This window comes from Rhodobacter capsulatus (genome assembly GCF_003254295.1).
GTDB lineage: Bacteria > Pseudomonadota > Alphaproteobacteria > Rhodobacterales > Rhodobacteraceae > Rhodobacter > Rhodobacter capsulatus.
Genome location: NZ_QKZO01000012.1, coordinates 57384 through 105157 on the forward strand (window position 1 = coordinate 57384; position 47774 = coordinate 105157).

The 47774-nt window shown below is 67.9% G+C and carries 42 protein-coding genes, 1 pseudogene and 3 riboswitches; of the genes and pseudogenes, 25 read left to right on the forward strand and 18 right to left on the reverse strand.

Annotated elements, in window-relative coordinates; translation table 11 throughout:
* Nucleotides 1-295: 295 nt before the first annotated feature.
* Complete coding sequence (locus tag LY44_RS15530) at nucleotides 296-613, forward strand: antibiotic biosynthesis monooxygenase family protein (RefSeq protein WP_055213160.1); 318 nt, start codon at nucleotides 296-298, stop codon at nucleotides 611-613.
* 54 nt (nucleotides 614-667) lie between these two features.
* Nucleotides 668-1132, forward strand: a complete 465-nt coding sequence (locus LY44_RS15535; protein ID WP_139182468.1) for an REP-associated tyrosine transposase — start codon at nucleotides 668-670, stop codon at nucleotides 1130-1132.
* A gap of 243 nt (nucleotides 1133-1375) precedes the next feature.
* Here LY44_RS15535 and LY44_RS15540 read toward each other — a convergent pair whose 3' ends face one another.
* Nucleotides 1376-3034, reverse strand: coding sequence for an NAD+ synthase (locus LY44_RS15540; protein ID WP_055213088.1), 1659 nt, complete (start codon nucleotides 3032-3034; stop codon nucleotides 1376-1378).
* 148 nt (nucleotides 3035-3182) lie between these two features.
* Here LY44_RS15540 and LY44_RS15545 point away from each other — a divergent pair, with 148 nt between their 5' ends.
* The 3 genes from LY44_RS15545 to LY44_RS15555 all read left to right on the forward strand — a co-directional run bounded on the left by LY44_RS15545 (nucleotide 3183) and on the right by LY44_RS15555 (nucleotide 8116).
* Nucleotides 3183-4637, forward strand: a complete 1455-nt coding sequence (locus LY44_RS15545) for an MORN repeat-containing protein (protein WP_055213086.1) — start codon at nucleotides 3183-3185, stop codon at nucleotides 4635-4637.
* 189 nt (nucleotides 4638-4826) lie between these two features.
* Nucleotides 4827-6266, forward strand: a complete 1440-nt coding sequence (locus LY44_RS15550) for a sensor histidine kinase (protein ID WP_146707266.1) — start codon at nucleotides 4827-4829, stop codon at nucleotides 6264-6266.
* A 290-nt stretch (nucleotides 6267-6556) separates the two neighbouring features.
* A complete protein-coding gene (locus LY44_RS15555; RefSeq protein WP_055213082.1) occupies nucleotides 6557-8116 on the forward strand; it encodes a 2-isopropylmalate synthase in 1560 nt (519 codons plus the stop codon).
* Nucleotides 8117-8173: 57 nt separating this feature from the next.
* Here the strand turns inward: LY44_RS15555 and LY44_RS15560 are convergent, their stop codons facing one another.
* The gene (locus tag LY44_RS15560; protein ID WP_055213080.1) at nucleotides 8174-10051 is read right to left on the reverse strand and encodes a calcium-binding protein; all 1878 of its coding nucleotides are present in this window, start codon (nucleotides 10049-10051) and stop codon (nucleotides 8174-8176) included.
* Between the two features lie 129 nt (nucleotides 10052-10180).
* Here LY44_RS15560 and LY44_RS15565 point away from each other — a divergent pair, with 129 nt between their 5' ends.
* From LY44_RS15565 to LY44_RS15575, 3 genes are read left to right on the forward strand one after another with little or no spacing between them, the layout of a single operon-like run.
* Nucleotides 10181-10882, forward strand: a complete 702-nt coding sequence (locus LY44_RS15565) for a Crp/Fnr family transcriptional regulator (RefSeq protein WP_055213079.1) — start codon at nucleotides 10181-10183, stop codon at nucleotides 10880-10882.
* On the forward strand, nucleotides 10882-12072 hold the full coding sequence (locus LY44_RS15570) for a CHASE2 domain-containing protein (RefSeq protein ID WP_055213077.1): 1191 nt from the start codon (nucleotides 10882-10884) through the stop codon (nucleotides 12070-12072). Before LY44_RS15565 ends, LY44_RS15570 begins: the two co-directional genes overlap by 1 nt.
* Nucleotides 12073-12081: 9 nt before the next feature.
* Nucleotides 12082-12633 (forward strand): adenylate/guanylate cyclase domain-containing protein, encoded by a 552-nt coding sequence (locus tag LY44_RS15575; RefSeq protein WP_055213076.1) that lies wholly within the window; start codon nucleotides 12082-12084, stop codon nucleotides 12631-12633.
* Here the strand turns inward: LY44_RS15575 and LY44_RS15580 are convergent.
* The 9 genes from LY44_RS15580 to LY44_RS15620 all read right to left on the reverse strand — a co-directional run bounded on the left by LY44_RS15580 (nucleotide 12623) and on the right by LY44_RS15620 (nucleotide 21348).
* A complete protein-coding gene (locus LY44_RS15580) occupies nucleotides 12623-13228 on the reverse strand; it encodes a FecR domain-containing protein (RefSeq protein ID WP_055213074.1) in 606 nt (201 codons plus the stop codon). The two genes, LY44_RS15575 and LY44_RS15580, sit on opposite strands and share 11 nt — an antisense overlap.
* 144 nt (nucleotides 13229-13372) lie before the next feature.
* Entirely contained in the window at nucleotides 13373-14479 is a 1107-nt protein-coding gene (locus LY44_RS15585) for a protein-glutamate methylesterase/protein-glutamine glutaminase (RefSeq protein WP_055213073.1), read from the reverse strand.
* A complete protein-coding gene (locus LY44_RS15590) occupies nucleotides 14476-15372 on the reverse strand; it encodes a CheR family methyltransferase (protein ID WP_161805955.1) in 897 nt (298 codons plus the stop codon). The genes LY44_RS15585 and LY44_RS15590 overlap by 4 nt, the downstream gene beginning before the upstream one ends.
* A gap of 11 nt (nucleotides 15373-15383) precedes the next feature.
* The gene (locus LY44_RS15595; RefSeq protein ID WP_055213070.1) at nucleotides 15384-15920 is read right to left on the reverse strand and encodes a chemotaxis protein CheW; all 537 of its coding nucleotides are present in this window, start codon (nucleotides 15918-15920) and stop codon (nucleotides 15384-15386) included.
* Between the two features lie 107 nt (nucleotides 15921-16027).
* Nucleotides 16028-18220, reverse strand: a complete 2193-nt coding sequence (locus LY44_RS15600) for a HAMP domain-containing methyl-accepting chemotaxis protein (protein ID WP_055213069.1) — start codon at nucleotides 18218-18220, stop codon at nucleotides 16028-16030.
* A gap of 21 nt (nucleotides 18221-18241) precedes the next feature.
* Nucleotides 18242-18724 carry a chemotaxis protein CheW gene (locus LY44_RS15605; RefSeq protein WP_055213068.1) on the reverse strand — a complete coding sequence of 161 codons (483 nt, stop codon included), beginning with the start codon at nucleotides 18722-18724 and terminating at the stop codon, nucleotides 18242-18244.
* An 11-nt stretch (nucleotides 18725-18735) separates the two neighbouring features.
* Nucleotides 18736-20697: a chemotaxis protein CheA gene (locus tag LY44_RS15610; protein ID WP_055213066.1), complete on the reverse strand. Its 1962-nt coding sequence runs from the start codon at nucleotides 20695-20697 to the stop codon at nucleotides 18736-18738.
* 19 nt (nucleotides 20698-20716) lie between these two features.
* Nucleotides 20717-21082 (reverse strand): response regulator, encoded by a 366-nt coding sequence (locus LY44_RS15615; RefSeq protein WP_055213065.1) that lies wholly within the window; start codon nucleotides 21080-21082, stop codon nucleotides 20717-20719.
* 2 nt (nucleotides 21083-21084) lie between these two features.
* Nucleotides 21085-21348, reverse strand: coding sequence for an STAS domain-containing protein (locus LY44_RS15620; RefSeq protein ID WP_146707267.1), 264 nt, complete (start codon nucleotides 21346-21348; stop codon nucleotides 21085-21087).
* A 222-nt stretch (nucleotides 21349-21570) separates the two neighbouring features.
* Between LY44_RS15620 and LY44_RS15625 the strand changes: the two genes are divergently transcribed.
* Nucleotides 21571-23199: a coiled-coil domain-containing protein gene (locus tag LY44_RS15625; RefSeq protein WP_055213062.1), complete on the forward strand. Its 1629-nt coding sequence runs from the start codon at nucleotides 21571-21573 to the stop codon at nucleotides 23197-23199.
* A gap of 155 nt (nucleotides 23200-23354) precedes the next feature.
* Here the strand turns inward: LY44_RS15625 and LY44_RS15630 are convergent, their stop codons facing one another.
* The gene (locus tag LY44_RS15630; RefSeq protein ID WP_055213061.1) at nucleotides 23355-24407 is read right to left on the reverse strand and encodes an ornithine cyclodeaminase; all 1053 of its coding nucleotides are present in this window, start codon (nucleotides 24405-24407) and stop codon (nucleotides 23355-23357) included.
* Nucleotides 24404-25333, reverse strand: a complete 930-nt coding sequence (gene rocF, locus LY44_RS15635) for an arginase (protein WP_055213059.1) — start codon at nucleotides 25331-25333, stop codon at nucleotides 24404-24406. The genes LY44_RS15630 and rocF overlap by 4 nt, the downstream gene beginning before the upstream one ends.
* Nucleotides 25334-25450: 117 nt before the next feature.
* On the opposite strand from rocF, the gene LY44_RS15640 reads away from it, so the two are divergent.
* Both LY44_RS15640 and LY44_RS15645 read left to right on the forward strand, forming a co-directional pair.
* Complete coding sequence (locus LY44_RS15640; RefSeq protein WP_055213058.1) at nucleotides 25451-25879, forward strand: Lrp/AsnC family transcriptional regulator; 429 nt, start codon at nucleotides 25451-25453, stop codon at nucleotides 25877-25879.
* A 102-nt stretch (nucleotides 25880-25981) separates the two neighbouring features.
* Nucleotides 25982-26196: riboswitch (cobalamin riboswitch) on the forward strand.
* A gap of 215 nt (nucleotides 26197-26411) precedes the next feature.
* Nucleotides 26412-27185 (forward strand): ABC transporter ATP-binding protein, encoded by a 774-nt coding sequence (locus LY44_RS15645; protein WP_055213057.1) that lies wholly within the window; start codon nucleotides 26412-26414, stop codon nucleotides 27183-27185.
* A gap of 116 nt (nucleotides 27186-27301) precedes the next feature.
* Here the strand turns inward: LY44_RS15645 and LY44_RS15650 are convergent, their stop codons facing one another.
* Nucleotides 27302-28738, reverse strand: a complete 1437-nt coding sequence (locus tag LY44_RS15650) for a helix-turn-helix transcriptional regulator (RefSeq protein ID WP_055213055.1) — start codon at nucleotides 28736-28738, stop codon at nucleotides 27302-27304.
* 154 nt (nucleotides 28739-28892) lie between these two features.
* On the opposite strand from LY44_RS15650, the gene aceB reads away from it, so the two are divergent.
* Complete coding sequence (aceB, locus tag LY44_RS15655) at nucleotides 28893-30515, forward strand: malate synthase A (RefSeq protein ID WP_055213054.1); 1623 nt, start codon at nucleotides 28893-28895, stop codon at nucleotides 30513-30515.
* A 123-nt stretch (nucleotides 30516-30638) separates the two neighbouring features.
* Nucleotides 30639-32249 (forward strand): isocitrate lyase, encoded by a 1611-nt coding sequence (locus LY44_RS15660; protein ID WP_055213053.1) that lies wholly within the window; start codon nucleotides 30639-30641, stop codon nucleotides 32247-32249.
* A gap of 77 nt (nucleotides 32250-32326) precedes the next feature.
* On the opposite strand, the gene LY44_RS15665 is transcribed toward LY44_RS15660, so the two are convergent.
* Entirely contained in the window at nucleotides 32327-33448 is a 1122-nt protein-coding gene (locus tag LY44_RS15665; RefSeq protein WP_146707268.1) for a BLUF domain-containing protein, read from the reverse strand.
* A gap of 108 nt (nucleotides 33449-33556) precedes the next feature.
* Nucleotides 33557-33761, reverse strand: a riboswitch (cobalamin riboswitch).
* A 187-nt stretch (nucleotides 33762-33948) separates the two neighbouring features.
* Nucleotides 33949-34135, forward strand: a riboswitch (cobalamin riboswitch).
* Nucleotides 34136-34231: 96 nt separating this feature from the next.
* On the opposite strand from LY44_RS15665, the gene LY44_RS15670 reads away from it, so the two are divergent.
* From LY44_RS15670 to LY44_RS15680, 3 genes are read left to right on the forward strand one after another with little or no spacing between them, the layout of a single operon-like run.
* Nucleotides 34232-36262: a ribonucleoside triphosphate reductase gene (locus LY44_RS15670; protein ID WP_055213050.1), complete on the forward strand. Its 2031-nt coding sequence runs from the start codon at nucleotides 34232-34234 to the stop codon at nucleotides 36260-36262.
* 17 nt (nucleotides 36263-36279) lie between these two features.
* Nucleotides 36280-36468, forward strand: coding sequence for an anaerobic ribonucleoside-triphosphate reductase (gene nrdD / locus LY44_RS18475; RefSeq protein ID WP_055213049.1), 189 nt, complete (start codon nucleotides 36280-36282; stop codon nucleotides 36466-36468).
* A complete protein-coding gene (locus LY44_RS15680) occupies nucleotides 36461-37078 on the forward strand; it encodes an anaerobic ribonucleoside-triphosphate reductase activating protein (RefSeq protein WP_055213047.1) in 618 nt (205 codons plus the stop codon). Before nrdD ends, LY44_RS15680 begins: the two co-directional genes overlap by 8 nt.
* Before the next feature lie 12 nt (nucleotides 37079-37090).
* Here LY44_RS15680 and LY44_RS15685 read toward each other — a convergent pair whose 3' ends face one another.
* The gene (locus tag LY44_RS15685) at nucleotides 37091-38473 is read right to left on the reverse strand and encodes a short-chain fatty acyl-CoA regulator family protein (RefSeq protein WP_055213046.1); all 1383 of its coding nucleotides are present in this window, start codon (nucleotides 38471-38473) and stop codon (nucleotides 37091-37093) included.
* A gap of 116 nt (nucleotides 38474-38589) precedes the next feature.
* Between LY44_RS15685 and LY44_RS15690 the strand changes: the two genes are divergently transcribed.
* Genes LY44_RS15690 through prpB form a run of 4 tightly spaced genes read left to right on the forward strand, consistent with a single transcriptional unit; the run spans nucleotide 38590 to nucleotide 42614 of the window.
* Entirely contained in the window at nucleotides 38590-38973 is a 384-nt protein-coding gene (locus LY44_RS15690) for an acyl-CoA thioesterase (protein WP_055213045.1), read from the forward strand.
* A 28-nt stretch (nucleotides 38974-39001) separates the two neighbouring features.
* Complete coding sequence (locus LY44_RS15695; RefSeq protein ID WP_055213159.1) at nucleotides 39002-40513, forward strand: MmgE/PrpD family protein; 1512 nt, start codon at nucleotides 39002-39004, stop codon at nucleotides 40511-40513.
* A 10-nt stretch (nucleotides 40514-40523) separates the two neighbouring features.
* Entirely contained in the window at nucleotides 40524-41699 is a 1176-nt protein-coding gene (gene prpC, locus LY44_RS15700) for a bifunctional 2-methylcitrate synthase/citrate synthase (protein WP_055213044.1), read from the forward strand.
* 3 nt (nucleotides 41700-41702) lie between these two features.
* The gene (gene prpB / locus LY44_RS15705; protein ID WP_055213043.1) at nucleotides 41703-42614 is read left to right on the forward strand and encodes a methylisocitrate lyase; all 912 of its coding nucleotides are present in this window, start codon (nucleotides 41703-41705) and stop codon (nucleotides 42612-42614) included.
* Nucleotides 42615-42628: 14 nt separating this feature from the next.
* On the opposite strand, the pseudogene LY44_RS15710 reads toward prpB, so the two are convergent.
* Nucleotides 42629-43333: pseudogene (locus LY44_RS15710) on the reverse strand (flavin reductase family protein).
* Between LY44_RS15710 and LY44_RS18050 the strand changes: the two are divergent.
* Nucleotides 43272-43433 (forward strand): hypothetical protein, encoded by a 162-nt coding sequence (locus LY44_RS18050; protein ID WP_160320021.1) that lies wholly within the window; start codon nucleotides 43272-43274, stop codon nucleotides 43431-43433. The pseudogene LY44_RS15710 and the gene LY44_RS18050 sit on opposite strands and share 62 nt — an antisense overlap.
* On the opposite strand, the gene LY44_RS18535 is transcribed toward LY44_RS18050, so the two are convergent.
* A complete protein-coding gene (locus LY44_RS18535) occupies nucleotides 43409-43942 on the reverse strand; it encodes a transposase domain-containing protein (protein ID WP_317617969.1) in 534 nt (177 codons plus the stop codon). The genes LY44_RS18050 and LY44_RS18535 overlap by 25 nt on opposite strands.
* 86 nt (nucleotides 43943-44028) lie before the next feature.
* On the opposite strand from LY44_RS18535, the gene LY44_RS15720 reads away from it, so the two are divergent.
* The 4 genes from LY44_RS15720 to LY44_RS15735 all read left to right on the forward strand — a co-directional run bounded on the left by LY44_RS15720 (nucleotide 44029) and on the right by LY44_RS15735 (nucleotide 46714).
* A complete protein-coding gene (locus tag LY44_RS15720; RefSeq protein ID WP_146707269.1) occupies nucleotides 44029-44277 on the forward strand; it encodes a hypothetical protein in 249 nt (82 codons plus the stop codon).
* A gap of 88 nt (nucleotides 44278-44365) precedes the next feature.
* Nucleotides 44366-45922, forward strand: a complete 1557-nt coding sequence (locus LY44_RS18350) for an N-acetylmuramoyl-L-alanine amidase (protein WP_055213037.1) — start codon at nucleotides 44366-44368, stop codon at nucleotides 45920-45922.
* A 7-nt stretch (nucleotides 45923-45929) separates the two neighbouring features.
* A complete protein-coding gene (locus LY44_RS15730; RefSeq protein ID WP_023912466.1) occupies nucleotides 45930-46262 on the forward strand; it encodes a hypothetical protein in 333 nt (110 codons plus the stop codon).
* Entirely contained in the window at nucleotides 46259-46714 is a 456-nt protein-coding gene (locus tag LY44_RS15735) for a phage virion morphogenesis protein (protein WP_055213035.1), read from the forward strand. The genes LY44_RS15730 and LY44_RS15735 overlap by 4 nt, the downstream gene beginning before the upstream one ends.
* Nucleotides 46715-47774 lie beyond the last annotated feature (1060 nt).

Sequence of the window (47774 nt, forward strand, 5' to 3'; positions counted from 1 at the left end):
CATCTGTCTCTCTCCCCGTTATCGGAAGGTTGGGCCCACAATGGGCACCAGCCAGCACCTAGGCGCGTTCTGTGACAGTCTGTTGACAGCCAGGCCCCCGGCGGTCGGTCGTGGCCGACAGCGAAAGACTTGCCCGAAAACCAGCCGCTTGCAACATTTCTGTTATCGATCCGTCACATTCAGCCGGAACGCGAGCTTGCCGCTGCGGCAGGTCGCGCAAGCCCTGCTGCGGGGGGTGGATTTTTCGGGCAACTGCGTCATTCTTGAACGTGAGCAAACCGAATGGGAGGATGGAATGGCCGAGATCAGCAAGGATTTCACCGGGCAGACGGTGATCTGCACCTTCGAAATGACCCCCGCGACGGCGATCGAACTGATGGAGGCGCTGCAATCGGCCTATGCCGAGTGCATCAGCAAATCGGCGGGGTTCATCGGCGCGGGGCTGCACATGAACGATGCCCACACCCGCATCGCCACCTATTCGAAATGGGAAAAGCGCGGCGATTATCAGGCGATGCTGCGCAGCCCCGAGATGATCACCCGCAATCGCCACATCGCCACTTTGTGCCGCAGCTTCGAGCCGGTGATGTATGAGGTTGCCGCCGATTTCTAGGTCCGAACCGGACGGATTCAGGGTTCGTTAACCCTGTGGGCGCAGGATCGGTGCATGAGCCTCATGGACCGATTCCCGCTTCCGGGGCAGACCCGGTTCTTCACGCTCCGCCTTTTGCGGACCGGAAGCTGTCTGCTTGTCGATCACATCGCAGACCTGCGGGCCGCCTGGGCCGCGATGGTCGCCGAACATCCCACCATCTGCGGCGCGATGGTGGTTCTGCCCGATCACCTGCATGCGGTGCTGACGCTGCCGCCGGGGCCGCGGGCGGTGTCGGTGCGCTGGTCGCAATTGCGCCGCGATTTCGCGGGCCGTGTCGCCCCCGAGGCGCCCGAGACGATCTGGCAGCCCGAGATCCTGATCGAGCCGCTGCCGGATGCGGCCGCGGTGAACCGCGCCCTGGCCTTTTGCTGGGAGGCGCCGGTGCGGCTGGGTCTGGCGAAACATCCCGAGGACTGGCCCTATTCCTCGCTGCACCGCGATCTGCGCATTGCCGCAAGGCGGCGGATGGGGGCCTAGGCCCCTGCCCTTTTTTTGACCGAGGCCATCGCCGAGGTCATGCGCCACATTTGCCTCAGGATCGCCGAGGGCCCAAAGGCCCTCGGCCAGCGCCCGCCCCGCCCTCGGCGGGCGCTTCTCGCCCGCCGGGTCAGGCGCTGGCCTCTGGTGCGCTTGGGGAAACGGTCGTGCCGGGCGGTTGCGCGACGGGCGGGGAAACGCGTTGCGTTTCCTGTTCCGCCCGATCCCGCGGTCGGGGCAACTTCAGCCCTGATCCCGCCAGCGGTTCACCATCGGATAGCGCCGATCCAGCCAGAACGCCCGTGTCGTCAGCCGCGGCCCGGGCGCGGACTGGAACCGCTTCCATTCGGAAATGTAAAGCAGATGCTCGATCCGTTTCACCGTCGCGCGGTCAAACCCCGCCGCGACGATCTGATCGACTGATTGATCGCCCTCGACCAGCCGCTCCAGAATCGCATCCAGCACCTCATAGGGCGGCAGGCTGTCCTGATCCGTCTGGTTCTCGCGCAGCTCGGCGCTTGGCGGCTTGTCGATGATCGCAACCGGGATCACTTCGCCCGCGGGCGCCCGCATCCAGGGCCGATGCGTGGCGTTGCGCCACCGGCAGGTCTCGAAGACGCGGGTTTTATAAAGGTCTTTCAGCGGGTTGTAACCTCCCGCCATGTCGCCGTAGATGGTGCAGTAGCCCACCGCCACCTCGGATTTGTTGCCGGTGGTCAGCAGCATCGCGCCGAACTTGTTCGAGATCGCCATCAGGATCACACCCCGCAGCCGCGACTGGATGTTCTCCTCGGTCACGTCGGGCGCGGTGCCCGCCAGCACATGGGCCAGCGCGCCCTCGACCGCCGCCCGGGGCTCCTCGATGGCGACCGTATCGAGCCGCGCCCCCAGCCGCCGCGCCAGATCGGCGGCATCATCAAGCGAGCCCTGCGAGGTGTAGCGCGAGGGCAGCATCACGCAATGCACGTTCCCGGCCCCGAGCGCATCGGCGGCGATGACCGCCACCAGCGCGGAATCGATCCCGCCCGAGAGCCCCAGAACCACCCTGGAAAACCCGGATTTGCGCAGATAATCCTGCAGCCCCAGCACCATGGCGCGGTAATCCTGCTCGATGTCGCCGGGCGGCGGCACGATCTCGCCCGGCACCGCCCGCCAGCCCGCCGCGCTGCGCTGCAGATCGACATGCACCACCGCTTCCTCGAAGGCGGGCAGCTGCACCGCCACCTCTCCATCGGGGTTCAGCACGAAACTGGCGCCATCGAAGAGCTGATCATCCTGCCCGCCGACCATGTTCAGATACAAAAGCGGCAGCCCGGTTTCCGCCACCCGCGCCACCGTCACCGCGCGGCGCAGATCCAGCTTGCCGCGCCGATAGGGCGAGCCATTGGGCACCATCAGCACCTCGGCCCCCGCCGCCGCCAAGGCCCCCGCCACATCCGGGTGCCAGGCATCCTCGCAGACCGGGATGCCCAGCGCCACCGGGCCAAGCCGCAAGGGGTCGCTGACCGGCCCTTGATCGAAGAGCCGCATCTCGTCAAAGACATCGTCATGCGGCAGATGATGCTTGAGCGCGCGGGCGATCACCCGGCCGTCCTTCAGCACCCACCAGGCGTTGTAACTTCCTGTTTCATCGACATAAGGCCCGCCAATGCCCAGCGCGGGCCCGTCCATCACCTGCGCCGCCAGCGCCCGCATCGCCGCCATCGCATCGCGCAGGAAGGCCGGTTTCAGCACCAGATCCTGGGTCTGATAGCCGGTCAGGAACATCTCGGGCAGCGCCACCAGATCGGCCCCCGCGGCGCGGCCCGCCTGCCAGGCCGCCAGCGCCTTTTCGGTATTGGCGGCCAGCGCCCCCACCGTCGGGTTCAGTTGCGCAAGGGTGATGCGGAAACGATCTGTCATGCTGGATCCTGTCTGTTGCCCCTGATGTAACGCCAAGGGCGGGCGGGGAAAAGCACCCGGGCGCGAAATCCGCGGCCGCCGGGCGCTTGTCACGCTTTTGGCACGCCATTAGGTTTGCGCCGATCGGGCCATCAGGCGGGGGAAAAGCATGGGGCAAGCGGGCAAGCGGGGGCTGATGCTGGCGGCGGCGCTGGTTTTCGCCGGGGCGGCGCAGGCCGAAGAGGTGCAGACCAAGCAATATCAGGACGGCGGCATTTACGAGGGCACGTTCAAGGACGGCAAGCAGGACGGCCATGGCAAATACCGCCTGCCCTCGGGTTACGAATACGAAGGCGACTGGCGCGCGGGCGAAATCGTCGGTCAGGGCCGCGCCCGCTTTCCCGACGGCTCGATCTACGAGGGCAGCTTTGCCCGCGGCAAGCCCGAGGGCCGCGGCAAGATCACCTATCCCGATGGCGGCACCTACGAGGGCGACTGGGTCGCGGGCGAGATCACCGGCACCGGCGTCGCGCTTTATGCCAACGGCACCCGCTACGAGGGCCGCTTCGCCAAGGCGCTGCATGACGGCGCGGGCGTGCTGACCGGCGCCGACGGCTACCGCTACGAGGGCGACTGGGTGCAGGGCGTGAAACAGGGTCGCGGCAAGATCACCTACCCGGACGGCGCCCGTTACGAAGGCGAGATGGCGGGCGGCTTGCGCGCAGGCCGCGGCACGCTGATCCTGAAGACCGGGGTCACCTATGAGGGCGACTGGAAGGCCGGTCAGATGGAGGGTCAGGGCGTGCTGATCCAGCCCAATGGCGACCGCTACGAGGGCGCGATGGTGGCGGGCAAGCGGCAGGGCAAGGGCCGGGTGACCTACGCCAACGGCGATCTTTACGAGGGCGAGTTTCTGGCCGACAAGCCGCAGGGTCAAGGCCATTTCCGCGGCGCGGACGGCTATGACTACACCGGCGGCTGGGTCGAGGGCCGAATCGAGGGCCGGGGCCGGGCGCGTTTCCCCGACGGCTCGGTCTACGAGGGCGATTTCCGCAATGACATGCCCGAGGGCACGGGCAAGATCACCTATCCCGACGGCGCCAGCTACGAGGGCGGCTGGGTCGCGGGCAACATCGCCGGCCGGGGCCTGGCGCGTTATGCGAACGGCCTTGTTTATGAAGGCGAATTTCTGGACGCCCGGCAGCATGGCAAGGGCAGGATGACCTATCCCGACGGCTATGTCTATGACGGCGACTGGGCCGACGGCACAAGGCAGGGCCGCGGCCGCGCCACCCATCCCGACGGCACGATCTACGAGGGCGGCTTCGAGGCCGGGCAGCGCTCGGGCCGGGGCAAGCTGATCACGCCCGACGGCTTCACCTATGACGGCATGTGGCGCGACGGCGAGATCGACGGGCCGGGCAAGGCCAGCTATGCCAATGGCGATGTCTACGAGGGCAATTTCGTGCAGGGCCGCCGTCAGGGCAAGGGGGTGATGCGCTACGCCTCGGGCAAGGTCGCGGGCGGCACCTGGGCCGAGGACCGTCTGGCCGAACCGGCCGAAGCGCTGCCCCCTCCCCCGCCGCCGCAACCGCAAGCCCAACCGCCCGGAAGCGCCGAGTGAGGCCCCGCCCGATGCAATCCTGCCGCGATTTTTCGCATCCCTCCTGCCGTTATTGGCAACTATCCCGCGAATGCGGTAGAATGGTAAGAAATCGGTAGGGGAAACCGGGGTATTGCTGAGACAGGCGGGATTCGGCCTGTGTGGGCGGTCCGCGCGGAACAGCCCGCAGCGATCGGGCAGGTGGGTGTGTTGGCAAGTCAGCAGTCCGACATTGATGGCATCGACGGCCGCAAGGAAATCGACCGCCTGTTCGATCTGGAATACGGTCGGCGGCTGGATGCGGCCTTCCGTTTCGGCCTGATCCTTTCCGTGGGCGTGGTGCTGCATTTCTACCTCGACGGCCTGATGGCGGTCTGGTGGATCGCGGCGCAGGCCGTCGGGCACGTCGTCCATTTCCTGTTCCTGCGCAGCCGCGGCGAGACCTGCTCGCGCCGCGAGGTGCTGATTGCAGGGGCGGTGTTCTGGTATCTGGTCGCCGCCTTCATCTGGCTGCCCGCCGAGATGATCACCACCGCGGATCCGGCCTTGCGGATCGGCGGCGCGGCGGGGATGGGGGCGATGCTCGTCTTCCTGATCTATCGCTCGGACCGGGTGCTGGCGATCATGCTGGGCGAGATCGCGGTGATCGGCGCGGCCATCGCCTGGGTGGTGTTCCGCACCATCCAGCAGCTGGACCATCCCGGCGCGATCCTTGGCACGATCCTGGCCGCGGCGGGGCTGCATGTCTATTTCTCGCTGACGCTGCTGGCGCATCGGCGCATCCGGATCGAGGCCGAACGGGCCGCGCTGCGCTCGGTCCAGGCGCAGAAGATGGAGGCGATCGGCCAGCTTGCGGGCGGGGTTGCCCATGATTTCAACAACATCCTGACCGCGGTGATCGGCAATCTCGATCTTTACGACGCCATGGACACCGAGGCCGAACGGCTCAATGCGGTGACCGAGGCGAAGACGGCGGCCTTGCGCGCGGCGGAACTGGTCAAGCAGCTGCTCGCCTATGCGCGGCGCACGCAGATGCGGATCACCCGGCGCGATGTCGGGGCGCTGCTCGAACAGCTGCAACTGCTGACGCGGCGGCTTCTGCCCGCCTCGATCACCCAGGATTTCGAGGCGCCGCAGACGCCGCTCTGGGTCGCGCTGGATGAAAACCAGTTCATCACCGCGCTGGTCAATCTGGTCGTCAACGCCCGCGATGCCATGCCCGCGGGCGGCACGCTGACGGTCTCGGCGCGGCCGGTGCATCTGTTCACCGACGACGTGCAGCCCGATGGCACGGTCCTGCCCGCGGGCGATTACGCGGAGGTGACGGTGGCCGATACCGGCACCGGCATCCCGCCCGAGATCATCCGCCGCGTCACCGAACCCTTCTTCACCACCAAGGCCGTGGGCCAGGGCTCGGGGCTGGGGCTGAGCATGGTCGATGGCTTCGCCCGGCAATCGGGCGGCCTGCTGACCATCGACAGCTCGTCCGAGGGCACGGCGATGCATCTTCTGCTGCCGATCGCCCCGGCCGAGGAAACCCGGCCCGACACCGCCGAAGACACGCCGCCGCCCGAGGCGCCGCAGCCGCAAGGCCGGGCGCAGCCGGGCGGGCGCGGCCCCGCGCCCGGGCTGCGGATCTCGCAGGCCTGACCCCGCGCCGCCATTTTCCGGGCCGCGCATTTTCGGGCTTTTCATTTTCCCGCCGCCCCGCCATAGTCCCGTCATGGCACGGAACACGATCAGTTTCATCGGCAAGCGCGGGGCTTTCGCCCCCCTTCTTTCCGTGCGCGGCCTCCTTCTTCTGAGCCTGCTCTGAGCGTGCCCCCGGGCGCGACCGCTCAGATGTATCAGCGCCCACCCCCCGAACCCCAGGCGAGACGCTGGCATTCGGGAGACCGCAAGGCTAAGACACCGACATTGAACATTCTCAGGCCCAGACCATGACCGACAAATCCCGCGTTCTGATTTTTGACACCACGCTGCGCGATGGCGAACAATCGCCCGGCGCCACCATGACGCATGACGAAAAGCTCGAAATCGCCATGCTGCTCGACGAAATGGGCGTCGACATCATCGAAGCCGGCTTCCCCATCGCCTCGGAAGGCGATTTCGAAGCCGTCTCGGCGATCGCCAAAGCCTCGAAAAACTCGGTCATCGCCGGGCTCTCGCGCGCCAATTACAAGGACATCGACCGCTGCTGGGAGGCGGTGAAACATGCCGCCCGGCCGCGCATCCACACCTTCATCGGCACCTCGCCGCTGCACCGGGGCATCACCAACCTCGGCACCGAGGAGATGCTGGAACGCATCCACGACACCGTGACCCATGCGCGCAACCTCTGCGCCGATGTGCAATGGTCGGCGATGGACGCGATCCGCACCGAGCGCGACTATCTGTGCCGCGTCGTCGAATGCGCGATCAAGGCGGGCGCCACCACGATCAACATCCCCGACACCGTGGGCTACACCCTGCCCTCGGAGAGCTCGGACATCATCGCGATGCTGCTCGAAAAGGTGCCGGGCGCCGACGAGGTGATCTTTGCCACGCATTGCCACAACGACCTTGGCATGGCGACGGCGAATGCCCTGGCCGCGGTTTCGGCGGGGGCGCGGCAGATCGAATGCACGATCAACGGTCTGGGCGAGCGCGCGGGCAACACCGCGCTTGAGGAAGTGGTGATGGCGATCAAGGTCCGCCGCGATCTGATGCCCTTCACCACCGGCATCGACACGACGAAGATCATGAATCTGAGCCGCCGCGTCGCGCAGGTCTCGGGCTTCCCGGTGCAGTTCAACAAGGCCGTCGTCGGCAAGAACGCCTTCCTGCATGAATCCGGCATCCATCAGGACGGCGTGCTGAAAAACGTCGAAACCTTTGAAATCATGCGCCCTGCCGACATCGGCCTGACCGAAACCAACATCGCGATGGGCAAGCATTCGGGCCGCGCCGCCTTGCGCACCAAGATGCGCGATCTGGGCTTCGAGCTGGCCGACAACCAGTTGAACGACGTCTTCGTGCGCTTCAAGGCCTTGGCCGACCGCAAGAAGGAAGTCTATGACGACGACCTGATCGCGCTGTTGACCGACAGCACCGCGAACACCGACCACGACTTCCTGCAGGTGAAATGGCTGCGCGTGATCTGCGGCAGCGACGGGCAGGAAGCGGAACTGAAGATGCTGGTCGATGGCGTTGAAAAGACGGCGAAATGCGCGGGCGACGGCCCGGTGGACGCCTGTTTCAAGGCGGTGCAGGCGATCTATCCGACCACGGCCGAGCTGAAGATCTATCAGGTCCATGCCGTGACCGAAGGAACGGACGCGCAGGCCACCGTCTCGGTGCGTCTGGCCGAGGATGGCCGGATCGTCACCGGCTCGGCCGCCGATACCGACACCATCCTCGCCTCGGTCAAGGCCTATGTCGGCGCGCTGAACCGTCTGCGCGTGCGCAGCCAGAAGACCGCGCCCGATGCCGATGTGAAATCGATCAGCTACAGGCTGTAATCCGTCCAACCACGAAAGCCCCCGGACCTTGCGGCCCGGGGGCATTTTCTTGCGGGTTCAGAACAGGAAGTCGGCCTCGGTCAGCCCGCCGGTGCCGACAAGCGCGTCGATCTGAAACACCAGATCGGGGGCAGCATCGGCATCGGTGAAGACGCTGACCACGGTCGCGCCATTGACCAGATTGGTCACCACCGCCCCGGCGCCATCGGCCACCAGCGCCAGATGGAATTCGGCCCCGGGCGCCAGCGCCGACAGGTCGATCCTGTCCACGCCCAGCTCGAAACGGGTGATATGGTCGCTGCCGCCGACCGAGTTGAGCGAGTCGGCCGTGGTCAGGAAGACGAAGGTGTCCGCCCCCGCGCCGCCCTCCATCGTGTCGGCCCCGGTGCCGCCGATCAGCACATCGGCGCCGTCCTCGCCGCGCAGCAGGTCATTCTCGCTGCCGCCGTCCAGCCGGTCGTTGTCGCTGCCGCCCGAAAGCTGATCCGCGCCCGCGTCACCGAACAGCGCATCCGCCCCGCTGTTGCCGAACACCCGGTCATCGCCCGCATCGCCATGCGCCAGATCGTCCCCCGCCCCGCCCGAGACCAGATCATTCCCGGTCCCGCCCGAGAGCGTGTCGGCGTCGACCCCGCCCGAAAGCGTATCATTGCCCGCATCGCCACTGACCCGGTCGGCCCCGGCCTCGCCCTCCAGCCGGTCCGCGTCATCGCCGCCCGACAGCTGATCGCCCTCGGTGCCGCCAAACAGCGTATCCGCCCCGGCGCTGCCCGCAAGCGTATCGGCGCCGCTGTCGCCGACCAGCACATCGGCGCCCTCGCGGCCGTCGATCCGGTCCGCGCCCGCGCCCCCCTCCAGCCGGTTGCCCAGCGCATCGCCCGAAATCGCATCCGCCCCCGACGAGCCGATGACATTTTCAAAGCCGTGATAGGTGGTGGCAAAGCTGCGCCCGCTGACCAGGTCGATGCCGTTGAAGACACCGGGCGGCAGCAAGACCGCGGGCAGCGAGGCGAAGCTGAGCGTGTCGATCCCGGCGCCGCCTTCCAGACGGTCGGCCTCCGCGCGGCTTTCGAGCTGCACGACATCGTTGCCGCTGCCGCCGTCCACCGTGTCATTGCCCGCCCCGCCCGCAAGCGTGTCGGCATCGGCCCCGCCGGTCAGCACGTCATGGCCCGTGCCGCCCGACAGGGCGTCATTGCCCGCATCGCCGGACAGCCGGTCGTCATGTTCGCCGCCGGCCAGCTGATCGTTGCCGGTGCCGCCCGACAGCTGGTCGTTGCCGGTGCCGCCCGACAGCATGTCGGTCCCGTCGCCGCCCGAAAGCGTGTCGGCGCCGCTCTCGCCAAACAGCCGGTCATTGCCGCTGCCCCCGGCCAGACCGTCATTCTCGGTGCCGCCCAGGATCGTGTCATTGCCGCTGCCGCCATCGATCAGGTCGTTGCCGCCAAGGCCGAAGATCCGGTCGTTGCCGCCAAGGCCCAAAAGCCGGTTGGCCACGCTCGACCCGGTCAGGCTGTCGCTGAAGCTGCTGCCGGTCACGTTCTCGATGCTGATCAGCCGGTCGCCCGCGGCCAGCCCGCCCGATTGCGCCGCGCTGGACCCCAGGTTGACGGTGATCGCCGCGCCCGAGCGGCTGTAATCGACAGTGTCGCTGTCGGCGCCGCCGTTGATCGTGTCGCGGCCTTCGCCCGCCACGATCGTGTCATTGCCCGCCTCGCCGAAGATCTGATCATCGCCCGAGAGGAAGCCCGCCAGTGCCGAATCGACGATGCGGTCATGGCCGGTGCCGCCGAAGACGGTGTCGTTGCCGTCGGTGATGGTGATCGTGTCATTGCCGCCCAGCGCCGCGACGCGGTCGTTGCGGAAGCCGGGGATGCCGAAGGAGAAGGCGTCGTCGAGGCTGTTGGAGCCGTTTGTGCCGATGATGTCCGACATGGAAGTGACCTTTCGGTTGGGGTTGCGTGGGCTCACCTTGCCCGGTTGCGGGCGGTCGCGCTGTTCCGCAGGGAACAGGCTTGCCAGACGGCCCCGGCCCGGCCAGCATGGGGCAGGAAAGGGGCCAACATGCGGGATCTGGCGGCCAAACCGGCGTTCTGGCGCTCTTTCGCGCTGTTTGAGGGGCTCGATGCGGCGGCGCTGGCGGCGCTTGCGGGGTTGGCGCGGCAACGGCAATGGCAGCCGGGCGAGGTGCTGTTTCAGCGCGGCGATCCGGGCGACTGGATGGTGGCGCTGGCGGCGGGGCGGGTGAAGCTGACGCTTCTGGCGCCGGGCGGGCGCGAGCTGATCCTGCGCCATGCCGAGGCGGGCGACACGCTCGGCGAATTCGCGCTCGTCGATGGCGGGCCGCGTTCGGCCGAGGCGACGGCGGTGCAGGCGACGACCGGCTTCGTGCTCGACCGGGCGCGGTTCAGCGCGCTGGCCGAGGCGCATCCGGCGCTGGGCCTCTCGGTCGCGCGCTATTTCTGCCGCCGCCTGCGCGAAACGACCGAGCAGCTGGAGGGCATCGCGCTTTATCGGCTGGAAGCCCGGCTGGCGCGGTTTCTGCTGTTCACCCTGCGCCAGCTGAATGGCGCCGATCTGCCGCCGACGGCGGTCTTGCGGCTGGAAATCTCGCAAGGCGATCTGGCGGCGGTGCTGGGCGCGAGCCGTCCCAAGGTCAACCGGGCGCTGCAGGCGCTGGAAGCCGCGGGGGCGATCAGGCGTCAGGACGGGGCCTGGACGCTTGACATGGCGGCGCTTTCCGCCGCCGCCGAGCCGGAGGCGTGATGGCCTGGCGCGGCGCGGTCCTTGCGATAGCGGCGGCGCTTGGCCTGCTGCTGGCGCGGCCGCCCGCGCCGCTTGCCGCGCTGCAGGAGCGGGTCTTCGACCCCCTGCCCCGCCCGCCGGACACCGGCGGGATCGTCGTCATCGACATCGGCGCAGGGGACGAGACCGGCGCCCTCTGGACCCGGGCGGCGACGGCGCGGCTGGTGGCGCGGCTGGCCGAAGCCAAGCCCCGGGTGATCGGCCTCGACATGCTGATCGCGGGGGATTGCGACGGCGCCCCCGCCCGTGATCTGGCGGCGGCATTGCAGGGCCAGCCCGCGGTGCTGGGGCTGTTGCTCTCCGACACCCCCGGCCCGCCGCTGCCGCCCGCCCGGCTGGGCCAGACCGGGCCGCTGCCGCTTTGGCAGGCCGCGGGGGCCGAGACGCCCTGCCCGCAGTTTTCCGCGCAGGATTGGGCGGTGATGGCGCTGATGGGCGATGCGGATGCCACGGTGCGCCATGTGCCGGTCGCGGCGACGGCGGGGCGCCAGGCCCTGCCCGGTCTCGCCGTCGCCATCGCCGCAAGGGCCGAGGGCATTCTGCCGCTGATCGGCCCCGCGGGGCTGCGGCTTGGCCCGACGACCTTCCCGCTGGAAGCAGGCAGCCTGCGCTTTGCCGCCTCGAGCCCCGAAAGCTGGGCCCGCCGCACCCTCTCCGCCGCCGCGGTGCTGGCCGGAGAGGCGACGCCGCCCGCAGACGCGGTGCTCCTGATCGGCTCCAGCCTGCCCGAACGCGGCGGGCTGCGCCCGAGCGCGACCAGCCCGGTGATGCCCTCGGTGCAGATCCTCGCCGATGCGGTGGCGGGGCTGCGCGCGGGGCATCTGCCGCATCGCCCGGGCTGGGGCCCGGCGCTTGAAGGCGGCTTCGTCGCGCTGGCGGGGCTTTTGACGCTGCTGGTGCTGGTGCGCCTGCGCCCCGCCCGCGCGGCGGCGGCGGTCGGAACGCTTGCGGCGCTCTGGGCCGGGGCGGCGGTGCTTTTCAGCCGCGGCGGACTGCTGCTCGACCCCGTCCTGCCCGTCGGCGCGCTGGCGCTGATCCTGCTGGCCGCGCTTTTGGGCCGCGCCGCCGCGCTGGCCCGGGCCGAACGGGTGCTGCGCGACCGGATGGGGCAAGTGCTGCCCCCGGCCCTTGTCAGCCGCCTCGCCGCGTAGCCGCGGCTGATGCGGCTTGAGGGCGAAACCCGCGAAATCACGGCGCTTTTCACCGATATCGAGGGCTTTTCTGCCGCCACCTCGACGATGGGCGCGGTGGAGATGGTGGCGCGGCTTGATGCCTATTTCGCGCTCACCTGCGCCATCGTGCTGCGCCACGGCGGGATGATCGACAAGCTCGTCGGCGACAGCGTGCATGCGCTGTTCAACGCGCCGCTCGACCAGCCCGGCCATGAGGCGGCGGCGCTGGCCTGTGCCGCCGAGATCCTGGCCGCGACCGAGGTTTTCGCGCGCGAAAACAACGGCTTCGGCAAGACGCGGATCGGCGTCGAATGCGGCCCCGCGGTCTTGGGCGATGTCGGTTTCGGCACCCGGATCGACTACACGGCGCATGGGCCCGCGGTGAACCTCGCCGCGCGGCTGCAAGAGGCGAACAAGGCGCTGGGCACAAGGATCTGCATCGGCCCGACGCTGGGGGCGCGGGTGCCGGGCCTTGTGGCGCTGGGCGAGATCGAGCTGCGCAGCTTCGGGCGACTGCCGCTTTACACGCTCAGGGCGTGAGCCCGACCGAGGCGAAGGCGGCGGCGATGCGCGGGGCTTTCCACTGCGCGACGGCGCCGGGCGCGGCGCCCGGGCGGGTGATGTCGATCCCGTCGCCCGGTCCCAGACGTCGGGTCTCGCCGCCTGCCACCACCTCGACCCCGCCGCGCGCGACGAAGATGCCGTAAACGCCTTTCGACGGGCCGCAGAAGAACCGCGTGCCGCGCACGCCGATGCGGGCAAAAGCGCCTTGCACGGTCAGATCAAGTTTCGGCAGATCCTCGGGCCGGTCGAAGACCAGCGCGCCGCCGATGCTGACCACCCCGCCCAGATCGGCGGTGAAGCGATCGAGGGTGAAGCGCGTTTCGGGGCCAAGGGCGATCCGCGTCGCGCTGAAAAGCTCCAGCGACGCGGTCGAGGCCGTCATGGTCGCGATCTCGTCGCCCTCCATCAGCGGATCGCGGGCATGCAGATCGGTGCGCAGGCCGGCGCGGGTCAGGCTGGCCCGCCCGGTCAGCGCGCGCGTGGTGCCGATCGCGGCCTGCGCCAAGGCGCCATGGGGCGCCAGGGCAAGCGCCGCGGGCAAGGACAGCAGAAGACGTCGGCTTATGGTCATGTGACCCCCGTTCGGAATTTCCCGCGGGCCCCCGGCCGGTGCCGCGCTTGCCCCGCGGTGCCGCCCCGTTTTCCGGATGTTCCGAAGTCCCCCGCCCGAGTATGACGCGAAACCGCCCCGGATCAAGTCCGGCGCGGCCCCGGATCAGCGCGCCGCACGCAGGATCGCCGCGGGCAATTGGCCGAGCGACATTTCCTGGCCCACGGCGCCGCGGGCCATCGCCTCCTTCGGCATGCCGTAGACGACGCAGCTTTCCTCGTCCTGGCCAAGCGTGGTGGCGCCGGTGTCGCGCATCTCGCGCAAGCCCCGCGCGCCGTCGTCGCCCATGCCGGTCATGATCACGCCCACCGCATTGCGCCCGGCAAAGCGCGCGACCGAGCGGAACAGCACGTCGACCGAGGGGCGGTGACGCGACACCAGCGGCCCCTCGCGGATCTCGACATGATATTGTGCGCCGCTGCGGGCCAGAAGCGTGTGCTTGTTGCCCGGCGCGATCAGCGCATGGCCGCGCAACAGCCGGTCGCCCGGTTTCGCCTCGCTCACCGTGATCGCGCAAAGCCCGTCAAGGCGCTTGGCGAAAGCCCCGGTGAACAGCTCCGGCATGTGCTGCACGATCACGATCGGCGGGCAGTCGGACGGCATCGCCTGCAACAATTCGCGCAAAGCCTCGGTGCCGCCGGTCGAGGCGCCGATCGCCACGATCTTTTCGGTGGTGCGCAGCATCGCCCCGCTTTCACGCGGCGGCGCCAGCATCGCATCAGCGCTGAGCTTGGGCTGCACCGGCCGTTCGCGCATCGGTTGCACCTTGGCCGAGGCGGCCTGGACGAGCACGTCGCGAATGCGCTGCGCGCTTTCGGAAATATATTGCTTCACCCCGATCTCGGGCTTGGCGATCACATCGACCGCCCCCGCCGACATCGCGGCCAGATAGGTCTCGGACCGGTCGGAGACGAGCGAGGAGCAGATCACCACCGGCAGCGGGTGCTGCGCCATCAGCTTGCGCAGGAAGGTCAGCCCGTCCATCCGCGGCATCTCGACATCCAGGATGATGACATCGGGCACCATGGATTTCAGCCGCTCGGCCGCGGCAAAGGGATCGGCAGCCGTCGCCATCACCTCGAGCCGCGGGTCGGAGCCGATGATGTCGGCAAGCGCCTGGCGCACCAGCGCGCTGTCATCGACGATGAAGACCCGGACCGGGCGGCCATCGGGCGGCAGGCGGGTGGCAGTCGGATCGGGCCTCGCGGTCATCGCTCGTCCTTTCGGAAAACCGCCGTGCCCGTGGGGGTCAACCCGGCGGGCAGGCTGCGCAGATTGTCGGAATGGCCCAGAAGCAGATAGCCCCCCGGCCGCAAGCATTGCATGACATTGCGGATCGCCCGGGTCCGGTCCTCGGCGGTGAAGTAGATCAGCACGTTGCGCAGGAAGATCACATCGGCGAGCGGCACATGGCCCTCGAGCTTGCCAAGCAGGTTGGCGGCGCTGAAATGCGCGCGGTTGCGCAGCGCCGGGGCGATCCGGTAAACGCGCTGCTTCGGCGATATCCGCGCCCCGGGTTTCGAGCGCAGCAGATAATCCGAGCGCAGGTCGAACGACAGCCCCGCCAGCTCCGACGAGGAATAGATGCCCAGTCGCGCCTTGCGCAGGATTGCGGCGGAAATGTCGGTGCCGACAAGCCCCCAGCGCAGCCCGCCCTGCACCTTGTGGCTGTAGCGATCCAGCACGATGCCCGCCGACCAGAGTTCAAGCCCCGAGGAGCAGGCGGCGCTCCAGACGACAAGCGGATGCGTGCGCCCGGCGCCGGTCTCGATCAGCTTCGGCAGGCCGACCGTGTCGAGCCAGTCGTAATGCGCCTTTTCCCGGAAGAAACTGGTGGTGTGGGTCGCCAGGCTTTCGACCAGACGCTGGATTTCGGCGGGCCCCTCGGGGCTTTGCAGATGCGTCAGATATTGATCGTAATCGTCAAGCCCGAGCGCCGTCACCCGCCGGTCCAGCCGATAGGAGATGAACTGCGTATTGGACGGGTCGATCCGGATCCCGGCTTCCGCCTTCAGGATCGTCACGAGTTCCCGCGCCGCCGCGGTGCTCATCGGCACCGCGGGTTGCGTCAGCATGTCGGCATAGGCCTGAGAGGGTCCGCGCAAGGCCATCTCCCTCAATCGAAGTCGAACGGCCCGGGCAAGGCAGCCGAGCCCGACCGCCCCAGCGCGGCGCGCAGGTCGATCATGTAGACGAGCTCCCCCTCGACCCGGGTCAGCCCGAACATCGCCCCGGCCTGCCAGCCGCCCGGCACCGAGGGCACCGGATCGACCTCGGCTTCGTCGACCTCGACCACGGTCCGCACCCGGTCGACGACGATCGCGATCGCCGCCTCGCGGTCGGTCTGCAGGTCCAGAACGATGATCCGGCCGCTGCGGTCATCGACCTGCCGCGACAGGCCAAGCGACTGCGCGATGTCCATCACCGCGATCCCTTCGCCGCGCAGGTCGATCATGCCCAGAAGCGCCGCCGTGGCATTGGGCAGCGGGGCAATCACCTGATGGTCGAGGATCTCGCGGACATCCGCCACATCGGCCGCCAGGATCTGGTTGCCGATGTCGAAGGTCACATAAGCCCGCCGCGGTTCGACCACTTCGGCTTCGACCGGGTGGCCAAACTGCGACTGTTCCTTGAGAAGCGGGGCGGCAGTCATCCGGAAGTCCCTTTCGTTTCTGGAAAATTCCCCGGCGGTCCGGCCGCTCGGAGGAAGCCTGCCCGGACCACGGGGGGCCGGGCAGCGCGTCGGGCAAAGCCCCGGTGTCAGATCTTCTCGAAGTCGGAATCGTCCACGTCATCTTCCGACAGATCCAGCGCGAAGCCGCCATTGCGGGTGCCCGCCGCCACGCGCGTCTTGCGACGGCTGGCCGGGGCCGCGGCGGGGGCCTCGTGCCGGGCGGTGCGGGTCCAGGCCGCATCCTTGGCACGTTCGGCCCGGTCGCCACGGCCGGGTTCGCCCTGCACCTTGAAGAAGCCGATCACGTCATGCAGCTGCTCGGACTGGCTCGCCAGCTCCTCGGAGACCGAGGCGGCTTCGGTCGAGGCCGAGGCGTTGCGCTGGATCACCGTGTCGAGCTGACGGATCGCCAGGTTGATCTGGTCGGCGCCGGTGTTCTGCTCGCGCATCGCGGCCGAGATCTCCTGCACCAGATCGGCGGTGCGCTGGATCGCCGGGACCAGTTCGCCCAGCATGTCGCCGGCATTGCGGCTGACTTCGACCGAGCGGATCGACAGTTCGTTGATCTCGCGCGCCGCCTGCTGGCTGCGTTCGGCCAGCTTGCGCACCTCCGAGGCCACCACCGCGAAGCCGCGGCCATGCTGGCCCGCCCGCGCCGCTTCCACCGCCGCGTTCAGCGCCAGAAGGTCGGTCTGCCGGGCGATTTCCTGGATGATGGTGATCTTGTCGGCGATCGTCTTCATCGCGCCCACCGCCTCGTCCACCGCCTTGCCGGTGTCAAGCGCCCGGCTCGAGGCCTGGGTCGCGATCTTCTCGGTCTGCGCGGCATTGTCGGCCGATTGACGGATGTTCGCCGTCATCTCTTCCATCGCCGAGCTGGCCTGTTCCGCCGCCGCCGCCTGTTCGGTGGCGCCCGAGGACAGATCCTCGGCGGTCGCGCTCATCGCATGGGCCCCGGCCGAGACGCTTTGCGACGACACATGCATATCGATCACGATTTCCTGCAGCTTGCCGATCATGGTTTCGAGCGCGATGCCAAGCGAGTCGGCCTCCGAGCGGCGCTTGATGTTCACCGTCAGATCGCCGCGCGAAATCGCCTCGGCCACATTGGCCATGCCGTCAAGCGCCCCCGTCATCTCGCCCAGCGCCTGCATCAGCTCGCCGATCTCGTCCTTCGAGGTGACGCGGGTATCGACCTTCAGATCGCCTTCGGCGACCTTGCGGGCCACGGTGACGGCGCGGTTCATGCCCCGGGTGATGCCGATCAGGATCAGCGTCGAGGCGATCAGCGCGCCAAGGATCGCAACGCCCGAAATCGTCAGGATCAGGGTCTTGCTGTTGGCATAGCTCGCATTCAGATTGCTCTGCGAGGCGGCCATGGCAGCGCCCGCCTTTTCGTCGATCAGGTCGAGTTGGGCACCAAGCGCAGCGACGCTGGCCTTGAACGGACCGTTCATGAGCGCCGCGGCGCGCGGTTCGGAATTCGCCAGCGTCTTCGTTTCAAGATCATCGTTGAGCTTGAAGTAATCCGTCAGGATCGCCTGCATGCCCGCCACTTCCTCGGGGAACTGCGGCCCCAGCAGGGTGACGAGCTTTTCCATATGCCCCGTGACTTCGCCGCGCAGATCCTTGATTTCGTCAAGGAATTCGGCGGTGGCGGCATCGTTTTCCTCCATGATGGCGCGGGCGTTCATCGAGCTCACTTCCATCAGCGCGCGTTCCAGCTCGAGGATCTGCACCCGGGCGGCATCGACCGGATAGGGCAGCATCGTCGTCCTTTCCAGCGCCGCCTCAAGCTTGGCGATCTGCGCATCCATCTTCTCGAGTTCGGCATAGGACGGATAGATGAAGAGCTGCCGCGCCTTGGCCATGCTGCCCTCGCGCGAGAGTTTCAGGGCCTCATTCCGCAGATCCTTCGCCTTGGCGAGGATCTCGTCATAGCGCGCGAAATCTTCGCGCAGCGTGCCGTCGTCGAGGTTCCTGATCTCGGCCATCAGCGCGTCGCGCTTGGCGCGATCGGCGGCGATCCCGTCCTCGGCCGCCTGCATGTCCGCTTCGCTGCTGGCGGCGATATGCTGGAACGTCCGGATGTCGGACTGCGCAAGGCTTTCCTTCAGACCGTTCACGAGGGTCTGCATCCGCGCGCTCACATTGGCCATCTTGTTCGCATCGGCATTGGCCGATTGCAACGAGGACAGGCCGATCCAGGAAATGGCGGCCAAAAGCGCCAGCACCACCCCGAAGGTGGCCATCAGCTTGGCCTTGATCGTCAGCTTCATGGTTGTCTCACTTTGTTCGGTTCAAGCCGCCTGTTCGGGACGGAAGAGGTTTTCGGGATCGAGAAGGAGGATGAGATCGTCGCCGCGCCGGAGCGCGCCGGTGACATAGTTCGAAGGCCAGGGAGAGCCGTTTTCCGGCAGCACCTCGATCGCGCCCGGGTCGATGTCGACGACCTCCTGGACCTCGTCGGCCAGCATCGCGAGGCGGAAGGATTCGGCGCCAAGGGTGATGTCGAGCACCACCACCCGGCCCTCGTTCGCGGCATGAACCGGCATCCGCAGCCGTTGCCGGACATCGACCAGTGGCACGACGGCGCCGCGCACGTTGATCAGCCAGGGCGCGAAGCTCGAGGCCCGGGGCACCCGGGTGCGCGGGATCGGGTCGATGACCTCATGCACATGGGTGACCGGGATCGCCAGCGCCTCGCCGCAGACGCGGATGATCAGGGCGATGGAATTGCTGTCCTCCTCGGCAAGGACGGTGGCAGCGGAAGAATGTGTCATCGGGCGCCTCCTCAGGCCGCAAGGCTGATGCCGGTGCCGCCCAGACGGCGCAGCAGCATCGCCACATCGAGGATCAGCGCCACCGTGCCATCGGCCAGGATCGTCGCGCCGGCGAAATCGTCGAGATCGGCGTGATAGGCGCTCATCGGTTTGATCACCGTCTGGTGCTGGCCAAGGATGTCATCGACCACGAGCCCCATCCGTTCGCCCTCGGCGCGCACGATCACCACGCGGCGGCGGCCGTCGTTCTCGACCGTGCCCTCCAGCGCATCGGCCAGATCGACGAAGGGCACCAGATGTTCGCGGATCCGCAGCATCCGCCGCCCGCTGTTGCGCGTCAGTTCGGTGACGTCGAATTCGACGCATTCCTCGACCGCGATCAGCGGCAGCACGAAGACATCGGGGCCAAGCCGCACCAGCAGACCGTCGATGATCGCCAGGCTGAGCGGCAGGCGCAGCGTCAGCCGCGTGCCCTCGCCCTTGCGCGAGGTCACCTCGACGGTGCCGCGCAGCCCGGTGATGGCGGAGAGCACCGCATCCATGCCGACCCCGCGGCCGGAGACCGACGAGACCTTGTCGGCGGTGGAAAAGCCGGGCGCGAAGATCATCTGCGCCAGCGCCGCCTCGGTCGGGCGGGCATCGGCGGCCAGAAGGCCACGGTCGATCGCCTTGCGCCGGATCTTGTCATGGTCCAGTCCGCGGCCGTCATCCTCGATCACGATGACGATCTCGCCCGCGTCCTGCGAGGCGGCCAGCCGCACCCGGCCCTGCGCCGGTTTGCCCGCCGCCACCCGGTCGGCCGCCGATTCGATGCCGTGATCGGCCGAGTTGCGGATCATGTGCACGAGCGGTTCGCTGAGCCGGTCGAGCACGTTCTTGTCGATCTCGGTCTCGCCGCCGTCGGTGACCAGCACGACGTCCTTGCCCAGTTCGGTCGACAGATCGCGGACAACGCGGCGGAATTTGCCGAAAACCGTCTCGATCGGCAGCATCCGCACCGAGAGCGTGGTGTCGCGCAGGCCGGTGACCAGCCGATGCACCTCTTCGACCAGACCTTCGAGCGTCGAATCGCCCAGCCGCGCCGCGGTCTGGTTCAGCCGGGCCTGGGCGATCACCAGCTCGCCGAGCTGATCGAGGATCGAATCGAGCTTGGCCGAGGGCACGCGCACCGTGTCCTGCCCCGCCATCGTCTGGGCGCGCGGCGCGGAACGGGCCGGGGCCGCAGGCGCCGAGGCCGCGGTGGCGGGCGTCTCGGCCGAAGGCATCTCCACCGGCGCGGCCGCGGCGGGGGGCTCGTCCTGATCCAGCGCCACGATGCGCGGATCGGCGTCATCGGCAAAGACGAAGACCGACTCGATCGCCGCGCGCGGCTGCGCCGTGGTCAGCTCGACCACCCAGCCCAGATGCGATTGCGCCGGGTCCAGGTTTTCCAGCACCGGCAGGTCCGAGACATCGCAGCGGACCCGGCAGTCGCCAAGCTCGCGCAGCTCCGCCAGCAGCAGATCCGGGCGCATGCCGCAGCGCAGCGCGCCTTTCGACGGGCGGAACGACACTTCCCAGCGGGCAAGGCGCACCACCGCGGGCGGCGCCCCGGCCACGGCGCCTTCAAGCGCGGCCAGAATCCGGCGCGCCTGATCCGAGCCGACCAGCTCCGCCGTGGCGGCCTCGTCGCCCCCGGCATCGAGCAGCGCGATCACGTGGTCGCGGCCTTCCAGCGCCGCATCGAGCAGCGGTTTCGAAATGCCGATCTTGCCCTCGCGCACGCGGTCGAAGGCGTCTTCGAAATGGTGCACGAAGGCCGACAGGGCCGGAAAGCCGAACATCGACCCCCCGCCCTTGAGCGTGTGCAGGGCGCGAAAGACCGAATCGATCGCCTCGGGCGAGGCCTCGGTCTCGAGATCGAGCAGCATCTGCTCGAGCTGCGTCAGCAGATCCCGGGCTTCATGAATGTAACTCTGGGCGGCGGGGTTCATCGGATGTCCCTTCTGTCCGTCAACCGGCCAGCTTGCGCGCGACGGCGACCAGCATGGCGGCATCGAAAGGCTTGTTCAGCCAGCCTGTGGCGCCAAGCGCCTTGCCCTCGGCCTTGGCCTCGGGCTTCGTCTCGGTCGTCAGCATCAGGATCGGCACGCCCGAGCCTTTCGGCTCCTGCCGCGCCTTGCGGATGAACTCGAAGCCGTTCATCACCGGCATGTTGAGGTCGACGACGACCAGCGAGACCGGCTCGCTTTTCAGCTTGGCCAGCCCCTCGAGCCCGTTTTCCGCCTCCACCACGCGGTAGCCCACCCCGGTCAGGGTGAAGTTCACCATGTCGCGGATTGCCTTGCTGTCGTCGATCGTCAGTACTGTTTTCGCCATCCTCAGCCCTCCCATCCAAGTTGTTCGAGCGCATCGCGGCTGGCGGCATCGAAACTGGCAGCGCGCCCGGCGGCGGCGGCGGCCGCGGCGGCGGCCAGCGCAAGCTGCATCGCCACCACGCCCAGACGTTCTTCCCCTTCGAACTGCACCCGCACCGCCCCCTCGCCCCCGGCAAGAAGGCCCAGAAGGCGCTGGCGGCAGTCTTCGGCATCGGCCAAGGCCAGATCGGCCGGGATCGCCAAAGTCAGCATTATGTCGTCGGTCACATCAGCCTCTCTTTGCGTCGACATGTCTCAGCCGAAAGCGATACCCGCGATGTCTTGCGGTCCCGTTAATCGCCGCGGGCAGACAGGACGGCGCCGGGAAAGGTGCCGACAATTCTTCGCATCTCGTGACGGACCTAGAGATTTTCTTAATCCCCCTCGCCGAGAGTTCCCTGCAGTCGCGGCACATTGCCGCCGGTCAGGGTCAGGCAGGATCAGGCAGGAATGGACAGGCAATCTTCCGTGCACGCCGTGCGTCGCGACATGATCGCGTCGCTTGATGCGTTGTCCTCGCTTCTGGGCGACGTGCGCGGGCATCTTCTGACGGTGAACGATCGCACCGGGGCGCTGATCACCGCGCAGCAGGAGCCGGTCCCCGGCGTCACCCATATTCCCGAGCTGGCGGGCGATCTGGCAAAGGCGATGCGGCACTGGTCGGCCAGCATGGCGAATGGCACCAGCCGCATGCTGCTGCGTGAAACCCGCACGCTGCTGAACGGGCTGACGCGGATTCGCATCTTCTTTCAATTCCTTGCCACGATCACCTCGATCCAGATCTCGCGCAGCCGCTCGGGTCAGCTCAGCGCCTTCGTCGGCGCCTTGCGGGGGGTCTCGGCGCAGATCGAAACCGAACTCGCGCAGGCGCAAAGCGGGCTTGACGCCTTTGAACAGTCCTTCGAGGCGATCCTTGCCGTCGCGCGCGAGGGCGCCGATCATCTCGATCCGGCCGCCCGCCGGCTGACCGAGATCCTGGCGCCGATCGTCGCCGGACAGGCGCAGATGACGGGCCGGCGGCACCGCGTCACGGCGCAGGCGCAAGAGCTCTCGGGCCGGATCGAACAGGTGATCGCCCGTCTGGTCGGCACGTTCCAGTTTTCGGATTCGGCGGCGCAGCGGCTGGAACATGTCGAGACGATCCTGGCGCGCGCCGGGGCCCGCCCGCCCGGGCCGGAACGCGCGGCCTTCGAGCGGCTGGCCGCGGCGCAGCTGCAGGGGCTGGAGCGCGACACCGGCGACGTGCTGGTGCTGCTCGAAGACAGTTTCCAGACCATCGAAGGGCTTGGCGGCGGTTTCGTGGCCGAGCTTGCCGCGCAACGGGCCGAGGTGGAGCCGCTTCTGGCGGCGCAGGACCGCGCCTTTGGCCAGCTGAACGAGGCGCTCGGCACGGTGATGCCGATGCTGCAGGGGATCATCGCCCGCTCGGCCGGGTTCGAGGGGCAGATCGACCTGCTGCACCAGCGGCTCGACAATCTGGCGGGCATCGGCCAGACGATCGGGCTCGCCGGGGTGAACTCGCATCTGGAAGCGGCCCGGGCCGAGGTCGGGCAGAAGGAACTGACCTATATCGCGATGTCGGTGAAGGAGACGGCGCAACAGGCGCTCAAGACCTTTGCCGATACCGGGCGCACGCTGGATCGGCTGCGCAAGAGCTTCGACACCGGGGAATTTTCCGCGCTGCAGGACGGGATGAACCGGCTCGAGGGCGATCTGGGGCAGATCGCGACCGGGCTGGAGCAGGCCCGGGCGCGCCAGGGGCTGCTGTCGCGGCTGGAGGACGAGACGCGGACGGAAACCGCGGCGCTGGCGCGGCTGGCGATCTCGGGACGGCAGATGACCTCGGCGCTGGTGCAGACGATCCTGCGCATCGAGGCCCTGGGCGCGCTGCTGCGCGAGGGGCTTGGGGCGACGCCGGATCTGTCCTGTCTGGACGAGATTTCGCCGATCTACACGATGGACCGCGAACGCGAAATCCATGCCGAGGTGATGGGTCTGCCGTTCGACGCCGCCGGTTTCGGCGCGGCGGACCTTGCCTCCGCCGCGGCGCAGGACACATTGGATTCGATCCTGTTCTGACGGCGGCCCTCCCGCAGCGCGAAAGCCCGGCCTTGCCCCGGCGCCGCATCCGCCGGGAAGGGGAAGCCGTCTTCACCGGGTCTTCACCGGCGGAGGGGCTTCGCCGCAAGGCAAGCCGGATGCCGACGAAATACGGGCGCGAGGCCGTGTCCGGCTTATTTCGCCCGATCAAGCATGCCGAACAGATCGCGCGGATCATCGGGGTCGGCCAGCATGTCGAGGGGTTCGAAGAAATCCGTGCCGGTGATGCGTTCGTGCACGAAGCGCAGCGCCGAGAAATCCTCGATCGCGAAGCCGACCGAATCGAACAGCGTGATCTGCCGCGCATCGCGCCGCCCCGGCACCTCGGCGCGCATCACCCGCCACAGCTCGATCACCGGATGGTCGGGGGCAAGCTGCTGGATCTCGCCCTCGATGCGGGTCTGCGGCGGATATTCGACGAAGATCTCGGCGCGTTTCAGGATGTCGGGATGCAGTTCGGTCTTGCCCGGGCAGTCGCCGCCGATCGCGTTGAGATGCACCCCCGCCCCCACCATGTTGTCGGTCAGGATCGTCGCGAATTGCTTGTCGGCGGTGCAGGTGGTGAGGATCTGCGCGCCTTCGACGGCGGCCTGTGCCGAGGCGCAGGCGGTCACCTCGAACCCCTGCGCGCGCAGGTTGCGCAGGGCCTTTTCGGTTGCCCGCGGGTCGATGTCGTAAAGCCGCAGCCGGTTGATGCCGCACAGCGCGCGGAACGCCAGCGCCTGAAACTCGCATTGCGCGCCATTGCCGATCAGCGCCATCACCTGCGCCCCCTCGGGTGCAAGATACCGCCCCACCAGCGCCGAGGTGGCCGCGGTGCGCAGCGCCGTCAGCAGCGTCATTTCCGTCAGAAGCAGCGGATAGCCGGTGCTGACCGAGGCGAGCACGCCAAAGGCGGTGACGGTCTGATAGCCCGCCCGCATGTTGCCCGGATGGCCGTTCACATATTTGAAGCCGTAGCTTTCCGCATCGGCGGTCGGCATCAGCTCGATCACGCCCTCGCGCGAATGGCTGGCCAGGCGGGGCGTCTTGTCGAATTCGGGCCAGCGGCGGAAATCGGCCTCGATGTAACCGGTCAGATCGGCGATGAACCGCTCAATGCCGGTCGCATGCACCAGACGCATCATGTTCTCGACCGAGACGAAGGGCACGAAGGCCCGCGACGAGGGTTGCGGGCGCAGCCTCATGCGAAGCTCCGGGTCTGACGGTCCAGCACGCGGCGGCCGAACAGGCTGGCGGTCAGGTCGCAGATCAACGAGGCGGTGCGGCCGCGCTCGTCGAGGAACGGGTTCAGCTCGACCAGATCGAGCGAGGTGACGACCCCGGCATCGCACAGATATTCCATGATCAGATGCGCCTCGCGGAAGGTGGCGCCGCCCGGCACGGTGGTGCCCACCGCGGGGGCGATGCCGGGATCGAGGAAATCGACATCGAAGCTGACATGCAGCAGCCCGTTCGCCGCCTTCACCCGGTCGATGAAGGCGCGCAGCGGCGCGACGACGCCGGTCTCGTCGATGGCGCGCATGTCATGCACTTCGATCCCGTGCTCGAGGATGCGGCGATGCTCGGCCGGATCGACCGAGCGGATGCCCATCATGCACAGCCGCGACGGGTCGATCGCATGGGCCAGCGGCGGATAGGCGGCAAAATCGCCAAGGCCGCAGGCATAGGCGACGGGCGTGCCATGCAGATTGCCGCTTTCGGTGGTGTCGAGCGAATGCAGATCGGGATGGGCGTCGAGCCAGAGCACGAACAGCGGACGGCCCAGCCGCGCGGCATGGGCCGCAACCCCCGCCATCGTGCCCGCCGACATGGAATGATCGCCGCCCAGAAACACCGGCAGGTCGCTTTGCGCCGCGGCCGCTTCGGCGCGCGCGGCCAGAAGCGCGATCCAGGCGCGGGTCTCGGCCAGATGATGCACCGCGGGATTGGCATGGGCCAGCGCCGCTTGCGGGCCGATCGACAGATCGCCCTGATCCTCGATCCGCCATCCCAGCGCCGTCAGGCTGGCGATCAGCCCCGCCGTGCGCAGGCTGGCCGGTCCCATCACGCAACCCGGCTGGTGGGTGCCGCTCTGGATCGGCGCCCCGAGAATGATACTGCTTCGCGTCATGTTTTGCTCCTGTAGGGGGCAAGGTTCGCAAAGGCCGCTGCCGGTTTCGCTGGAAAATCTGATCATTCTGGTATTTTATCTGGTCACCTTGAACAGCCGACTGGACAATCCGACCAGATGACCGATCTCAGCGCCACCGACCGGCGGATCATCGCCGCGCTGCGCCAGAACGCGCGGATGAGCATCACCGAGCTGGCCCATGCCGCGCAGGTCTCGCGCACCACGGCCAAGCTGCGGCTCGATACCCTGCTGGCCGAGGGCCGGATCCGGCGCTTCACCATCGAGACCGATGTGGATGTCGAGGGCGAGGTGCGCGCGATCACGCTGGTGGAATTGCAGGGCAAGCTGTCGCGGCAGGTGATCCGCAGCCTGACCGCGCTGCCCGGGGTCAGCACCGTGCATGCCACCAATGGCGCCTGGGATCTGGTGGTGGAGATCCGCACCGGCTCGCTGGTCGATTTCGACCGGGTGCTGCGCGCGATCCGCGAAATTCCGGGGGTGATCAACAGCCAAAGCTGCCTGCTGCTGGCCCATGTGGCGGCCTGAACCGCGGCACCGGCAGGGTGCGCGAGGCGGCCGCCGCGGGGGAAGACGGCCCGGATCCCGGCAGGCCGGTCGCAATGCGGCTTGACGGCGCAGAGCTTCGCGGGCACCTTCGGGCCTGATGGTTCCCGGCCAAGCCACGCGCGGTCGGGTGAAAAGGGAATACGGTGAGGTGTAGGCATCAGCCGCCAAACCCGTAACTGCCCCCGCAACTGTAAGCGGCGAGCGCCCCCCGGCAACCACTGGCCCCGATCGGGCCGGGAAGGTGGGGGAAGCAAGGACCCGCAAGTCAGGAGACCTGCCATCAGCGTCATCAACCACCGGGCGGGGTGTCCCGGAAGGAGCATGCGATGGATCTGCGCAAGCGGCGGCCCTTGGCCGGGCCGCAGCCGTTTCGGGCGCCTGAGAGGGGGGCCGTGCCGCCCCGCCTCGGGGCCGGGCCGGGTTTTGCCCGCGCGATCGCCCCCCTGTCGCCGCCCCGCCCGGTCGCCCCCGCCCGCTGCACCATTGCCATTGCCTGCGAAAGGACGACGCCGTGACCCTGGTCGAGCTTTCCGGGGTGTTCTGGGGGCCAAAGGGGCAGCCGGACATCCTGTCGGATATTTCCTTTGCCGTGCCCGAGGGGCAGATCCTGGCGATCTGCGGCGCGAACGGGGCGGGCAAATCCTCGCTGTTGCGGTTGATCTGCCGCCATCATGCGCCCAATCGCGGCACGGTGCGGCTGCTGGGCCGCGATCTGTGGCTGATGAGCGCGCCCGAGGCCGCCCGCGCGCTGGCCGCGGTGCCGCAGGAACAGCCGGGCGAATTCGGCCTGACGGTCCGGCAGATCGTCGCGCTGGGGCGGTTGCCGCATCGCCGCGGCTGGGGCGCGGGGCTTTCCACGCCCGACGGCACCGATGCCGCCCTTGTCGATGCGGCGCTGCACCGGCTGGACCTCGCGCCGCTCGCCCACCGCGCCTTCGGCACGCTTTCGGGCGGCGCGCGGCAGCGGGTGATGATCGCCCGCGCGCTGGCGCAGGAGCCGCGGGTGATCGTGCTCGACGAGCCGACGAACCATCTCGACATCCGCCATCGGCTTGACCTTCTGGCCTTGCTGCGGGGCCTTGGGCTGACGGTCATCACCACGCTGCACGACCTGACCCTGGCCGCCGATTTCGCCGACCGGGTGCTGGTGCTGCACGAGGGTCGGCTGCTGGCCGATGGCCCGCCCGAGACCGCCCTGACCGAGACGGTGCTGGCCCGGGCCTTCCGGGTGCAGGCGCGGATCGACCGCTCCGGCGCCATGCCGCGTTTTTCCTTCCATCTCTGAGCCTTGCGAAAGCCCCCCCCCCCGATGATCGCCCGTTCCCTGCCCCGTTCCCTGCGCAATGGCGGCTGACCGGGGGCTCTTCTTCCTGAGGATGAGGAGCCGCCGGGCCTGAGCCCTCAGCCTGCGTCAAAGCGAAACAGCGCCAGCGAGCGTTCGCGTTCGTTCACCTGCAAGGGCCGGTTCACCGGCGCATGGGCCCGGGCGGTGCAATCGGCGCGCTCGCACAGATAGCAGTTCAGCCCGATCTCCACCGGCCGGGTGCGGGACAGGTCGATCCCCTCGGCATAGATCAGCCGCGGCGCATAGGCGACATCGCAGCCCAGCCCGATCGCGAGGCGCTGCGCCGGGGCGCCATGCGTGCCCCCCGCCCGCGTCACCGTGCGCGCCACCGAGAAATAACTCGCCCCCTCGGGCATGCGGATCACCTGCGTCTGCACCCGGTCGGGCATTTCAAAGGCGGCATGGATGTTCCAAAGCGGACAGGTGCCGCCAAAGCGCGAAAACGGAAACCGCCCGGCGCTGAAGCGTTTCGAGAGATTCCCCGCCCGGTCCACCCGCACGAAAAAGAACGGAATCCCCCGCGCGCCGTCGCGTTGCAGCGTCGACATCCGATGCGCGGTCTGCTCGTAGCTGGTGCCGAAGCGATGCGACAGCAGCTCGATATCGTAGCGGTGCGACTCGCAGCTGGCCAGAAACCGGCCGTAGGGCATCATCAGCGCCGCGGCGAAGTAATTCGCGAGACTCACCCGCATCAGCGCCGCCGCCGCCCGATCCTCCAGCCCCGCCTCGGCGATCAGCCGCGTCAGGATCGGCTCCTGCTCCAGACTGGCCAGCAGCACACCGATCTGAAAGCGGCGGCTGGCCTGGCCGAGCAGTTCCGAGAGCTGCAATTCCCGCCGTTCGGGATCATAGCGGCGCAGCTGGCCCCGCATCGCCTCGGCCTGCCCGATCCGCACCGTCACCCCATGCGCCGCCAGCCGCCCGGTCAGCGCCAGATGCGGCTCGTGCCGGTGCAGGGCCAATTCGTCCGCCAGATCCTCGGCGGCGCGGTCGAGCGCATCGACATGGTTGCGCCGGGCATAAAACCAGGCCCGCACCGCCTCGACCGGGCGCGAGGTCTCGCCCAAAGCCTCGACCTTGTCACGGTCGGTCAGCGGGTTCTCCTCGGCCATCGGCGCCAGCACCGCCGCACGATGCGCCGCTTGCAGCCGCACGAAAGCCGCCGCGATCCGCGGCGAGGCCTGCAACACCGCCTCGATCTCGGCGCGCGGCACGGCATCGACCCCGGCGGCGGGCGTCTTCAGCGCGGCGGCGAAATCGGCGGCCAGCTGCGCATCCGCGGCGGGCGAAAGTTCCGAGATGTTCAGATCATAGACCTCGGCCAGCCGCATCAGCAGCTTGACCGAGGCCGGGCGCTGATCGGCCTCGATCAGGGTGATGTAGCTGGCCGAGACCCCCAGCTCCGCCGCCATCTGCGCCTGCGTCAGCCCCAAAGACTGCCGCAGCACCTTCAGCCTTTGCCCGATGACCAGCTTTTCCGCCCGTGGCGCCATGTGACAATCCTTACAGATTTCTCGCCTGTCACATGACGAAAGTGACAGAACAACCCAATGCTTTCAAGAACATAATGCACATGCGGCATAACATTACTAGCCTGACTTCACCCGAGTCACCCGGGGCCCGAAGCCCCGCCCCGAAAGGAACCCGATGTCGCTGGATTGCCCATCCCCCACCGCTCCGCCGCTGGTCCTGCGCAGCCTTCCCGGCCAGGATCTTGTGCTGACCCCCGAGGCGCTGGCCTTTCTGGCCGAGCTGCAAAGCCGGTTCGGCACCCGGATTCACGCGCTGATGCTGGCGCGGGCGCGGCGTCAGGCGCGGATCGACGCGGGCGCCCTGCCCGATTACCTGCCCGAAACGAAAGCGATCCGGCAAGGCATCTGGGAGGCCGCGCCGGTGCCCGAGGCGCTGCGCGACCGTCGGGTGGAGATCACCGGCCCGGTCGAGCGCAAGATGATGATCAACGCGCTCAATTCCGGGGCGCGGGTGTTCATGGCCGATTTCGAGGATGCGACGGCGCCGAGCTTCGCCAATATCCTGGCGGGCCATCGCAACATGCTCGATTACCGCGACGGCACGCTGGAATTCGACGATCCGAAGACCGGCAAAAGCTATCGCGTCGGTGCCGATCCGGCGGTCTTGATCGTGCGGCCGCGCGGGCTGCACATGGCCGAGGCGAATGTGCTGCTGGCCGGGCAGCCGATCTCGGCGGCGCTCTTTGATTTCGGCCTGACGCTGTGGCATTGCGGCCGGGCGCTGGCGGCCAGCGGGCGCGGCCCGTTCTATTACCTGCCGAAGCTGGAAAGCCACCACGAGGCGCGGCTGTGGAACGAGGTCTTCGTCTTTGCGCAGGACCGCGTCGGGCTGGCGCGGGGCACGATCAAGGCGACGGTGCTGATCGAAACCCTGCCCGCCGCCTTCGAGATGGACGAGATCATCTGGGAGCTGCGCGAGCACATCGCCGGGCTGAACTGCGGGCGCTGGGATTATATCTTCAGCTACATCAAGACCTTGCGCAACCACAAGGCGTTCACCCTGCCCGACCGCGCCGAGGTGACGATGGACTGCGCCTTCCTTGCCAGCTATGCGGCGCGGCTGGTCAAGGTCTGCCACCGGCGCGGCATTCACGCCATGGGGGGCATGGCCGCGGCGATCCCGGTGCGCGGCGATGCCGAGGCGAATGAACGCGCCTTCGCTAAGGTCCGCGCCGACAAGCTGCGCGAGGTGGGGATGGGCCATGACGGCACCTGGGTCGCCCATCCCGATCTGGTGCCGGTGGCGATGGCGGTCTTTGACGCCGAGATGCCGGGGCCGAACCAGATCCGCATTCCGCGCCAGGCTTGGCGGATCGAACCGGCGATGCTGTTGCGCCCGCATGAGGGCCGGGTGACCGAAGAGGGTCTGCGCACCAATATCTCGGTGGCGCTTGATTATCTGGCGGCCTGGCTTTCGGGGCGCGGCGCGGTGCCGATCCGCAACCTGATGGAGGATGCGGCCACGGCCGAGATCTGCCGCGCGCAGCTGTGGCAATGGCGCCATCATGGCGTGTCGGTGGCGCTTGCGGCGGGCGGCAGCCGGGGGGTGAGTTCTGACTGGCTGGGCGAACTGGTGCAGCAGGAGATCGCCACGGTGCTGGAGCGGATCGGCGCGAACGCCTTCCACCGCGGCCATTATGCCACCGCCGCGCGGCTGCTGCTCGAAGCCGTGACCGCCGAAGCCCTGCCCGATTTCCTGACCACCGCCGCCTATGCGGTTTTGAACGCGCTCGACTGATGGACCCGATCCCGCTTTTTTCGCCCTTTGGCGGACCGATCCCCGAAGCTTGCCTGAGACCCTCGGCGCAACCTTTTCCCGCTTCCCCCAAACCCCGGGCAGAGCCCGTCGAAAGGAAACATCATGACGAAAAGACAGACTTTTTCGGAAATCCGCTCCGCTATCCTGTCCCGCTACCCCTGCGGGGTCACGCCGGGTGGCGTGGCGGTCGATGACATCGTGCAGCTGCGGCTGCAAAACACCTGGGACACCCATCTCGACATCGCGCGGGCGATGGCCGGGGTGATGCGCGCCGACATGGCGGCCTATGATGCCGATCCGACGAAATTCACCCAAAGTCTCGGCTGCTGGTCGGGCTTTCACGCCCAGCAGATGATCAAGGCGGTCAAGCGGCTGCGCGGCACCGCGCGGGGGACCTATGTCTATCTGTCGGGCTGGATGGTCGCCGGTCTGCGCAACCGCTGGGGCCATCTGCCCGACCAGTCGATGCATGAAAAGACCGCCGTCGCCGATCTGATCGCGGAGATCTACACCTCGCTGCGGCAGGCCGACGAGGTGGCGATGAACGATCTCTTCAAGGCGCTGAAAGCCGCGAAGACCGAGACCGAGCGGCAGGCGGCGATCGCGGCGATCGACGGGTTCGAAACCCATGTCGTGCCGATCATCGCCGATATCGACGCGGGCTTTGGCAACGAACATGCGACCTATCTGCTGGCGAAAGAGCTGATCAAGGCCGGTGCCTGCTGTCTGCAGATCGAAAACCAGGTCTCGGATGCCAAGCAATGCGGCCATCAGGACGGCAAGGTGACGGTCCCGCGCGAGGATTTCATCGAAAAGCTGCGCGCCTGTCGGCTGGCCTTCGAGGAGCTGGGGGTGGAGGATGGGGTGATCGTCGCCCGCACCGACAGCCTTGGCGCCGGTCTGACGCAGAAGGTGCCGGTGTCGCAGCGCCCGGGCGATCTGGCCTCGGACTACATCAAATGGCTGGCGACCGAGCCGATCAGCGCCGAAAATCCGATCCGCGAGGGCGAATTGGCGCTTTATCGCGACGGCGCTTTCGTCAAGCCGCAGCGGCTGCCGAACGGGCTCTTCCCGTTCCGCCCCGGCACCGGCCGCGCGCGGGTGGTGGAAGATTGCATCGCCTCGCTGACGCTGGGCGGCGCCGATCTTTTGTGGATCGAGACCGACACGCCGAATGTCGATGAAATCGCCGGGATGGTGGCCGAGATCCGCAAGGTCGTGCCCGATGCGAAGCTGACCTACAACAACTCGCCCAGCTTCAACTGGACGCTGAACCTGCGCAAGCAGGTGCGCGCGCAATGGCTGGCCGAGGGCACGATCACCGAGGACGCCTATCCGAACGGCCCCGAGCTGATGAAGCCCGATTATGACGACACGCCCCTGGGCCGCGAGGCCGATGCCTGGCTCAGGGCCTTCCAGACCGATATCGCGACGCGGGCGGGGGTGTTCCACAACCTGATCACCCTGCCCACCTTCCATCTGACCGCGAAATCGATGGATGAACTCTCGCGCGGCTATTTCGGCGAGGACAAGATGCTGGCCTATGTCGCCACGGTGCAGCGCGCGGAAATCCGCGGCGGCGTCTCGGCGGTGAAGCACCAGCACGAGGTCGGCTCGGATCTGGGCGACACGTTCAAGGAGATGGTCGCGGGCGAACGCGCGCTCAAGGCGGGCGGACATGCCAATACGATGAACCAGTTCGCGGCAGAGTAAACCGAAGGGAGGGCTGAAAACGCCGTGCCGCCCCATGACCCCGGGGCGGCCGGTTCTGCTCCGTTCCGCCCCGGCGCTCAGGCGAAGAGGCCGGGCATGGCGCCTTGCGGCCCGGCGTCGATCAGGGTCGCAAGGCTGGCCATCGCCGCCCAGTCGATGCCTTGCACCGGCGCGAGCCCGGCGCGATGGCGCAGCAGCGCCAGCCGTTCCGCGCAATCCGCAAGCGGCCCCGAGGCCAGACCTCCGCGCAGGATCAGCCGGTCGGGCAAGGCCTGACGCAGCTGCGCAACCAGCTGCGCAGAGCGCCCGTCAGCGGCCTCGTCGCGCATCCGCGGACCGGTCACGATCACCACCGCCCCGGCCTCGTCGCGCAGCCCGGCCAGAATGGCCTCGATCGCGGGCTCAAGGATCACCCGCACCGAAAGCCCCGCCAGCCGCAACAGATCCGCCTTCAGGATCGTGCCGATCATCTCGGTTTCCCCCGGGGGCAGCACCAGGCAGACCCGCCCGCGCGGGTCAAGCGGCTGCGACGGCCGCCCCGCCCGTTGCAACAGGCTGTTGAGCCGGGTCTGCGCCAGGGCCACCTCGGCCAGACCCAGGGCCGCGGCCTCCTGCATCTGGCCGAGCCGCTGCAGGCAGGCCTCGACGAAGCCGGCCCGCACCTGCAGATCGTCGCGCGCCAGCACCGGCAGGACCGGCTCGGCATCGCAATCGAGCAACCCTTCGACGAAATCGGGCACCCGCCGCAACAGGTCGGATTGCGCAAAGGACCCCAGCGCATGGTCCTGCGCCAGATCGTCGAAAACACGCTGCGCCAGCGCAAGCAGATCCGCCTCGGGCCGCCAGGAGGTCCCGGACAGCAGCTGCGCGGCGTGATGATGCAGGGCGGCCTGCCGCAGGGGCCAGCGGCCAAACCGGCGCCGGTCGGTCCAGCCGACCGAGAGCAGCCGCGCCCGCGCCAGCCGCGGATCGGCGGCGATCTGCCCCATCGCGGCGCAAAGCTGCGGGCCCGGCCCCTCGATCCAGTGCAGCCAGCCGTCGCTGACCGCGACACCCGCCCCGCTCAAAGCGAAATCGCCGGGCAGCGCCGCAAGATCGGGCCGGATCGGCGCCCCCGCCGACGGCGGATCCGCCGCGCTCGCCCGGCCGGTCAGCACCAGCCGCAAAAGCCGCTGCCTCTCGGGCGAAAGATGTTCCATCGCGTCCCTTGTCGCCGCCATGCGCGCGCATCCCTGAACTGGGGCGGGAAACTGGCGACACGAACAAAGGCTTTGGCCTTTCGCTTCACGTCCCCTCGGTGCACCCCGCCCGAAACGTCTGCGATGGCAGGTCTCCTGGCTTGCGGGTCATCGCGCCCCCGGACCTTCCCGGGTCGGTGACCCAGTGGCATTTCCGGCGTTGCTCGTCGCTCACAGTTGCGGGGGCAGCCGCGGCCTTGCCCGGACGGGCGCACCGCATTCCCTTTTCAGGCGCAGCCCCGAAGACCGCGCCACCATCGCCGCAAGAATGAAAGCAACCGGCGGCGCTGTAAAGCGGGTTTGCGCCCCCGAAGGGCGGCTGCGCGGCACTCGGTCGCAGGGTGACGGCGGCGCAATCGCCTGTCTGCACTGGCCGGGGCGGGCCTTGGGGCACTTGCGGCGGCGGGCGCGGCAGCCGCAACAGGAAAGCTACATATTGACAGGAAGCGCCAATTGATTGCTATATCGTGACGCTCTGGGTCTTGCGGCACCCCCGCAAGCCAAGAGGGAAGCCGGTGCGATTCCGGCGCTGCCCCCGCAACTGTAAGCGGCGAGCGCGGCTGATCATGCCACTGGGCCCCGGCCCGGGAAGGCCAGCCAAGCTGTGACCCGCAAAGCCAGGAGACCTGCCCGGAACCGTTATGACCACCGCTGGCGGAGGGCCGTGCGGGGGCGCTTTTCGGACCCGTTGCCGGGGCCGTTTCGCGTTCCCGTCCCTGCAAAAGCCCAAGGACGAGGACCACGATGCCGATCGCCGACGACGCTTTGACTGCCCCGGAGGGCTTCGCCACCGTGCGCAGCCGCAACGGCAAGGTGATGCCCTTTGACGCCCGCCGCATCCTTGCGGCGCTGGCCCGCGCGGGCGATGCCAGCGGCGAATTCGGCGCCGCCGAGGCCGGGCGGCTGACGCGGGCGGTGCTCGACCGGCTGGCGCTTCTGGCCCCGGCCAGCCCCCCCGACGTCGAGACGATCCAGAACACCGTCGAGGCGGTTCTGGCCGATACCGCCCATGTCGCCACCGCCCGCGCCTATGCGGTCTACCGCGACCAGCACGCCCGCCTGCGCGAGGACAACCGGGTGCTGATCGATGTCGAACGCTCGGTCAGCGAATATCTGGAACGCTCCGACTGGCGGGTGAATGCCAATGCCAATCAGGGCTATTCGCTGGGCGGGATGATCCTGAACATCTCGGGCAAGGTGACGGCGAATTACTGGCTCAGCCATGTCTATCCGCCCGAGGTCGGCGCGGCGCATCGCGAGGGCGACATCCATATCCACGATCTGGACATGTTCGCGGGCTATTGCGCGGGCTGGTCGCTGCGCACGCTTCTGCACGAGGGGCTGAACGGCGTGCCCGGCGCAATCGAATCCGCCCCGCCCGCGCATCTGTCCAGCGCGCTGGGCCAGATCGTCAACTTTCTGGGCACGTTGCAAAACGAATGGGCGGGGGCGCAGGCGTTTTCGTCCTTTGACACCTATCTGGCGCCCTATGTGCGGCTTGACGGGCTGAGCTATGCGCAGGTGCGTCAGGCGATGCAGGAATTCATCTACAACCTCAACGTCCCCTCGCGCTGGGGCACGCAGACGCCCTTCACCAACCTGACCTTTGACTGGACCTGCCCCGAGGATCTGCGCGATCAGGTGCCGGTGGTGCAGGGCCGCGAGCAGGGCTTCACCTATGGCGATCTGCAGGCCGAGATGGACCTGATCAACCGCGCCTATATCGAGGTGATGACGGCGGGCGATGCCAAGGGGCGGGTCTTCACCTTCCCGATCCCCACCTACAACATCACCCCCGATTTTCCGTGGGAAAGCGCGAATGCGGATGCGCTGTTCGAGATGACGGCGAAATACGGCCTGCCCTATTTCCAGAATTTCGTGAACTCGGAGCTGCAACCGCATATGGTGCGCTCGATGTGCTGCCGGTTGCAGCTGGACCTGACCGAGCTGCTCAAGCGCGGCAACGGGCTCTTCGGCTCGGCGGAACAGACCGGATCGCTGGGCGTCGTCACGCTGAACTGTGCGCGGCTGGGCCATCTGCACCGCGGCGACGAGGGCGAGCTGATGGTGGCGCTCGACCATCTGGCGCGGCTGGCGCGCACCAGCCTTGAAATCAAGCGCAAGGTGATCCAGCGTCATATCGATGCGGGGCTTTTCCCCTATACGAAACGCTACCTTGGCACGCTGCGCAACCATTTCTCGACGCTGGGCGTGAACGGGCTGAACGAGATGGTGCGCAATTTCACCGCGGATGCCGAGGATATCACCACCGAGGCGGGCAAGGCGCTGGCGCTGCGGGTGCTCGACCGGCTGCGGGCGCAGATGGTGGCGTTTCAGGAAGAGACCGGCCATCTTTACAACCTCGAAGCCACCCCGGCCGAGGGCACGACCTATCGCTTTGCCCGCGAAGACCGCAAGCGCTTCCCCGACATCCTGCAGGCGGGCACGGCCGAGCAGCCCTATTACACCAATTCCTCGCAGCTGCCGGTGGGCTTCACCGATGACCCCTTCGCGGCGCTGGCGCATCAGGAAGCGCTTCAGGCGAAATACACCGGCGGCACCGTGCTGCATCTTTACATGGGCAGCCGGGTGTCCTCGGCCGAGGCCTGCCGCAAGCTGGTGCGCCGGGCGCTGACGAACTTCCGCCTGCCCTATATCACCGTCACCCCCACGTTCTCGATCTGCCCGAAACACGGCTACATCGCGGGCGAACACGAATTCTGCCCGAAATGCGATGCCGAACTGATCGCGAAGAAACGCGCCTGCACCTGCTGACCCCAAAGGAGAAACCGATGAACAAGCCGCTGACACAGACAGACCTGGACACCGCGATGGTGCTTGACGATGCCGACCGCACCCGCTGCGAGATCTGGACGCGGGTGATGGGCTATCACCGGCCGATGGCCTCGTTCAACACCGGCAAGAAGGGCGAGGCCGCCGAGCGGGTCTATTTCTCCGAAGCGCGGGCGCATCTTGGCTGAGCTGGCGCTCTCGGGCCTGGTGCGGCACTCGGCCTGCGACTGGCCGGGGGAGCTGGTGGCGGTTCTGTTCACCCAGGGCTGCCCCTGGTCCTGTCGCTATTGCCACAACCCCGACCTGATCCCGGCCCGGGCGGGAACCCTGCCCTGGTCCGAGGCGCGGGCCTTTCTCGAAAGCCGCCGCGGGCTTCTGGACGGGGTGGTGATCTCGGGCGGCGAGCCGACCTTGCAGGCCGCCCTGCCCGCGGCGCTGGCCGAGATCCGGGCGATGGGCTTTCGCACCGGGCTGCACAGCGCGGGCCCCTACCCCGAACGGCTGGCCCGCGTGCTGCCGCTTCTGGATTGGGTGGGCTTTGACGTGAAGGCGCCCTTTGCCGATTATCCGCGCATCACCGGCGTGCCTGGGTCTGGCCTGCGGGCCCACGAAAGCCTGCGGCTGTTGCGCGAAAGCGGCGTCGCTTATGCGCTGCGCACGACAGTGCATCCGCGCCTGCTGGGCCCCGAGGATCTGGACCGGATCGGCGCCGATCTGGCCGAGCTGGGCCTGCCGATGGCCGAGCTGCAACCCTTCCGCGCCGCGGGCTGCATCGACACCGAACTTTGCGCGACCTGAGCGCTTCGCCCCTCACTCCGAACCGGAATAGGGGGCGAAGCGGGTTTCCTCGGGGCGCAGCCGCAGGGGCTTGCCCAGCGTCGGAAAGGCGCGCTGCGGGCAATCGGCGCGCTCGCAAAGCTTGCAGCCCGGGCCGATCTTGGTTGCCAGATCGGGCGCGCGCAGGTTCATCCCGCGCGCATAGACCAGCCGGTCGGCATGGGCCAGATCGCAGCCCAGCGCCACGGCAAACCGCTTTTGCGGGGCGCCAAAGCCGCCGCCGCCCTGCCGCACCTGCCGCGCGATCCACAGATAGCTGCGGCCATCGGGCATCTGCGCCACCTGCCGCAAGATCTCGTCGGGGCGGGAAAACGCCTCGTAGATGTTCCACAGCGGGCACGACCCGCCGATGCGGGAAAAGTGGAAATCGGTGGCCGATTGCCGCTTCGAGATATTGCCCGCCCGGTCCACCCGGATGAAGAAGAACGGCACGCCGCGCGCCTCGGGGCGTTGCAGGGTCGAAAGCCGGTGGCAAACGGTCTCGAAACCGACACCGAAGCGGCTTGCGAGCAGCTCGATGTCGTAGGCAAGCGCCTCGGCTGCGGCCAGAAAGGCGCGGTAAGGCATGATCAGCGCCCCGGCATAGTAATTCGCCAGACCCACCCGCAAGAGCGCCTGCGCCTCGGGGTCCAGCTGCGTCGCCGCGCAAAGCCGCGCCATCAGCCCGCCCTGTTCCAGAAGCGCCAGCTGCGTCGCGATCTGAAAGGCCTGCTGGCCGGGCGTCAGATGCGCGCCCAGATGCAACAGCCCCGCCCCGGGCTCGAACCGGCGCAGCGTGCCGCCCTCGGCATGGAGAATACGGATGCCGTGCCGCGTGGTCAGGCGTTCGGCCAGCGGCTGCGCCATCCGTCCCGCGGGCAGATCCGCCCCCACCGCCTCGGCCGCGGTGTCAAGATCGGGGACATGGTTGCGCCGCTCGTAAAACCAGTCCCGCACCGCCTCGAAAGCGGCGGGGGTAGAGCTTGCAGGCGTGCTGATCTGCCCCGCCAAGGCATCGGCGCGCTCCGACAGATCGCGCAGCCGCGCCTGCATCGCCACGATCGTGCGCGCGACGGCGGGCATGTTCGCCGCGATCTCCCGCACCTCGGCCAGGCTCGCCCCCGCGCCCTGATCGGCCAGCGCGCCGCGCAGCTCGGCGATCAGCCGCGCCTCGTCGGCATCCGAAAACAGCTGCACATCCAGCCCGAAAGCGGCGTTGAGCTTGAGCAGCACCGGCACCGTCAAGGGCCGCTGGTTGTTCTCGATCTGGTTCAGATAGCTTGGGGAAATTTCCAAAGCACGGGCAAGGGTCGCCTGCGTCAGGCCGCGATCCTCGCGCAGGCGTTTCAGCCGCACCCCCATGAATGTCTTCGTCATCTTCGCAACCTTCGCAATTCGCCGCGCCAGTCTTCACAATATAACGCATTATCAATACTTTAACGGAAGACCGAAAGCAAGGAAAGCTGCCTTTGCCAATCTTGCAAAGGTTTCCCATGTCCCTCCCCCCTGCCCCGCCGACTGTTCTGGTCGAGATGATCTTTCCCGATCAGGCGAACCATTACGGCACGCTGTTTGGCGGCCATGCGCTGGCGCTGATGGCGCGGGCGGCCTTTGTCGCCGCCTGCCGCCGCGCCGCGGGCTCGGTGGTGATGGCGCGGTCGGAACGGGTGGATTTCGCCACCCCGATCCGGGTCGGCGAGATGCTCGAGCTGCGCGCCGAGATCCTGCGCGAGGGGCGCAGCTCGATGACCGTGGCGGTGCGGGGCATCGCCCAGCCGATCGGCGCCGGCGCCCCCCGCCCCGCGCTCGACGGGAAATTCGTGATGGTCGCCGTCGATGCCGACGGCCGTCCCCGCCCGCTTTCTTCCGCAATCTGACGACAAGACAAAGACAAGGAAAGACCCGATGAAGACCCATGACCTGCGCAGCTACCGCTCGGCCGAGATCCTGCCGCGCGCCGACCAGCTGGCCTGGAAGATCGCCGAAGTGGCCGCAGACCCGGTGCCGGTGCTGCCCGAGGTGACCGAGATGATCATCAACCGCGTCATCGACAATGCCGCCGTCGCCGCCGCCTCGGTCGGGCGCCGCCCCGTCGCCTCGGCCCGGGCGCAGGCACTTTGCCACCCGATGCGGCGCGGCGCCACCGTCTTCGGGATGGCGGACGACACCCGGGTGTCGCCGGAATGGGCGGCCTGGGCGAATGGCACGGCGGTGCGGGAACTGGATTTCCACGACACGTTCCTGGCCGCCGATTACAGCCATCCGGGCGACAACATCCCGCCGATCCTGGCGGTGGCGCAGCACACCGGGCGTTCGGGCGCCGAGCTGATCCGGGGGATCGCCACGGGCTATGAAATCCAGGTCGAGCTGGTGCGCGGGATCTGCCTGCATGAGCACAAGATCGACCATATCGCCCATCTCGGGCCCTCGGCGGCGGCGGGGATCGGCACGCTGCTGTCCCTGCCCGCCGAGGTGATCTATCAGGCGGTGCAACAGGCGCTGCATGTGACGACCACGACACGGCAAAGCCGCAAGGGCGAGATTTCCAGCTGGAAGGCCTTTGCCCCGGCCTTTGCGGGCAAGATGGCGATCGAGGCGGTGGACCGCGCGCTGCGCGGCGAGGGCGCGCCCAGCCCCGCCTGGGAGGGCGAGGACGGTTTCATCGCCTGGATGCTGTCGGGCCCCGAGGCGCGTTACACCGTCCGCCTGCCCGGTCACGGCGAGCCGAAACGGGCGATCCTTGACACTTACACCAAGGAATATTCGGCGGAATATCAAAGCCAGGCGCTGATCGACCTTGCCCGCCGCCTTGGGCCGCAGATCGGCGATCTGACGCAGGTCGAAAGCATCGTGATCCACACCTCGCATCACACCCACCACGTGATCGGCACCGGTGCCAATGATCCGCAAAAGATGGACCCCGATGCCAGCCGCGAGACGCTGGATCATTCGATCATGTATATCTTTGCCGTCGCGCTGGAGGATGGCGGCTGGCACCATGTCCGCAGCTATGCCCCCGAACGCGCGCACCGGCCCGAGACGGTCGCGCTCTGGCACAAGATCTCGACCGTCGAAGACCCGGACTGGACGCGCCGCTATCATGCCCGCGACCCGAAGCAAAAGGCCTTTGGCGGCCGCGTCGTGGTGCGGCTGAAAGACGGGCGGCAGATCTTCGACGAGCTGGCGCTGGCCGATGCCCACCCCGACGGCGCGCGGCCGTTCCGGCGCGAGAATTACGTGCGCAAGTTCCTGACCCTGTCCGACGGCATCCTGAGCAGCGCGGAACAGACCCGCTTTCTGGAGGCGGCGGAAAACCTGGCCGATCTGCCCGCCGACGGGCTCGGTCTGTTGAATTTCACCGTGGCGGCCGACCGGTTGGGCGCGCCGCGCCCGCGCGGCATCTTCGATTGGGAATGAGGGGGAAACCATGTCCGGTTCGATCATGAAACCGAAGAAATCCGTGGCCCTTTCGGGGGTTGTGGCGGGCAATACCGCGCTGTGCAGCGTCGGCCAGTCCGGCAATGACCTGCACTATCGCGGCTTCGACATTCTCGACATCGCCGAGGCCTGCGAGTTCGAGGAGGTGGCGCATCTGCTGATCCATGGCAGCCTGCCGACGCTGGCGGAACTGGCCAGCTATCGCACCAAGCTGCGGGCGTTGCGCGGGCTGCCGCTTGCGGTGCGCCAGACGCTCGAGGCGATCCCGGCCGCCGCGCATCCGATGGATGTGCTGCGCTCGGGTGTCTCGGCGCTCGGCTGCGTGCTGCCCGAGGCAACGGATCACAACACCCCGGGCGCGCGCGACATTGCCGACCGGCTGATTGCGGTGCAGGGCTCGATGCTGCTCTACTGGTATCACTTCGCGCAGAACGGTCGCCGCATCGAGGTGGAGACCGAGGACGACAGCATCGCCGGGCATTTCCTGCATCTGCTGCATGGCCGCCCGGCGGGCGAGGAAGCGGTGCGGGCGCTGCACACCACGCTCAACCTTTACGCCGAGCATGAATTCAACGCCTCGACCTTCACCGCGCGCACCATCGCGGGGACGGGTTCGGATCTTTATTCCTGCATCGCGGGCGCCATCGGCGCGCTGCGCGGGCCGAAACACGGCGGCGCGAACGAGCAGGCCTTCGAGATCCAGAAGCGCTATGCCACCCCCGACGCGGCCGAGGCCGATATCCGCGCAAGGGTGGCCGCGAAAGAGGTGATCATCGGCTTTGGTCATCCGGTCTATACGATCGCCGATCCGCGCAATGTGGTGATCAAGCAGGTGGCGCGGCGGCTGGCGCTGCATCACGGCGCGCTGCGGATGTTCGACATCGCCGAGCGGATCGAACAGGTGATGGCCGAGACGAAGGCGATGTTTCCGAACCTCGACTGGTATTCGGCGGTCTCCTATCATCAGCTCGGGGTGCCGACGATGCTCTTCACGCCGATCTTCGTCATCGCCCGCAGCGCGGGCTGGGGGGCGCATGTGATCGAGCAACGGCTGGACGGCAAGATCATCCGCCCCTCGGCGCATTACACCGGCCCCGAAACCCGGGCCTTCCTGCCCCTTGAAGCCCGCGGCGGCCTTTTGGCGGCGCCCAACCGGACGGAGTGAGACATGCCCTATCTGATCGGTTCCGATCATCCCGAGGCCCCGGCGGGGGCGCGGTTTCGCGCCGCCCTGGCCCGGCCCGGCATCCTGCGCCTGCCCGGCGCGCATAACGGCATGGCGGCGCTGCAAGCCAAGGCCGCGGGGTTTCAGGCGCTTTATCTGTCGGGGGCGGCGATGTCGGCCTCGATGGGGCTGCCGGACCTCGGCATCCTGACGGTGGACGAGGTCGCCTTTTTCATCCGCCAGATCGCCCGCGCCTCGGGCCTGCCGCTCTTGGTCGATGGCGACACCGGCTATGGCGAGGCGCTGAACGTGATGCACATGGTCCGGGTCTTCGAGGAGGCCGGGGCGGCGGCGGTGCATCTGGAAGACCAGCTTTTGCCGAAGAAATGCGGCCATCTGAACGACAAGAAACTGGCAAGCCCGGCCGAGATGGCGGCGAAGGTCGCGGCGGCGGTGCGGGCGCGGCGGCATCTGGTGGTGATCGCGCGCACCGATGCGGCCGCCGCCGAGGGGATCGAGGGGGCGGTGGCGCGGGCGAAGCTTTATGTCGAGGCGGGCGCCGATGCGATCTTCCCCGAGGCGCTGACCTCGGTCGAGATGTTCCGCACCTTCCGCGCCCGGCTGCCCGGGGTCAAGCTTCTGGCGAACATGACCGAATTCGGCCGCACCCCGGCCTTGACCGCGGCCGAGTTCGAGGAGCTGGGCTATCAGATGGTGATCTGGCCGGTGTCGTCCTTGCGGGTGGCGAACCGCGCGCAGGAGCGGCTTTACACCGCGCTTGCCCGCGACGGCGCCACCACCGCGATGCTGCCCGAGATGCAGACCCGGGCAGAGCTTTACGCGACACTGGGCCTTGCGGCTTTCGAGGCGCTCGATGCCTCGATCGCCCAAAGCGTGCTGCCGACGGCCGGTTGACGGGGGGGGGGCGGTCAGATCTCGACCGCCACCTTGCCCAAGGGACGCGAACCGCAGGCGAGGATACAGCCCGCGGCGATGTCGTCTTCGGAAATGCCGCCGTTGTGCAGCATCTGCACCCCGCCCGCGGTCTTGCGCACCTTGCAGGTGCCGCACAGGCCGAAATTGCACCCCGAGGGAATGTTCAGCCCCGCCCGTTTCGCCGCCGCCAGCACGGTTTCCCCCGGCGCGCAAGCGGTGCTGACGCCCGAGGCGGTGAAGCGGATCTCGGGCGCCTCCACCTCCGGCGCAGGCGCGGTTTCGGGCGGGCCGAAGCTTTCCTGATGATAGCGCGTCAGGTCAAAGCCCAGCGCCGCAAGGCTCTCCTTCACCCCGCGCATGAAGGGCTCGGGGCCGCGGCAGAACACCTCGCGCTCCAGATAATCGGGCGCCATCAGCCCCAGCATGATCTGGTTCAAAGCCCGCGAAAGCCGTGCCAGACGCTGAAAGGCTCGACCTCCTCGACCGTGAAGCGCAGCTGCACCCCCGGCACCCGGGCCGCGAGGGCGAAGACGAGATCGTATAGGTCCGGCAGACCGGCTGGCCCGGCACCGGCAGATCCAGCGTCAGGAATTGCCCGGGCCGGTAGTTGAACCACCGCCCGACGGCGCGCGGAAGGTGATCGCCGCCATCATCGCCGCTTTGGCGGGGTGGGACCGGGGCGGCCGCGTCGGCGCGATGGCCTTCCGCGGCTGCGCCCTGAGCCGCGCCGTCGCAGGCGCCTTCGTCTACGACATCTCGTTTTCGATCACCGATCAGCTGAAGTTCACGCCCACATGAGCAAGAGCAAACCGCCCCGGCCGAGCATTGTGTTCCGCGATCTCCCGCGCGGTGATCGCCAGAAAATCAGCCAGCGGGATTGCGCGCGACCCATAGTTTTCGGGCTTCGCCGTGGGTTTGTTGCCGACATAGGCCCCGGCAAAGGCGGGATGCCGCGTCAGACGATCGGCGATATCGCGGAACGCCCGCTCGATCGGCTTCGCCTGGCGGATCGAGCGGGCGTCGCGATTCAACGTGCGCCCGATCTGCGCAGTCGAAAAACCCTCTGCCATCATCCGGCCCACCGCATCCCGGCGCGCGGCCACCAGATGCGGCGGCTTCATCGGCCCGACCAGTTCGGCGAACGTCACGCCATGCTGCACAGCCACCAGCTCCGCGATCGAGCGCATCTTGGTCGGTTGGCGCCGCGCCGCGATCAGCTGGACAATGGCGGCGGGCGTCGGCGCGTCGTCGTTGCTGCGCACCCACTCTGCTAGGGCGGCCTCGGCAACGGCCTCGAAAGGCTGCAACGCCCGCACCCGCCTTGAAGCTTTTGCGCGATCAGCCGCGTATGTTGGGAACCACCCTCATTTTTCCGTCGAACCGGGACAAGGCGATGGCCGAGGAATTCGGCATCGAGCGCGCGGCCGAGATCGCCCGGACCGCCGAGCATCTGCCGCGGCGGGTGCCGCTGGCCAAGGAATGGATCGCCGCCGTCTGGTCCAATCAGGGTTTGACGGATGCCGAAATTGCCCGCAGATTGCACGTGACCGACGTCACCGTCCGCGCCTGGCGGGCCAAAAAGCTCTGGCGCGGCCTGCGCAAGGCGAAGTCTGCAGATCCCCGACAGCTCCCCCTGATCTGACCCCGCAGGGTCTTGCGGATGTTTTGACCGCCCCGCCGCCCGATAACGAAACTGAGGCGCGTGGCCCCATGTTTTGTGGGGATCATCCATGCGTATCAGGGCGCACAAGCTTGACGGTGTCGAGTACCGGGCCGCGGCCAATATCGGCCCCGTGATCGTGCCGACGATCGTGGTTTTGCACGACACCGCAGGACCGCTGACCAAGGGCAGTTCGGCGGCCTATCTCGCCTCGAAAAACACCGCAGGCGTCAGCGTGCATTTTGTCGTCGAAACCGACGGCACGATCACGCAGCTGGTGCCCACGCACCGTCGGGCCACTCATGCCGGGGCCTCGATCTACCACAGCCGGGAAGGATGCAACGCATTCTCGATCGGCATCGAGATCGTCAATCCCGGGAGGATGGAGCCGGTCGATCGCGGTGACGGTGTGGTGCGTGGGCGCGCCTGGTGGGGACAGATGTTCGAGGACCCGGTGGGAATCCTGGGCCTTGTGCGCAAGGCGACGTCTAGCCACGGCGACGGTGTCTGGATGATGTCGATGCCCTACCTCATCTATAATCATGGCAACTCCATGGAGCCACGGCAGGAGCATCTTGCCTGGCACGGTCTGGTGTTGCCGCGCGATCACCCGTTCTGGCTGACCCATGCCCCCATCAACGGCTGGGGCTGCACGTGCTACTTGTCGGGGGCCAGATCCCCGGAAGCCGCCCGGCGGCGCGGCGGTGATCCGGACAAGGCCCTGCCCGCCGGATGGGATGCGATCGATCCGCGGACGGGCGCGCCGAAAGGGATCGACAAAGGGTGGGACTATGCGCCCGGAGCGTCGGTCGCGCGGGACCTGGCGGGGATCGTCGACAAGAAGGCCGCCACGCTGCCGCCGCCGATCGCGAAAGACTTCAAGGACAGCGTCAGATCGGTCGTGCCGCCCGCCGAAGATCCTGCAGCGCAAAGCCCGAAATCGCCCGAGGATGCGATTGCACGCGGCAAGGAGGTGCTGGCCCGACTGCGCACGCAGGCCACCGATCTGGCCGCCGCTGAACAGGCGGGTGACCTGACGGGCGCGGCGATGGCGCTGCAGGATGCGGTGCGTGCCGAGCTGCGAAAGCTGCGCCCGGTCGGAGAGGCCCCCATCGCCCTTGTCCCCGGATCGCGCAAGCAGGCCAAGGAGGTGATGCAGTCTGTTGCCGATGTCATGCCGTCGGACTGGGTGCAGGCGGCAAATGCGATCCCCCTGAAAGTGCATGTCTCCGAAACCAAGCGCGGCGGATACCTGCCTGGCAACCCGCCGCAAATCACCACCTCGGAGTCGAGTACGGCGGTGCACGAATATCTGCACCATCTGCAGGCACGACTTCCCGACCTTGATGCGCTGTTCCAGGATCTGCACCGGCAACGCACCAAAGGAGAGCCGCTGATACAGATCCGCAAGGGCGAGTGGGCGCGAAAAGACCACTATTACACCGCCTATCAAGGGCGCGAATATGCCTTCGCCAAACCAAAACCGGCCCTCGAAATGCTGACGATGGCCCTGCAACCGGTTCTGGGGTCCGATATAAAATCGGTCCGGATGCTGCGAGATTTGACGAAAGGCGATCCCGAGATGCTTGAAATGGCGCTTGGCGTGCTTTTCTATTGGAAGGTGTGAGGTCCAGATGTCGAAGACGCGCGTCATCGCTGTTCATGACCACCCGCGCGGCGCGGGACGGATCGAGTTTGACATCGACTTCGCAACGGGGACAATCGACGGGTTGGTTGTCGATCCGGCTCACGAGGCCTACGTCCGGTCAGTCCTGAATGACCTGTCTGCCCATCCGGATGAACCCGCGCATTTTGCCTGGCAGCAAAGCTACCCCGCTCCCGATCCGATGCATGTGCCCAAGTCCATGGCGTGGCAACTGATGGCGATCGGCTGGACGCTGGAAGGCGAGCTGGCGAAATATCCGCCCCCCGAAGCCGATCCTCTGCCCGACGGCGCACTGTCGTGATCACCATCGAATTCCGCGATGGCAAGATCCTGGCTGGCATCGACCGGCTGCAGGATCAGCTGGGCGACATGACCACGTTCATGAGCGACCTCGGCGAGCTGCTGGTGGCCTCGACCAAGGCGCGATTTCCTGCAGGCACGGATCCTGATGGGACCGCCTGGACACCGAATTCAGCGGCGACATTGGCGCGCAAGACGGACAGTCGGCCGCTCTTTGGCACCTCCGGCAGCCTCAACAGCCAGATCTTCTCCGCGGCCGGTGCGGATTATGTCCAAATCGGCTCGGATCGCGTCTATGCCGCGATGATGCAGTTCGGCGGGACGAAGGAGCAGTGGCCGCACCTTTGGGGAGACATCCCGGCGCGGCCCTATCTCGGCCTCTCGGACGAGGACAAGGAAAACATCCTCGCCGAAACCCGCGACTGGCTCAGCGGCGCGTTTTCTGGCGATTGACAGCCCCCCCATTGCCCGCGCAGGCTGCGCGGGACAGGCTTGATCTGACCACCCCGCAAGGTGTTGCGGATTATTCGGCCCGGTCTTTGCCGCCATTGTGTCGGCATGACGCACAAACCCTCCACCTCCCTTGCGCTCTGCGCTGCCCAGCCGCTCCCCGAAGGGGATGCGCCCGAGTGGGTGCATCTGTTGCCCTCGGCCGGTGGCACGATCCTCACCCATGACGGTCGCGGCCCCTATCGGGTCACCGACCCGGCCGCGATCATCGCGGCGTCTCTGCAGGCCGATGCCCGCGACGCTGGCGGGCTGATCATCGACGAAAACCACTCTGCCGATCTGGCTGCCCCTCTCGGGCTGCCGTCGCCTGCGCGCGGGCACATTGTCGCCATGGAAGCCCGCCCTGACGGCGTCTGGGGGCAGGTCGAATGGAACCCTGCGGGTGTCGCGCTGCTGGCCGAGCGCGCGTATCGCGGGATCTCGCCCGTCATCATCCACGCCGCCGATGGCACGGTGCGCCGGATCGCGCGGGCGTCCCTGGTCAATTACCCCAACCTGCGCGGCCTCGTCGCGCTCAACTCGGAGTCCGACATGGATCTGACGAAACTGGCGCGCGCGCTCGGCCTGGCCGAAACCGCGACGCTCGACGAAATCATCGCCGCGGTCGAAGCCATGACCGGGGCGAAGGGCAAGCCGGAAGAGGATGTGGCCCTGCAGTCCGAGCTGGGCACGATCCTCGGCGTCGATGGCAACCGGGATGCGCTGATCGCCGCCGCGCGCCTGGCGGTCTCGGGCAAGGACACGCTGATCGCGCTGCAGGCGCAGGTGACGGCGCAGGCGGCCGAGCTGAAAGGCATCCGCGACGCGGCGAACAGACGTTGCGCAGGGGGGCCACATTCGCGATGGTCGGTTCATCCCCGCGTGGGCGGGGAACAGGAAATCGACCTCGGGGCGCCCTTCCTTCAAGGCGGTTCATCCCCGCGTGGGCGGGGAACAGCACTTTTAACCGCGCCCCGCTGCATACTAAGGCGGTTCATCCCCGCGTGGGCGGGGAACAGGCACC

Coding starts and splice junctions, on each gene's coding strand:
- LY44_RS15665 (WP_146707268.1), bottom strand. CDS start 33,448: ATGGAACATCTTTCGCCCGAGAGGCAGCGGCTTTTGCGGCTGGTGCTG.
- LY44_RS15640 (WP_055213058.1), top strand. CDS start 25,451: ATGACCGATCTCAGCGCCACCGACCGGCGGATCATCGCCGCGCTGCGC.
- LY44_RS15595 (WP_055213070.1), bottom strand. CDS start 15,920: ATGACTGCCGCCCCGCTTCTCAAGGAACAGTCGCAGTTTGGCCACCCG.
- LY44_RS15605 (WP_055213068.1), bottom strand. CDS start 18,724: ATGACACATTCTTCCGCTGCCACCGTCCTTGCCGAGGAGGACAGCAAT.
- LY44_RS15535 (WP_139182468.1), top strand. CDS start 668: ATGAGCCTCATGGACCGATTCCCGCTTCCGGGGCAGACCCGGTTCTTC.
- LY44_RS15610 (WP_055213066.1), bottom strand. CDS start 20,697: ATGAACCCCGCCGCCCAGAGTTACATTCATGAAGCCCGGGATCTGCTG.
- nrdD (WP_055213049.1), top strand. CDS start 36,280: ATGAACAAGCCGCTGACACAGACAGACCTGGACACCGCGATGGTGCTT.
- rocF (WP_055213059.1), bottom strand. CDS start 25,333: ATGACGCGAAGCAGTATCATTCTCGGGGCGCCGATCCAGAGCGGCACC.
- LY44_RS15650 (WP_055213055.1), bottom strand. CDS start 28,738: ATGGCGCCACGGGCGGAAAAGCTGGTCATCGGGCAAAGGCTGAAGGTG.
- LY44_RS18350 (WP_055213037.1), top strand. CDS start 44,366: ATGCGTATCAGGGCGCACAAGCTTGACGGTGTCGAGTACCGGGCCGCG.
- LY44_RS15545 (WP_055213086.1), top strand. CDS start 3,183: ATGGGGCAAGCGGGCAAGCGGGGGCTGATGCTGGCGGCGGCGCTGGTT.
- LY44_RS15555 (WP_055213082.1), top strand. CDS start 6,557: ATGACCGACAAATCCCGCGTTCTGATTTTTGACACCACGCTGCGCGAT.
- prpC (WP_055213044.1), top strand. CDS start 40,524: ATGTCCGGTTCGATCATGAAACCGAAGAAATCCGTGGCCCTTTCGGGG.
- aceB (WP_055213054.1), top strand. CDS start 28,893: ATGTCGCTGGATTGCCCATCCCCCACCGCTCCGCCGCTGGTCCTGCGC.
- LY44_RS15730 (WP_023912466.1), top strand. CDS start 45,930: ATGTCGAAGACGCGCGTCATCGCTGTTCATGACCACCCGCGCGGCGCG.
- LY44_RS15580 (WP_055213074.1), bottom strand. CDS start 13,228: ATGACCATAAGCCGACGTCTTCTGCTGTCCTTGCCCGCGGCGCTTGCC.
- LY44_RS15575 (WP_055213076.1), top strand. CDS start 12,082: ATGCGGCTTGAGGGCGAAACCCGCGAAATCACGGCGCTTTTCACCGAT.
- LY44_RS15600 (WP_055213069.1), bottom strand. CDS start 18,220: ATGAAGCTGACGATCAAGGCCAAGCTGATGGCCACCTTCGGGGTGGTG.
- LY44_RS15585 (WP_055213073.1), bottom strand. CDS start 14,479: ATGACCGCGAGGCCCGATCCGACTGCCACCCGCCTGCCGCCCGATGGC.
- LY44_RS15685 (WP_055213046.1), bottom strand. CDS start 38,473: ATGACGAAGACATTCATGGGGGTGCGGCTGAAACGCCTGCGCGAGGAT.
- LY44_RS15630 (WP_055213061.1), bottom strand. CDS start 24,407: ATGAGGCTGCGCCCGCAACCCTCGTCGCGGGCCTTCGTGCCCTTCGTC.
- LY44_RS15690 (WP_055213045.1), top strand. CDS start 38,590: ATGTCCCTCCCCCCTGCCCCGCCGACTGTTCTGGTCGAGATGATCTTT.
- LY44_RS15615 (WP_055213065.1), bottom strand. CDS start 21,082: ATGGCGAAAACAGTACTGACGATCGACGACAGCAAGGCAATCCGCGAC.
- LY44_RS15530 (WP_055213160.1), top strand. CDS start 296: ATGGCCGAGATCAGCAAGGATTTCACCGGGCAGACGGTGATCTGCACC.
- LY44_RS15670 (WP_055213050.1), top strand. CDS start 34,232: ATGCCGATCGCCGACGACGCTTTGACTGCCCCGGAGGGCTTCGCCACC.
- prpB (WP_055213043.1), top strand. CDS start 41,703: ATGCCCTATCTGATCGGTTCCGATCATCCCGAGGCCCCGGCGGGGGCG.
- LY44_RS15560 (WP_055213080.1), bottom strand. CDS start 10,051: ATGTCGGACATCATCGGCACAAACGGCTCCAACAGCCTCGACGACGCC.
- LY44_RS15720 (WP_146707269.1), top strand. CDS start 44,029: ATGGCCGAGGAATTCGGCATCGAGCGCGCGGCCGAGATCGCCCGGACC.
- LY44_RS15570 (WP_055213077.1), top strand. CDS start 10,882: ATGGCCTGGCGCGGCGCGGTCCTTGCGATAGCGGCGGCGCTTGGCCTG.
- LY44_RS15660 (WP_055213053.1), top strand. CDS start 30,639: ATGACGAAAAGACAGACTTTTTCGGAAATCCGCTCCGCTATCCTGTCC.
- LY44_RS15695 (WP_055213159.1), top strand. CDS start 39,002: ATGAAGACCCATGACCTGCGCAGCTACCGCTCGGCCGAGATCCTGCCG.
- LY44_RS15625 (WP_055213062.1), top strand. CDS start 21,571: ATGGACAGGCAATCTTCCGTGCACGCCGTGCGTCGCGACATGATCGCG.
- LY44_RS15565 (WP_055213079.1), top strand. CDS start 10,181: ATGCGGGATCTGGCGGCCAAACCGGCGTTCTGGCGCTCTTTCGCGCTG.
- LY44_RS15540 (WP_055213088.1), bottom strand. CDS start 3,034: ATGACAGATCGTTTCCGCATCACCCTTGCGCAACTGAACCCGACGGTG.